Source organism: Mycoplana ramosa, from assembly GCF_041930185.1.
Classification (GTDB): Bacteria; Pseudomonadota; Alphaproteobacteria; order Rhizobiales; family Rhizobiaceae; genus Mycoplana; species Mycoplana ramosa.
Map to the genome: position 1 here is coordinate 1 of NZ_JBHEEW010000009.1, position 57,671 is coordinate 57,671.

The 57,671-nt window shown below is 62.2% G+C and carries 46 protein-coding genes (1 of these 46 running past the window's edge); 19 read left to right on the forward strand and 27 right to left on the reverse strand.

Features of this window, described 5'->3' with window-relative positions:
• Positions 1 to 78 precede the first annotated feature (78 nt).
• The 5 genes from JNC62_RS12780 to JNC62_RS12800 all read right to left on the reverse strand — a co-directional run bounded on the left by JNC62_RS12780 (position 79) and on the right by JNC62_RS12800 (position 7,200).
• Positions 79 to 465, reverse strand: coding sequence for a hypothetical protein (locus tag JNC62_RS12780; protein ID WP_374839317.1), 387 nt, complete (start codon positions 463 to 465; stop codon positions 79 to 81).
• 474 nt (positions 466 to 939) lie between these two features.
• Positions 940 to 1,302 (reverse strand): hypothetical protein, encoded by a 363-nt coding sequence (locus JNC62_RS12785; protein WP_374839319.1) that lies wholly within the window; start codon positions 1,300 to 1,302, stop codon positions 940 to 942.
• Between the two features lie 1,942 nt (positions 1,303 to 3,244).
• Entirely contained in the window at positions 3,245 to 4,345 is a 1,101-nt protein-coding gene (locus tag JNC62_RS12790) for a polyamine ABC transporter substrate-binding protein (RefSeq protein WP_374839321.1), read from the reverse strand.
• A 257-nt stretch (positions 4,346 to 4,602) separates the two neighbouring features.
• Positions 4,603 to 5,442 carry a fumarylacetoacetate hydrolase family protein gene (locus JNC62_RS12795; RefSeq protein WP_374839323.1) on the reverse strand — a complete coding sequence of 280 codons (840 nt, stop codon included), beginning with the start codon at positions 5,440 to 5,442 and terminating at the stop codon, positions 4,603 to 4,605.
• Positions 5,443 to 5,745: 303 nt separating this feature from the next.
• Positions 5,746 to 7,200 (reverse strand): efflux transporter outer membrane subunit, encoded by a 1,455-nt coding sequence (locus JNC62_RS12800; RefSeq protein WP_374839325.1) that lies wholly within the window; start codon positions 7,198 to 7,200, stop codon positions 5,746 to 5,748.
• A gap of 743 nt (positions 7,201 to 7,943) precedes the next feature.
• On the opposite strand from JNC62_RS12800, the gene JNC62_RS12805 reads away from it, so the two are divergent.
• The 3 genes from JNC62_RS12805 to JNC62_RS12815 all read left to right on the forward strand — a co-directional run bounded on the left by JNC62_RS12805 (position 7,944) and on the right by JNC62_RS12815 (position 10,817).
• Positions 7,944 to 8,162 carry a hypothetical protein gene (locus JNC62_RS12805; protein WP_374839327.1) on the forward strand — a complete coding sequence of 73 codons (219 nt, stop codon included), beginning with the start codon at positions 7,944 to 7,946 and terminating at the stop codon, positions 8,160 to 8,162.
• A 152-nt stretch (positions 8,163 to 8,314) separates the two neighbouring features.
• Entirely contained in the window at positions 8,315 to 9,157 is an 843-nt protein-coding gene (locus tag JNC62_RS12810) for an SDR family NAD(P)-dependent oxidoreductase (protein ID WP_374839587.1), read from the forward strand.
• A 103-nt stretch (positions 9,158 to 9,260) separates the two neighbouring features.
• On the forward strand, positions 9,261 to 10,817 hold the full coding sequence (locus tag JNC62_RS12815; protein WP_374839329.1) for a VOC family protein: 1,557 nt from the start codon (positions 9,261 to 9,263) through the stop codon (positions 10,815 to 10,817).
• A gap of 129 nt (positions 10,818 to 10,946) precedes the next feature.
• On the opposite strand, the gene JNC62_RS12820 is transcribed toward JNC62_RS12815, so the two are convergent.
• Positions 10,947 to 11,507 (reverse strand): NADPH-dependent FMN reductase, encoded by a 561-nt coding sequence (locus JNC62_RS12820; RefSeq protein WP_374839331.1) that lies wholly within the window; start codon positions 11,505 to 11,507, stop codon positions 10,947 to 10,949.
• Positions 11,508 to 11,650: 143 nt separating this feature from the next.
• Positions 11,651 to 12,610: a ring-cleaving dioxygenase gene (locus JNC62_RS12825; protein ID WP_374839332.1), complete on the reverse strand. Its 960-nt coding sequence runs from the start codon at positions 12,608 to 12,610 to the stop codon at positions 11,651 to 11,653.
• 289 nt (positions 12,611 to 12,899) lie between these two features.
• Between JNC62_RS12825 and JNC62_RS12830 the strand changes: the two genes are divergently transcribed.
• Positions 12,900 to 15,212, forward strand: a complete 2,313-nt coding sequence (locus JNC62_RS12830; RefSeq protein ID WP_374839334.1) for a methyl-accepting chemotaxis protein — start codon at positions 12,900 to 12,902, stop codon at positions 15,210 to 15,212.
• 331 nt (positions 15,213 to 15,543) lie between these two features.
• On the opposite strand, the gene JNC62_RS12835 is transcribed toward JNC62_RS12830, so the two are convergent.
• Entirely contained in the window at positions 15,544 to 16,371 is an 828-nt protein-coding gene (locus JNC62_RS12835) for a DeoR/GlpR family DNA-binding transcription regulator (RefSeq protein ID WP_374839336.1), read from the reverse strand.
• 207 nt (positions 16,372 to 16,578) lie between these two features.
• On the opposite strand from JNC62_RS12835, the gene JNC62_RS12840 reads away from it, so the two are divergent.
• The 5 genes from JNC62_RS12840 (at position 16,579) to JNC62_RS12860 (ending at position 25,268) form a co-directional block, all read left to right on the forward strand.
• Positions 16,579 to 17,457: a phosphotransferase gene (locus JNC62_RS12840; RefSeq protein ID WP_374839338.1), complete on the forward strand. Its 879-nt coding sequence runs from the start codon at positions 16,579 to 16,581 to the stop codon at positions 17,455 to 17,457.
• A gap of 13 nt (positions 17,458 to 17,470) precedes the next feature.
• Entirely contained in the window at positions 17,471 to 19,918 is a 2,448-nt protein-coding gene (locus tag JNC62_RS12845; protein WP_374839340.1) for a GcvT family protein, read from the forward strand.
• A 358-nt stretch (positions 19,919 to 20,276) separates the two neighbouring features.
• Positions 20,277 to 21,500, forward strand: a complete 1,224-nt coding sequence (locus JNC62_RS12850; RefSeq protein WP_374839342.1) for a polysaccharide biosynthesis/export family protein — start codon at positions 20,277 to 20,279, stop codon at positions 21,498 to 21,500.
• Between the two features lie 139 nt (positions 21,501 to 21,639).
• Complete coding sequence (locus JNC62_RS12855) at positions 21,640 to 23,664, forward strand: capsule polysaccharide biogenesis protein (protein WP_374839344.1); 2,025 nt, start codon at positions 21,640 to 21,642, stop codon at positions 23,662 to 23,664.
• Between the two features lie 428 nt (positions 23,665 to 24,092).
• Entirely contained in the window at positions 24,093 to 25,268 is a 1,176-nt protein-coding gene (locus tag JNC62_RS12860) for a capsular polysaccharide export protein, LipB/KpsS family (RefSeq protein ID WP_374839346.1), read from the forward strand.
• 53 nt (positions 25,269 to 25,321) lie between these two features.
• Here the strand turns inward: JNC62_RS12860 and JNC62_RS12865 are convergent, their stop codons facing one another.
• The 5 genes from JNC62_RS12865 to cysQ all read right to left on the reverse strand — a co-directional run bounded on the left by JNC62_RS12865 (position 25,322) and on the right by cysQ (position 30,509).
• Positions 25,322 to 26,350 (reverse strand): DUF2793 domain-containing protein, encoded by a 1,029-nt coding sequence (locus tag JNC62_RS12865; RefSeq protein ID WP_374839348.1) that lies wholly within the window; start codon positions 26,348 to 26,350, stop codon positions 25,322 to 25,324.
• Between the two features lie 288 nt (positions 26,351 to 26,638).
• The gene (locus JNC62_RS12870; protein ID WP_374839350.1) at positions 26,639 to 27,304 is read right to left on the reverse strand and encodes an ABC transporter ATP-binding protein; all 666 of its coding nucleotides are present in this window, start codon (positions 27,302 to 27,304) and stop codon (positions 26,639 to 26,641) included.
• Positions 27,301 to 28,089, reverse strand: coding sequence for an ABC transporter permease (locus JNC62_RS12875; protein WP_374839352.1), 789 nt, complete (start codon positions 28,087 to 28,089; stop codon positions 27,301 to 27,303). The genes JNC62_RS12870 and JNC62_RS12875 overlap by 4 nt, the downstream gene beginning before the upstream one ends.
• A gap of 44 nt (positions 28,090 to 28,133) precedes the next feature.
• A complete protein-coding gene (locus JNC62_RS12880) occupies positions 28,134 to 29,543 on the reverse strand; it encodes a KpsE/RkpR family capsule polysaccharide export protein (RefSeq protein ID WP_374839354.1) in 1,410 nt (469 codons plus the stop codon).
• A gap of 96 nt (positions 29,544 to 29,639) precedes the next feature.
• Positions 29,640 to 30,509, reverse strand: coding sequence for a 3'(2'),5'-bisphosphate nucleotidase CysQ (cysQ, locus tag JNC62_RS12885; RefSeq protein WP_374839588.1), 870 nt, complete (start codon positions 30,507 to 30,509; stop codon positions 29,640 to 29,642).
• Between the two features lie 447 nt (positions 30,510 to 30,956).
• On the opposite strand from cysQ, the gene JNC62_RS12890 reads away from it, so the two are divergent.
• The 8 genes from JNC62_RS12890 to JNC62_RS12925 all read left to right on the forward strand — a co-directional run bounded on the left by JNC62_RS12890 (position 30,957) and on the right by JNC62_RS12925 (position 38,662).
• Positions 30,957 to 31,859 (forward strand): branched-chain amino acid ABC transporter permease, encoded by a 903-nt coding sequence (locus tag JNC62_RS12890; RefSeq protein ID WP_374839356.1) that lies wholly within the window; start codon positions 30,957 to 30,959, stop codon positions 31,857 to 31,859.
• 5 nt (positions 31,860 to 31,864) lie between these two features.
• A complete protein-coding gene (gene livM / locus JNC62_RS12895; protein WP_374839358.1) occupies positions 31,865 to 33,256 on the forward strand; it encodes a high-affinity branched-chain amino acid ABC transporter permease LivM in 1,392 nt (463 codons plus the stop codon).
• Positions 33,256 to 34,134: an ABC transporter ATP-binding protein gene (locus tag JNC62_RS12900; RefSeq protein WP_374839360.1), complete on the forward strand. Its 879-nt coding sequence runs from the start codon at positions 33,256 to 33,258 to the stop codon at positions 34,132 to 34,134. The genes livM and JNC62_RS12900 overlap by 1 nt, the downstream gene beginning before the upstream one ends.
• Entirely contained in the window at positions 34,134 to 34,859 is a 726-nt protein-coding gene (locus JNC62_RS12905) for an ABC transporter ATP-binding protein (protein WP_374839362.1), read from the forward strand. Before JNC62_RS12900 ends, JNC62_RS12905 begins: the two co-directional genes overlap by 1 nt.
• A gap of 121 nt (positions 34,860 to 34,980) precedes the next feature.
• Positions 34,981 to 35,325, forward strand: coding sequence for a DUF6867 family protein (locus tag JNC62_RS12910; RefSeq protein ID WP_374839364.1), 345 nt, complete (start codon positions 34,981 to 34,983; stop codon positions 35,323 to 35,325).
• A gap of 116 nt (positions 35,326 to 35,441) precedes the next feature.
• Entirely contained in the window at positions 35,442 to 36,560 is a 1,119-nt protein-coding gene (locus tag JNC62_RS12915; RefSeq protein WP_374839366.1) for a branched-chain amino acid ABC transporter substrate-binding protein, read from the forward strand.
• Positions 36,561 to 36,679: 119 nt separating this feature from the next.
• A complete protein-coding gene (locus JNC62_RS12920; protein ID WP_374839368.1) occupies positions 36,680 to 37,651 on the forward strand; it encodes a 2-hydroxyacid dehydrogenase in 972 nt (323 codons plus the stop codon).
• 114 nt (positions 37,652 to 37,765) lie between these two features.
• A complete protein-coding gene (locus JNC62_RS12925; protein ID WP_374839370.1) occupies positions 37,766 to 38,662 on the forward strand; it encodes a hypothetical protein in 897 nt (298 codons plus the stop codon).
• A gap of 141 nt (positions 38,663 to 38,803) precedes the next feature.
• Here JNC62_RS12925 and JNC62_RS12930 read toward each other — a convergent pair whose 3' ends face one another.
• The 8 genes from JNC62_RS12930 to JNC62_RS12965 all read right to left on the reverse strand — a co-directional run bounded on the left by JNC62_RS12930 (position 38,804) and on the right by JNC62_RS12965 (position 48,602).
• Complete coding sequence (locus JNC62_RS12930; RefSeq protein WP_374839372.1) at positions 38,804 to 39,487, reverse strand: Crp/Fnr family transcriptional regulator; 684 nt, start codon at positions 39,485 to 39,487, stop codon at positions 38,804 to 38,806.
• Positions 39,488 to 39,701: 214 nt separating this feature from the next.
• Complete coding sequence (locus JNC62_RS12935; protein WP_374839374.1) at positions 39,702 to 43,016, reverse strand: efflux RND transporter permease subunit; 3,315 nt, start codon at positions 43,014 to 43,016, stop codon at positions 39,702 to 39,704.
• Positions 43,017 to 43,171: 155 nt separating this feature from the next.
• On the reverse strand, positions 43,172 to 44,374 hold the full coding sequence (locus JNC62_RS12940; protein WP_374839376.1) for an efflux RND transporter periplasmic adaptor subunit: 1,203 nt from the start codon (positions 44,372 to 44,374) through the stop codon (positions 43,172 to 43,174).
• 321 nt (positions 44,375 to 44,695) lie between these two features.
• Positions 44,696 to 45,688, reverse strand: a complete 993-nt coding sequence (locus JNC62_RS12945) for an ABC transporter substrate-binding protein (RefSeq protein ID WP_374839378.1) — start codon at positions 45,686 to 45,688, stop codon at positions 44,696 to 44,698.
• Between the two features lie 25 nt (positions 45,689 to 45,713).
• Complete coding sequence (locus JNC62_RS12950) at positions 45,714 to 46,583, reverse strand: ABC transporter permease (protein ID WP_374839380.1); 870 nt, start codon at positions 46,581 to 46,583, stop codon at positions 45,714 to 45,716.
• The gene (locus tag JNC62_RS12955) at positions 46,580 to 47,464 is read right to left on the reverse strand and encodes an ABC transporter permease (protein WP_374839382.1); all 885 of its coding nucleotides are present in this window, start codon (positions 47,462 to 47,464) and stop codon (positions 46,580 to 46,582) included. The genes JNC62_RS12950 and JNC62_RS12955 overlap by 4 nt, the downstream gene beginning before the upstream one ends.
• Before the next feature lie 2 nt (positions 47,465 to 47,466).
• Entirely contained in the window at positions 47,467 to 47,802 is a 336-nt protein-coding gene (locus JNC62_RS12960) for a hypothetical protein (RefSeq protein WP_374839384.1), read from the reverse strand.
• Positions 47,802 to 48,602, reverse strand: a complete 801-nt coding sequence (locus tag JNC62_RS12965; protein ID WP_374839386.1) for an ABC transporter ATP-binding protein — start codon at positions 48,600 to 48,602, stop codon at positions 47,802 to 47,804. Before JNC62_RS12965 ends, JNC62_RS12960 begins: the two co-directional genes overlap by 1 nt.
• A 123-nt stretch (positions 48,603 to 48,725) precedes the next feature.
• Here JNC62_RS12965 and JNC62_RS12970 point away from each other — a divergent pair, with 123 nt between their 5' ends.
• A complete protein-coding gene (locus tag JNC62_RS12970; protein WP_374839388.1) occupies positions 48,726 to 49,151 on the forward strand; it encodes a cupin domain-containing protein in 426 nt (141 codons plus the stop codon).
• 212 nt (positions 49,152 to 49,363) lie between these two features.
• Here the strand turns inward: JNC62_RS12970 and hydA are convergent, their stop codons facing one another.
• Together hydA and JNC62_RS12980 are read right to left on the reverse strand one after the other, a co-directional pair.
• The gene (gene hydA / locus JNC62_RS12975) at positions 49,364 to 50,818 is read right to left on the reverse strand and encodes a dihydropyrimidinase (RefSeq protein ID WP_374839390.1); all 1,455 of its coding nucleotides are present in this window, start codon (positions 50,816 to 50,818) and stop codon (positions 49,364 to 49,366) included.
• A 79-nt stretch (positions 50,819 to 50,897) separates the two neighbouring features.
• Entirely contained in the window at positions 50,898 to 52,148 is a 1,251-nt protein-coding gene (locus JNC62_RS12980) for a Zn-dependent hydrolase (protein WP_374839392.1), read from the reverse strand.
• A 279-nt stretch (positions 52,149 to 52,427) separates the two neighbouring features.
• Between JNC62_RS12980 and rutR the strand changes: the two genes are divergently transcribed.
• On the forward strand, positions 52,428 to 53,078 hold the full coding sequence (gene rutR, locus JNC62_RS12985) for an HTH-type transcriptional regulator RutR (RefSeq protein ID WP_374839394.1): 651 nt from the start codon (positions 52,428 to 52,430) through the stop codon (positions 53,076 to 53,078).
• Between the two features lie 15 nt (positions 53,079 to 53,093).
• On the opposite strand, the gene JNC62_RS12990 is transcribed toward rutR, so the two are convergent.
• The 4 genes from JNC62_RS12990 to JNC62_RS13005 all read right to left on the reverse strand — a co-directional run.
• Positions 53,094 to 54,521: a GGDEF domain-containing protein gene (locus JNC62_RS12990; protein ID WP_374839396.1), complete on the reverse strand. Its 1,428-nt coding sequence runs from the start codon at positions 54,519 to 54,521 to the stop codon at positions 53,094 to 53,096.
• A gap of 211 nt (positions 54,522 to 54,732) precedes the next feature.
• On the reverse strand, positions 54,733 to 55,668 hold the full coding sequence (locus JNC62_RS12995) for a DMT family transporter (protein WP_374839398.1): 936 nt from the start codon (positions 55,666 to 55,668) through the stop codon (positions 54,733 to 54,735).
• A gap of 366 nt (positions 55,669 to 56,034) precedes the next feature.
• Positions 56,035 to 57,348: an NAD-dependent dihydropyrimidine dehydrogenase subunit PreA gene (preA, locus tag JNC62_RS13000; RefSeq protein WP_374839400.1), complete on the reverse strand. Its 1,314-nt coding sequence runs from the start codon at positions 57,346 to 57,348 to the stop codon at positions 56,035 to 56,037.
• A gap of 14 nt (positions 57,349 to 57,362) precedes the next feature.
• Positions 57,363 to 57,671, reverse strand: partial view of an NAD(P)-dependent oxidoreductase gene (locus JNC62_RS13005; protein ID WP_374839402.1) — the 3' end only. 1,053 nt of this gene lie beyond the right edge of the window; only the last 309 of its 1,362 coding nucleotides appear in the window; its start codon lies off the right edge, out of view; its stop codon occupies positions 57,363 to 57,365.

Below are 57,671 nucleotides of genomic sequence, written 5' to 3' on the forward strand. Positions count from 1 at the left end.
ATTTCCGGGGCTTTAGCGCCAGTTCCCGCCTTATCCCAGATATTCCCGGTAATTCCGGTCCTTCGTGTCAAACAACATTCAGTTATCGCCATGACGTTGCTTGGTTCGGCTCGGGTTGCTCACCGTTCCGCCTTCGTTCTCCCAAGTTTGCAGGTCCGGTTCAGCGGATTGCCTCGGCCTCATGAGCCCGGCTCCGCCCAGGTGGCGTGGCAAGCCTTGGATGGCATATCGCGGAAGCGGTGCACCATAGGGTGCTCTGGTGGCCACGCCCTTGCCGAAGTTGCGCTCCAACTGCGCGGTAAGGGCATAGGGGGATGTTTCCCCGGCCAAAAACAGCTTCACTACGAGCAGCGCGGCCGTGTTGAACAGCGATTGATCGATCGCGAGAACATTGGCATCATAGCCCGCGTCGTCCAGCACAGACTGAATCATTTCCATGTCGGAAGGGGAGATGTCGGAAGACATGTTGTCCTCCTTTGATTTGGGGCCAGGGTAACTAGCCCTCAAACAGCAGCGCCCGTGACATTGCTACTGACAGTTGGAGGATGCGCGCTGACGCCACCGAAAGCAAGCGCGTGCAGGTTTCATTCATATACCAGGGCAGGTGGATTGCTCATCTTTGAAACAGGAGCCTGGTCACTTGCGAATTTTGTCAGACAAATATCCACGTGAATGCCAAAGCGTTACTCCTTGGCCCAGCTTTTTTGGACTGGGACTATTTCATCCGCTGCGCCTTTGATCGGAGCCGGCATTTTGATCGGAGCTCCAAGACGCAATTCACGCAGCCTTTGACTTTTCCGTTCCCTCAGGGCTCGCGCCTCTTCAGTAATCCTGGTCGGGGCGATGGTTGTCTGGTCGCGCTCCTGAGTTGGCCGCTTCGTCAGAAAATCTTGATGGTGCCTTTGTCGAGCCAGACCTCTATCCTCCTGATAGGAGACATCAGTTAATGGCTGGGCTAGGCTTCACCAATTCATCGCCGCACAATGAAGCGAGCGCGCCATTGGGCTGGTCCGTTCCCAGCGGAGTGGCCCAACCCGCTCTTTCCACGTGCGTTCGACGCCCGTAGGTCGACGACTTCTTGATGTCGGCAATAACCCGTGCCGCGGCGGGGTCGGCGTTTGAGCGTTTGATACAGTAAGGTGTCAAGGCTGCTGCTATACCGGCCTCCTCCTGCATCGCAGCGATGTTCCGTGCGGTGCCACTGGTTACCCAGCCGCCCCACGAAAACCCGAAAGCAACCATCGCAAATGCACCAAATACCGCACCACCCAGGGCGGGTTTTATCCAAGTGGGCATGTCCATGATTATATCCGATCTGAAATCGATCGAGCCCTGGCGTGCTTGCCGGCAAGAAGGAGAAGCATAACACGACTTGTAGGATGTGACGTATGAATTCGTGGCCAAAGACATCACCTTACAATAAAGGCAAAAACTTCTCTGTGGCTGCAAATCGGCATCAAAGAACTTTTATATCGAACACTGCGTAGGGGGAATTTCATCTCTTCGAGAGGCGACACCCGATTGTTATTTTTAGCGCAGATCGATTGGAATTCGGCAAAGCGAGAGGAAGACGCCTGCGGGGGGGGAAGCAACGAGCCGTCGCTCTATTCATCGCGCTGCTGGATTAAACCAGGGCAACAAAAAAGGCCGGGCGAAACCGCACCGACCTTCCTTATTGCCGCTTTTCACACCAGTGCCAGTACATCCGTGGTCAAAGGCCGAAAGCGGCCGCGGCAATCGCGAGCGACAGAAGCTTTCCAGCGCTCATCAGCGATGCCGACGGAGAAGCATATAGGCGGCCATTGTGTTCAAAACAAGTTCCGTTGAAAGCAGCCGCCCTGAGTGCGCCTCTGACCTAAACTAATCGATTGCTTACGAGCGGTATGGCGCTCATTGTAACGGCGGCAGCAGACACATCACGGGCGCTGCTGCTTGAGGGCTGGCCGCCCTGGCCCTGATCTGAAAGGAGAACGTCATGTTCTCCGGAACCTTACGGGATGTCTACCTGAATTGCATCAGTGTCGTGGCCCAGCTGCAAGACGGTGACGTCTTCAGTCAGACGGCGTTCGTCTTGTCGATGGCACTCATCGCTTGGGTCGTGCTTTTTTTCTGACCGTGCAGGGCCGGCCAACGGGGGGCGACGGCGTCACGAACTGACCTCAATTGATCACTTGCTAAACGATAATTGGGCGTTCACAGTCTGAGCTTCAGCAGCCAATTTCCAGGGCGCTGCTGCTTAAGGGAGACCACACCCTAGCCCCATGCCGAAAGGGGGACCCGATGTCCTCCAATGTCCAGCAAGTCGATTTTCGCACAAGCGACATCCCCATTCTTCGAGAAATGCTCAGGAAGGCGGACTACGTCACGGCCAAACTGAAACCTCTGACTGGCCCACTCCAGCATCCCTCGCGGTCGGTGCTTCGCCGCTTTATGGCTGGTACCATGCAGGGGGCGATCAAATGATCGGACCAGCGGATGCGTTTCCATATTCTCATCGCCGCGAGCGGGACGGTACATGGACGGTTTTCGACACTCGTTCCGGCGTCACCGCTGCTCCGGGCTTTCTGCCGGTGATAAGGCTTTCGGAGGTAGACGCCAAAGAGGTGGCCACCATCCTCAATCGGAATACCGTCGGCACCACGTCTCGTTTGCACCGGTAGACGGCCCCTCACTCTTTTGCCTCTGCTAGCCTGTCAAAGCCGCGTCAATCTGCCAGTCCCGACACTCGATGGGACTGAGCCGGCCCATCGTACAAAAGGTATGCTCTTCGCCGTGATCTTTCCGGCCCGCGCCGAGCCACGGCTAGGCGCTTTGGCCCATTCGGGTTCTCGTCGGGATTGGGGTTTGGAACCTCGTCCGGAAGGCGCGGCGGGTCTGGTTCCTTCACAGGCGGCACTGGATCAAACGGAGGTACAGGCGGGATGTCCTTGCCCGGATTGACTGGTGTGGTCATAAGGTTCGCTCCTTTTTCGGAGCCAACTCCATCCCGCCGCTGGTTGTTCCGTTCGCTCGGTTATTTCAGTGATCCATGACTGTTGGCGCGGGCAGGGCCTCACTGAGACAGCGGCAAGGACGCTCGAGCCGTCCGTCCCAGAACAGACCCAAAGCGCGCCGCGATCCAACTTCGCGCATCACGCTTCAGGTCCTTGTTGTTGCGCATGTCTTGCAACCGGTTCCCACTTTCTGGAAACATGCTGCGGGCTGCCCTGAACCCGCGAGTTGGACGCGAACCTCCGCGCCAAGGTCACTGCCCGGTGACGACCTTGGTCCAGATGCGGGTGACGACCCGCTGGGTCTTGGCGTCGTACGGACCATGGGTAAAGAGCTTCTTCATCGTGTCCTCGGACAGATAGACCGCCGGATCGTCCAGGATTTCCTTGCTGACGAACTGCTGCGAGGCCTTGTTGCCATTGGCGTAGAAGACATAGTCGGTGGCCTTGGCGATCACCTCCGGCTTCATCAGATAGTTCAGGAAGGCGTGCGCTTCTTCCACATGCGGGGCGTCGGCCGGGATCGCCATCATGTCGAACCACATCATCGTCCCGTCGGCGGGAACCGAGTAGCCGACCTCGACGCCGGCGCCGGCTTCGGAGGCGCGATCGCGTGCCTGCAGAACGTCGCCGGACCAGCCGACCGCCAGGCAGATGTCGCCGTTCGCCAGCGCGTTGATGTACTCGGAGGAATGGAACTTGCGGACATAAGGACGAACCGACTTCAGCAGTTCGCCGGCCTTTTCAAGGTCGGCCGGGTCGTGCGAGTTGGGATCGAGCTTGAGATAGTGCAGCGCCAGGGGCATCATCTCGGAGGGGGAATCGAGGAAGTAGATGCCGCAGTCCTTGAACCTGGCGGCGAGCTGCGGGTCGAAGATGGCGTCCCAGCCCGGCGCCGCGTCGGTGCCGAGGATCTCCCTGGCCTTCTTGACGTTGTAACCGATGCCGTTCGTGCCCCACATGTAGTTGATGGCATATTCATTGCCCGGATCGGCGAAGGCGACGCGCGCCGAAATCTCGTCCCACATGTTGACGAGGTTCGGTAGCTTGGACTTGTCTAGTTTCTGGAAAACGCCCGCCTGGATCTGCCGCTGCAGGAAGTCGGCGGTGGGGACGACGACATCGTAGCCGGTCCCGCCGGCAAGCAGCTTCGCTTCCGCCGATTCGTTGGAATCGAACGTGTCGTGGACGACCTTGATCCCCGTTTCCTTGGTGAAATCGGACAGGATCGTGTCGTCGATGTAGTCGGACCAGTTGTACACATGGACGACCCGCTCCTGCGCTGCAGCGGGCTGAGCGGCGATACCGATGAGCGCCGAGAGTGTGGCGACTGCCAGGAGGTTGTGTCGCTTCATGAGAATGTCTCCTTATACAATGGTTTCTCCGCTGCGCGTCGATCCTTGATCAGGCGGTACGCGTCGCGTCGGTCTGAGATAGCTTGTAGCATGTCTGGAAGCGGTTCCGTTGCTCAGGCCGGATGAAATCCGATGCGGCTGTGTGCGCCGCAGCGGCGGATAAGCCTGGAACTGAGCGGACGGCGCAAGGGTGCCGTTTCGAAAAGCCGCGTGCCTTTCCCGCGACCTCGAGAGCAAAGTGGAAGCCTGTTCGCTCTTCAGCCCTGCGCGACCACCTGCCGCTGGATGCCGAGCCCGGCAATGGACACCTCCATGCGGTCGCCGGCCTTGAGGTAGCGCGGCGGCTTCATGCCCATGCCGACGCCGGGCGGCGTCCCGGTGGTGATGACGTCGCCGGGCTCCAGGATCATGAACTGCGAAATGTAGTGCACGAGGAACGGCACCTTGTAGACCATCGTGGCGGACGAGCCGTGCTGCATCCGTTCGCCGTTGACGCTGAGCGTCATGGCGAGGTCGCCGGGGTCCACCTCGTCCGTGGTGACGAGCCAGGGGCCGATCGGGCCGAAGGTCGGGCAGCCCTTGCCTTTCATCCATTGGCCGCTGCGCTCGATCTGGTAGGCGCGCTCGGAGATGTCGTTGCAGATGCAATAGCCGGCGACATAATCGAGCGCGTCCGCCTCAGAAACATAGGATGCGCGCTCGCCGATGACGACGGCGAGTTCCGCTTCCCAGTCGGTCTTTTCCGAGCCGGGCGGAATGAGGATGGTGTCGTCCGGGCCGACGATACAGGAGGGGGCCTTGTTGAACAGCACCGGCTCGGGCGGGACGGCCAGGCCGCTCTCGGCCGCATGGTCGGCATAGTTCAGGCCGACGGCGATGAAGTTGCCGACACGGCCGACGCAGGCGCCAAGCCGCTCACCGGCCGGCGCAAGCGGAAGGCTGGCGGGATCGATCGCTTTCAGCCGCTTCAGGCTTTCGCGGCCGAGGACGTCGCCGGCGATGTCGGCGACCACGGCGGACAGATCGCGAATCTGTCCGTCGGCATCGACCAGGCCGGGCTTTTCCGCCCCCGCCTTTCCAAAGCGAACGAGTTTCATGGACCAAACCCTCCCACGGTGGCCGCCGCGACGGGCGGGCGACTGACGATTGCTGCTGCCCCACCTTCCACGAGTTCCAGGTGGTGTCAATGACGTGGGGGGCGCGGGTGCGGCGGAGGCGTTGCGTCTGCCTAGGTACAAAGCCGCCGATGCCCGAAGCCGATCATCGGCAGCACCGAGGCCGATTGCGGGAGCCCAGCCGTTGCCGGGGCTGCGATGCCCGCCCCATCTCCGCAAAAGCAATCCCCCTGAGGCCGTGGGCGCTCAGGGGGAGGAAGGCGTGTATCGGGCGTGCGCGGTCGTCTATTTCGTGGCTTCCGCCGAGGCGACGCGGGTGGGAGACGGCGTCGGCACCGGCGTTTCGATCGCGGAGCCGCCGCCGATCGCCGCATTGAGTGCGACATAGTCCGAGGCCAGCGTGCGGATTGCCGCCGCCAGCGTCAGGCGGCTGTTTGCGACGTTGCGTTCGGCATCGAGGACGTCGAGGATGGTGCTTGCGCCGCCCTTGTAGCTTTCGCGCGCAAGCGACAGAGCCTCTTCGTTCGATGCCACCAGTCTGCGCAATGCAGCCACGGTCTGGTAGTCGCGAATGAGGGCGGCCTGGGCGCTTTCCACCTCTTCCACGGCATTGAGAACCGTTTGCTTCCAGGCAAGGTACTGCTGCTTGGCTTGGGAATCGGCGATGTCGACCTGGGCCCTCAAGGCACCGCCATTGAAGATCGGCAGCACCAGCGTCGGGCCGAAGGACCAGTTGGTGAGATTGCCGGTCGTCGCGCTGATCACACGTGCGGCGCCGATCGTCCCGTCAAGGGTGAGCGTCGGGTAGAGTTGCGATTCGGCGATGCCGATCTGGGCGGTCGCAGCGGCCAGCGTCCGTTCGGCGCGGCGAATGTCGGGACGGTTGCGGATCAGATCGGCCGGGATGCCGGCCTTGGCGGCATAGCGCGGCATCGGTTGGGAGCCGCCCTTGAGCAGGTCCGGCGTGATTGTGCCGGCCGGGACGCCAAGCAGCGTGGCCATGCTGTTGGCCGCCTGGTAGAAGCCGATTTCAAGCGGCGGGATCTCGGCCAGGGTCTGGTTGACCAGGCCTTCCGCCTGCACGACGTCGAGACTCGAGGCAGCACCGGCTGCGCGGATGTCCTCCGTCAGTTTCAGCGTTTCGCGCCGCGATGCCAGGTTCAGACGGTTCAACGCCAGCGCTTCCTGGAAGAAGCGGGCGCTGATGTAGGTGGTCGTCAGGTTGGACAGGTATGCCAGCCGCGCCACGTTGACGTTGTCATAGGCGGCGTCCAGCGAGGCATTGGCCGATTCACGGGCGCGGGCGTACTGGCCGAACAGATCCAGAAGCCAGGACGCGCCGAGGCCGGCATTGAGGTTCTTCGACTGCGTGTGGCTCGACCCGGTCTGCCGCTGCAAGAGCGACCCGTCCGACCCTTCCACAGTCCCCGCTCCGTTGGCGTTGATCTGCGGCCAGGCGCCGGCGCCGGCGAGGACGACGTTTGCCTGGGCCTCGGTGATGCGCTCCAGGGCCGTGAGGACGTCAAGGTTCTCGTTCATGCCCTGCGCCACATAAGCGTTCAGGCGTTTGTCGCGGAAATCTTCCCACCAGGGATCGAGCGTCGTGTCGCCCGCGGATTTGCCAGCCGATTCGGTGAACTTTGCCGGCAGGGCGGCCCCAGGGGTCTTGTAATCCGGTCCGACGACGCATCCAGACAAAAGCAGCATCGTCAGGGGCAAAAGGGATCTTGCAATCTTCATGGTCTTCCCCGAGCCCCTGAAAGCGGCGGCTCAATTCTCTTGAGTCCAGAAAGCGGTCTGCGCATTCTTCCCTCTTATGGTTAACGCACAAACAACATCGCAAGGGCAAAGCGGACTATGCCCAGAATCATCCCGCTCACCATAGCTAGCGCAAAAACATTGCCAATCGGTTTTTGGCCACAAATCGCGCTTGAACTGCACCGATTCCGGCCGCGTGTGGCCTTTTGGTCCCGGTAGCGCGTGCCGATTACGCCTTGAGATGGAGCGGAGATTGCCGCAAATACGCCTTTTGCGCGAAATTTTCGCGGCGGCAGAAGGGCGAACGCGCCCAAAGTCGGAGCGAATGCCCATTTTTCATCATGGGCAAGCCCATTTCCTGAATATGCTGCATGTGCGAACTATTTTCTTCCTCAGGGTCGGTATTCCTGTTTGGGCGCAAAAATATCCCAAAAATCTTCCCTTCGAGTTGACAAGATGCCCGTATCGACTTATCTCATCGACCATGCGCAAGGGCCCTCGCAGAAACTCTAAAGGGCCGACCCCACAGCCATCTTGGCGTGTGGCCTAACCAAGGGAGTGTGACATGCATCACAATGCCGACATCGCCTCCGCTGGTGATGTATTCTCCTGTTGCGGAACGAAACTCGAGCTGATGCCTCCGGCATTCTGCCGAATGTAGCCTCTCCACTTCGATCAAAACGCAAGTTTGGCATTCGCTGTGCTTCCGCATGGCAGGAGTTACTATGGAAAAGCAAGTTATCGAGATTGGCGGCGAGGCCGTCGGCGTTCTTGTTCCGGACCAGGATAGGTTGAAGTTTGTTGCCGTGAAGTATCACGTCTGGGATCTGGACTCGCAGCGGTTCAATTCCGCGGACGAGGTTCGCGTGGCGATCCGCAAGCTCATGAGCGATCCAGCGGCCGCCGGACCGCGCGCGACAGTGCGCGACCTGACCGCAGCCTAGCATCGTCTTCTCTTGCGGGCGCCGGCGTGGACACTGCCGGCGCCCGCCGCTATCCATTCGGACATCGGCCGCCAGTGGCCGGGCCAGTTGCCGGGCCAGTTGCCGGGAATGAGCGGCTTGCCGCCGTCACAACGCACCGAGTGGATCCTGTCATGACACATGCCGCCTTCTCCCCATTGAACGTTGCCATCGTGACCGGAGCCGCCTCCGGGATCGGACTCGCTGCCGCGCGGCATTTCGCCGGCCTCGGCATGCGCGTCGTGCTTGCCGATATCGACGGGGATCGCCTCGACGCGGCGGCTGCCGTTGTTGCGGCCGGTGGGGCGGCAGAGGTGCTGGCTGTCGTGACCGACGTTGGTGAGCTGCACTCGGTCGAAGCGCTGCGCGACGCCGTGCTTGCTCGGTTCGGTCGTGTGCATGTTCTCATGAACAACGCGGGCATCCAGCCCGGAAGTACCATCGCGGGGCCGCGCCAGAATTGGGAAAAGGTGGTGGCGGTCAATCTCTGGGGCGTCATCAACGGCAGCCAGGTCTTTGCGCCGGGAATGGTTGCCCATGGCGAGCCGGCCCTGATCATCAACACCGGCTCGAAGCAGGGAATTACGACACCTCCTGGAGATCCGGCCTACAATGTCGCGAAGGCGGGCGTGAAGGTTTTCACCGAGGCGCTGCAGCATGACCTGCGCAATCGTGCAGGTTGCCGCGTCAGCGCGCATCTCTTCATTCCGGGCTTTGTCTTCACGCCTTTGACGGCAAAGGACAGAACGGAAAAGCCGGCCGGCGCGTGGACACCGGAACAGACGGTGGACTTCATGATGGGAAGTCTCGACCGCGGAGACTTCTATATCCTTTGTCCCGACAACGAGGTTGACCGGGCGACAGACCAAAAGCGGATCCGGTGGGCCGCCGGCGACATCATCGAAAACCGCCCACCGCTGTCGCGGTGGCATCCGGACTACGGCCAAGCCTTCAAGGCGTTCCTTGAACAGGATTGAGGCGTATTGAAAACATGCACAAACGGTAGACAATGCATTCACCGCTGGTGATCTGGCCTGCAGGCGGGGCTTCTGATTGGGTGTCGTTCAAGGGAGAGCGATCATGACCAGCGGCATCCATCACATCACGGCGATTACCCGGAAGATCCAGGCCAACGTCGACTTCTATGTCGGCATCCTCGGCCTGCGCCTCGTCAAGCGGACGGCGGGGTTCGAGGATGCCGACCAGCTTCACCTTTTCTACGGCGACGGCAACGGAGCGCCGGGTACGCTGATCACCTTTCTGGCCTGGGAGGACGGTTCGCCAGGACGCGTCGGTATCGGCCAGCCTGCGGAAATCGCCCTGTCGATCCGGCCCGAGGCGATCGGCTTCTGGCTGACACGCGCTCTGACGTTGAATATCCAGATGAGCGGTCCTACCCAGGAATTCGGCGAACCGGTGCTGCGCCTGAAGGATCCGGACGGGATCATCGTCAAGCTTGTCGGCGAGGCCGCTGTTGCGGGAACGGACCCCTGGACGGCCACAGGGATTCCCGCTGCCGATGCGATCCAGCGGATCCGCGGCGCGACGATCTTTTCCGATCAGCCGCAAGCGACGGCCGATTTTGTCGTGCGCCACTTCGGTTTCCGACTCGTGGCCGAGTCGGCGGGCATTCGCCGGCTCGCGGGCGATGCCGCCGACGTGCTCGACATCCGCGACGCCGGCGGCTTCTGGACGTCGGCGCCGGGAACGGGCACGATCGATCATGTCGCGCTGCGTGCACCCGACAGAGCGGCGGTCGAACGGGTCGCGGCTTCACTTCGCGCCGAGCAGGCGGGCGCCACGAACATGCACGACCGCACCTACTTCTATTCGCTCTATGTGCGCGAACCGGGCGGAGCGTTGTTCGAGTACGCCACCGACGAGCCGGGCATGCTTGTCGACGAGACGCCGGAAGCGTTGGGCAGCAAGCTGTTCGTGCCCGGGCATGTCCTGGCCGATCCGGACGACGTCCGGGCACGGCTGCCGCAGTTTTCCCTTCCAGGAGAAGAAAGAATGACCGAGCGCGATCTGCCTTTCATCCACCGTGTCCACCGGCCGGAGAAATCCGACGGCACGGCGCTCGTGTTGTTGCACGGCACCGGCGGCAACGAAACCAGCCTCTTGCCGTTTGGCGCGCGCGTCGCGCCGAACGCCACCTTGGTCAGCCTCAGGGGCCGAAGCATGGACGAGGGCTACCCGCGCTTCTTCCGGCGCATCACCGCCGTGACCTTCGACCAGGAGGAAATCGGGAGCGAGGCGGCTGCCCTTGCGGCCTTTATCGACGAGGCGAACGCCGCCTACGGGCTTAGCCCGGACAAGACGGTTTTCCTCGGCTATTCCAACGGGGCCAACATGCTGGGTGCGCTGATGTTTCTGCATCCGGGCATCGTCCGCAACGCGGTGCTGCTCAGGGCGATGAACGTGCTCGAAAACGTTCCCATGGCTGACCTGTCAGGCACGAACGTGCTGATGGTGACGGGCCAGTCGGACCCTTACGGTCCCTACGCGGCGGACATGGAGGCTTTCCTGGAACGCGCCGGCGCCAGCGTGGAGAACCGCACCTTGCCTGCCGGACATGACATCGGCGCAGCCGATGTGGACCTGGTCCGCCAGTTTGTGCAGCGGGTGACAGGGTAGGGGCGTCGCACCGCGCCGCCCCTCGTCTCCCCGTTTTCGGTGAAAGGGTCCTTGCCCGGCTTCGGCGGCGCGGCGTTCAATCCCCAAGCACGCGTGTTCTGACGAACTTCGCGCCAAGACCGGCCGATCTCACCCTTTTGTTTCCTGCACGAACGCAACGAAACCCTCGACAAAAGTGCGCAGGCGCTTTTGGATCGCCTCGTCCACCAGCTTCCCGTCCGGATCGAACACGGAGCCCGCCTTCGAGACCATCAGCTTGCTGCCGAACCACGGGCGCGTTCCGAGCGTGCGCATCACCGGCAGCCAGGCCTCCTGCGACAACAGCGTGCCGAAATTGCCGGGCGAGGCGCCGGTGATGGCAAACGGCTTGGCAGAAAAGACCCGGGAGATGTCGGACGCCGGCCGGGTCATCCAGTCGAGCGCGTTCTTGAATACGCCGGGGATCGAGTTGTTGTATTCGGGCGTGAACAGCATCACACCGTCGGCTGCGGCCACAAGGTCCTTGAGTATCGCTGCGGCCTCCGGCACGCCGCTGGCCGCTTCTTCGTCGCCGTCGTAGAGCGGGATGCCGCGGATCGTCCCTTCGACGATCTGGACGCCGTCCGGCGCCATGGCGATCGCCGCACGCATCAACGCCGTGTTGAATGAGGCCTTGCGCAGGCTTCCGGAAATCGCGACCAGTTTCGTCATTGTGGCACTCCTTTCATCCGTCGGCTGCGACTGCCTTGGCTGGCCGCCCGACCGGCACTTATGCCGCCATCAAATGAGAACGCCTCCGCAATAGCAATGATCCCGTTGCTTTATCCCTAGCCAGTTCGGCCGCGCCCATCGCACTATTGCAGTGCCAGTGGCTTCAGCCTGGCCTCGATCTGCTCGCGGCGCGGTTCCAGGAACGGCGGCAGCGACAGGGTTTCGCCGAGTTTCTCGAGCGGTTCGTCGACCGAAAATCCGGGGCCGTCGGTGGCAAGCTCGAACAGAACGCCGTTCGGCTCGCGGAAATAGAGCGAACGAAAATAGTAGCGCTCGACCTCACCGCTCGATGGCACACGAAAACCGCGGATCCGCTCCGTCCAGGCGTGCAGCGTCTCGAGGTCCGGGACGCGGAAGGCGACGTGGTGGACGGCGCCGGCGCCCTGATGCGCGGCCGGGAGGTCCGGCTCGACCGCGACGTGCAATTCTGCCGCCGGCCCGCCGTCGCCCATTGAAAAGACGTGGACCTCGCCGGTGCCGTCCGGTGACGGGTATTGCGAGGTCTTGGTCATGTTCATGACGTGCACGAGGATCGTCTCGGTGTTGGCGATGTCCGGCACGCTCATCGTGATCGGACCGAGGCCCTTGATCTGATGCTCGGCCGGAACCGGGCTCTTCTCCCATGGGTGCGACGGGGCCCCGCTGTCGTCGACGGTGAGGCGGAAGCGCTGGCCCTCCTGATCTTCGAAGTCGAGCGTCTGACGGCCGCCGACTGCGCGTATTTCGCCGGCTTTGACCTTCAGTTCGGCAAAGCGGTCCTTCCACCATCTCAGGGTTTCGAGGCTTCCCACGCGCAATCCGGTGCGGGAAACGCTGTGCGTGCCACGGCGCTCGCGGCCGACCGGCCAATCGAAGAACGTCAGATCAGTGCCGGGGGATGCCAATCCGTCGGCATAGAAAAGGTGGTAGGCGCTCGTGTCGTCCTGGTTGACGGTCTTCTTGACCAGCCGCAGGCCAAGCGTCCGCGTATAGAAACGCAGGTTCTCCGGGGCGTTGGCGGTAATGGCGGTCAGGTGGTGAATGCCAGTCAGTTGCATGGTCATCTAAAACTCCCTTCATCTGAGCGAAGGACTTTCCCACCGGACTATCGCGCCAACGGCCGTTCACTGGAAGGTGGCGGGTGGCGAACGGTCCGTTCTTCTTTCTTGAACGTTCGGGTCCACTCGACTTTCGTCGCATCCGGTCGTCCGCGCATTATCCATTCTTCAATAAATTGCTCATTAAGGTTGTGATGCGAAATGAATTCGCCCATCTCCGCCTCGGCATGTTCCCCCTCACCAGTGCAAGCTTCCCGCGCCGCCGCCCACGCGGCAGGGATCTGGAGTCGAATTGATGTTTCTGAAGACTGCGACTGCGCGCAACATGTTTGCCATCGTGGCAACAGGCGTCGCCACGACCGTGGCCACTGCCGGAACGCTTTTCTATCTGTCGTTCGAGGAAGTGCGCGCCCGTTCGATCGCCGAAATGACCAATGCCGCGCAGACAAGCGCTGCCAACGTCGAAACCTACTTTGCCACTGCGAAGGGGTTGAGCCAGAACTTGCGCTCATCGCTCTATGCGATGAAGGAAGCCGGCATGCCGTCGCGCGAAGGCGCGAATGCGCTCCTGCGCAAGCTGATGGTCGACAATCCCTTCGCGCTCGGTCTCAGCACCGGCTGGGAGCCCAATGCCTTTGACGGCAAGGATGCCGAATACGCCAACAAGCCCGGCCACGACGCAACGGGCCGGTACGTCCCCTACTTCCCGCGTTCGGGGGAAACGATCGTGCACGAGGCGCTGGTCGACTATGACAAGGAGGGCGCCGGCGATTACTACCAGGTCCCCAAGCGGACGGGCAAGGAACTCCTGACAGAACCCTACACCTATTCGATCAACGGCAAAGACGTGCTGATGGCGTCCTTCATGGTGCCGCTCACGCTCGACGGCAAGTTCGTCGCGGTCGCGGGGGTCGATCTGGCGCTCAATTCGCTGGCCGGCGACATGGCCAGGCTCAAGCCGCTCGGCGATGGTTTCGTGGCTCTGCTCAGCCAGAACGGCGCCATTGTCAGCCATCCGGACATGAGCCTGCTCGGCAAGACGCTGAAAGAGTCGGGTCTGGACGTTGCCGCCTGGGAAGCGTTGATGAAAAATCCCGGCCAGGCCGTCGATCTGCCGGACGGTCAGGGAGCTGACAACATGGCGGTGGCCGTGCCGGTCAATCTGCTCGAAGGCACGACCTGGTACACCGTGGTTTCCGTTCCACGGGCGACGCTCTTTGCGCATCTGACCAGTCTTGCAGTCACCTCCATCGTCATCATTTCCGTTGCTGCCGGCCTGCTGGTCGCGATTGGCTGGCTGCTCTCGGCGCGCTTTCGCAAGCGTCTGGAGAAGGTCATCAACGCGACCAGCCAAATCGCCCGCGGCGGTACCGAGATCGATCTTTCGGAATCGAGCAGCAAGGACGAAATCGGCGAGATGGCCCGTTCGCTCCAGGTGCTGCACGATGCGAGCGTCGCCAAGCTCCGGCTGGAGGCCGAGGCCGAGGAAAACCGCGCGCTGTCGGACCAGGAACGTCGTCAGCGGGCGGAAGAGGCTGCGGAGCGGGAGCGCCAGACACAGCTTGCCGTTACCGCGCTGGCGAACGGCTTGCAGAAGCTGGCTGATGGCGACATGACCCATCGCATCGATACCGCTTTCAGCGGATCGCTGGATCAGATCCGCCATGACTTCAATGCGTCGGTCGAGAAACTGCAGCAGGCGTTGCAGTCGGTCGGGGCCAATGCCCAGATGATCCATGCGGGTACGGAGGAGATCCGCACCGCATCTGACGCCCTGGCGACACGTACCGAACAGCAGGCGGCATCGGTGGAAGAAACCGCAGCCGCGCTGGAGGAAATTACGACCGCGCTGAAGGACGCGACCAGGCGCGCCGAGGATGCCGGTCAGTTGGTGGACCGCACGCGGGGCGGTGCCGAACGGTCGGGCGAGATCGTCAAGAAGGCCGTTGTTGCGATGAGCGGCATCGAGACGTCCTCGCGCGAAATCTCCAACATCATCGGCGTGATCGACGAGATCGCCTTCCAGACGAACCTTCTGGCGCTCAACGCTGGCGTCGAGGCGGCGCGTGCCGGCGATGCGGGCAAGGGCTTTGCCGTCGTCGCCCAGGAGGTGCGCGAACTGGCGCAGCGTTCCGCCAATGCAGCCAAGGAGATCAAGGCGCTCATCACCAAATCGGGCGAGCAGGTGCATACGGGCGTGACGCTCGTAAACGATACGGGCGCGGCACTGGAAGAGATCGTCGGGCAGGTGCAGGAGATCGATCAACATGTCGCTGCGATCGTGCGATCGGCACGCGAGCAGTCGACCGGGCTGAACGAGATCAGTTCTGCGGTGCACAACATCGACCAGGGCACGCAAAAGAACGCGGCCATGGTGGAGGAACAGACGGCGGCAAGTCACACGCTCGCCTCCGAGGTCTCTTCGCTCAATGCGCTTCTGTCGCAGTTCCGCCTGTCGGATGCGGCTGCGGCGCAGCAGCGTACGGCACCGGCATCCGCGACGTCTCAGCATCGTCCGGTCGTGTCCGCTGCCCGGGCGCTCGGCAATCGCGTCGCAAAGGCGTTCGGCGGGGCGGCGGTGGCAGAACAGACTTGGGAAGAATTCTAAGTCTCGCGCCGACACCGACAAAAGATGTTGCGGCCCGCTTGTGCGGGCCGTTTCAACGTCAGGACACGCCGCGCGACCTGTTCCGGATATGCGCACTTGTTGTGCTTTGCACAAAGAGGCGCGGAGCGAATTGCTCCTGAATTGGGCGCGGTTGTCCGTCGCCATCAACGCGATGCCCGATCGACGTTCGAGAATGGGCCAACTGCGTCTGGCACGGTTTCTGCATGCAAAACGATGAGGTCCAGAGGGGACCCGCCAAGAGAAGCGACCACGAAGATCGCTCCGGAAATGCCGCCGTCGAGCGTCAGGGGCCACGTCAGGCTCGAGGCCCTCACGGCGGCATTTTTGTTCTCTCTGATGCTGCTCCCTGGGCGTTTGCCAGGACGACCTTGACGTTGTTCTGGTCCAGCATGCGGCGAATGTCCGCCGGTGGTTCCGCGTCGGTCACGAGCATGTCGTAGGTCGCGGGCGGAGCGATCGTGATCGGTGCCGTCCGGCCGAACTTTTCGGCGTCGGCCACGATAATGCGGTTCTGCGCCTGGCGGGCGGCGACGCGGGAGATGTCGGCCTCCTGTATATCCTGCAGCATGAAGCCGGAGCGGGCGTTGATGGCCGTTACCGACAGGATCGCATGTTGCAGGTTGAAGCGCTCGATATAGTGCAGCGCCTCGATGCCGAATGAGCCGGCATCGTGTGTGCGAAGTTCGCCGCCGGCAAAATAGACGCGGTTGTCGTTGCGCGTGGCGAGCGTATGGGCGACCGAGAGCGAATTGGTGACGATGAACAGGTCGCGGTGTTTCTGCAGGGCGACGGCAATGAAGGCCGTCGTGGAGCCGATGTCGAGAAACAGGCTGTCGCCGTTTTTCACGATCGTGGCGACCTTCGCAGCGATCAGACGCTTCGGTTCCGGGTTGACGTTCATGCGGAAATGCAGCGGCTGCTCGCCCACGCTGTCGGTGATGTGGACGCCGCCGTGGACCTTGGTGACGAGCCCGTTTGCCTCCAGTGTGCGGACGTTGCGGCGGATCGTTTCTTCGGAGACCCGGAGCCGCTCGGCAAGGAACTGAATGCGGCTCGAGCCGCCAGCAAGCCGCAGTTCCTCCAAGATCTCTCGCTCGCGATGGTTGGAAAGGGCGGGTGAATTCGCTGGCGTGTCCATTCCGTTTCCTGTCCGCATTCGCGGTGTGATGGTCAAAGCGGCCGCGCGCAAGATATCGCGCTGGAAGGTGCCACATGATGCTACAACAAAAACCCATGGCCATGTTCGATTTTGTGGAATGAGCTTGACAGGCTTTGGCGCCTGCGGGAACGTCGTCCAAAATGAGCGTGCCACTGAGGTGCGCCAGGGGACCGGGTAGACATGGACTTGGCGGCGCTGGAGACAATCCGTTCGCTGCCCCTATGGAATGGCACGCCTGAGGTGTCCGTTCTGAAGGGGGGAATTACCAATCGAAACTATCGGGTCACCGACGGGGAGCGCAGCTATGTCGTCCGGCTGGGCGACGACATTCCAATTCACCAGATCAGCCGGCAAAATGAGGTCGCGGCAAGCAGAGCCGCCCACGCGGCCGGCATCTCTCCGGCGGTCATTCACCACCAGCCCGGTATTCTCGTGCTCGACTATGTTGGCGGCCGGACGCTGACCCCCGACGATGTTCGATCGCCGGCCTACCTGGAGCGGATCGTGCCGCTGATCCAGACCTGTCACCGGGAGACTGGGCGCCACTATCGCGGGGCCGCAACGATCTTCTGGGCGTTCCACGTCATCGAGGATTATGCCGCGACGCTCACCGACGCCGGCAGCCCGCATGTTCCTCGGCTGAACGAACTGGTTCGGAGATCAAGGGCACTGGAGGCGGCCACCGGCCCATATGACATCGTCTTCGGACACAACGATCTTCTCGCGGCCAATTTTCTGGATGACGGCAGGCGTCTCTGGCTGATCGACTGGGATTATGCCGGCTACAACACGCCGCTCTTCGATCTCGGCGGTCTGGCGTCGAACAACGAACTCAGCGAGGCGCAGGAAGTGTGGCTGTTGGAGCGCTACTTCGAGCGGCCGGTGTCTGGCGACCTCTGGCGGCGCTACCGGGCGATGAAATGTGTGGCGCTGTTGCGCGAGACCCTGTGGAGCATGGTTTCCGAAATCCATTCGGCCATCGACTTCGACTATGCCGCGTACACGGCAGAGAATATCGCCCGGTTCGAGCGGGCCTATGACCAGTTCCAGCATTCGGAAACATAACGGAGCGGCAGCGATGAAGGAGCTCCCAGCGAGCGCAAGAGCGGTCGTCATCGGCGGTGGGATCATCGGTTGCTCGACGGCCTATCATCTGGCCAAGCTCGGCTGGACCGATACGGTTCTACTGGAACGCAAGAAACTGACGTCGGGAACGACCTTCCATGCCGCCGGCCTTGTCGGACAGTTGCGCACGAGCGCCAACATCACCCAGCTCCTGGGCTATTCGGTCCAGTTGTACAAGCGGCTCGAGGCGGAAACGGGCCTGGGAACGGGCTGGAAGATGAATGGCGGGCTGCGGCTCGCCTGCAACGAGGAGCGCTGGACCGAGGTCAAGCGCCAGGCGACGACCGCACGCTCCTTCGGCCTGGAAATGGAACTGCTGACGCCAAAGGAAGCGCAGGACCTCTGGCCGCTAATGACGATCGATGACGTCGTCGGTGCGGCGTTCCTGCCGACGGACGGGCAGGCCAATCCGTCCGATATCACGCTGGCGCTGGCGCGCGGCGCAACGATGGCAGGCGCTTCGATCTTCGAAGACACCGAGGTTGGCGACATCGAGATCGACAACGGGCGCATTCGCGCAGTCGTCACGGCGCGTGGCCGGATCGAATGCGAGCGCGTCGTGGTCTGCGCCGGGCAATGGACGCGGGAATTCGCCGCCCGCTTCGGCGTCGATGTGCCCTTGGTGCCGATGGAGCACCAGTATCTCATCACCGAGCCTTTCGGCGTGCCGTCCGACTTGCCGACGCTGAGGGATCCGGACCGGCTGACCTATTACAAGGAGGAGGTCGGCGGGCTGGTGATGGGGGGCTACGAACCCAATCCTGCCCCATGGGCGGTGAACGGAATTCCCGAAGGCTTTCATTATGGTCTGCTCAATCCCGATCTGGAACGCTTCGAGCAGATCATGGAGCTTGCCCTTGGCCGGGTGCCCGCTCTCGAAACGGCAGGCGTGAAGCAGCTTCTCAACGGACCGGAGAGCTTTACGCCGGATGGCAACTTCATTCTTGGCGAAGCGCCGGGCCTGCGCAATTTCTTCATCGGCGCGGGCTTCAACGCATTCGGGATCGCCTCCGGCGGCGGTGCGGGCATGGCGCTGGCCGAATGGGTGGCCAACGGTGAACCGCCCTTCGATCTCTGGCCGGTTGATATCCGTCGCTTCGGCCGGCCGCATTTCGATGCCGACTGGATCCGGCGCCGCACCATCGAGGCGTATGGCAAGCACTACACGATGGCCTGGCCGTCGGAAGAACACGCAAGCGCGCGTCCGTTCCGAACATCGCCACTCTATGCGCGGCTGAAGGCACAAGGAGCCTGCTTTGGCGAAAAGCTTGGGTGGGAACGGCCGAACTGGTTCGCCGACCTGGCCGCGGGCGAGACGCCGCAGGACGTCTACACATACGGCCGGCCCAACTGGTTTTCCGCCGTCGCGCGCGAGCACCGGGCTGTGCGCGAGGCAGCGGCGATCTTCGACCAGACCTCCTTTGCCAAGTTCTCGCTGAAGGGCAGGGATGCCGAACGCGCCCTCTCATGGATCGCCGCCAACAATGTCGCGCGTCGACCCGGCTCCGTCATCTACACACAGATGCTCAACGACCGTGGCGGGATCGAATGCGACCTCACGGCCGCGCGTATCGCCGAAGATGAGTATTACATCGTTACCGGGACCGGCTTCGCCACCCATGATTTCGACTGGATCGCGCGGAACATTCCTGCCGGGCTCGATGCGACGTTGAAAGATGTGACGGACAAATGGTCCGTCCTGGTGCTGATGGGACCGAACTCACGCTCGATCCTGCAAAGGCTCGCCGAGGACGACGTGTCGAACAAAGGCTTTCCATTTGGCACCGTCCGGACCATCGTCGTTGCTGGCCGGACCGTTCGGGCAATGCGGATCACCTACGTCGGTGAGCTCGGGTGGGAACTGCACCTTTGCGTCGACGACGCGGCTGCCGTCTACGACGCCCTGATGGAGGCGGGCAGGGATGAGGGGCTGGCTAATGCCGGCTACCGCGCGCTGGAAACTTGCCGGCTCGAAAAGGGCTATCGCGCCTGGGGCTCGGATATCGGCCCGGATCATACGCCGGTTGAGGCGGGCCTTGCCTGGGCGGTGAAAACCGGCCAGGCGACCGACTTTCTCGGCCGGGCGGCGATCGAGCGCCAGCTTGCCGAAGGCGTGCGCAAACGACTCGTCTGTTTCGCTCCGGACGAGCCGGGCACGGTGCTGCTTGGCCGCGAGACGATCTACCGCAACAGCGATAAGGCGGGTTGGCTCACCAGCGGCGGTTTTGGCCACACGGTCGGCAGGGCGATCGGATTCGGCTATGTGCGCCACCGGGACGGCGTCGATTCCGATTATGTGCTTTCCGGCACTTACGAACTCGATGTGGCCGGCCGGCGGGTGCCGTGCACCCCGCATCTTGCACCGCTGTATGATCCGACCGGCAGCCGGGTCCGAAGTTGACGGATGGCGCAACCAGTTGGCCTGGCGTCCGAGGGTCTGATTCCGCAAAACGGGGTCGCAAACGCCGGCCAGACGCAAAACCTTCGCTGCCGGATGCGCCCTTTTTATCGCATACGAAGGGAAATTCTCGTGGAAAAGCGCCATTTTAGCGCGACGCCGCGAAATCGACTTTTCTTGACGTAACGAATGTGCAAGGGATTTGCTCCATGGTGACGGCGGAGGCCCCTTGTGGCTCGGTGTCTCGGTCGGAACGTGGTGGGACATTGACTTTTTCCATCAACACGTTTGATGGGGCGGACACTCGTCCGTTTTCGGCGCCTTGCCTCGAGGAGGTATGGCGAAAGGGAATTGCAGTGTGATGAGCAAGAATAACGGCATCGGCAACTCGAGGGCGAGGTTTGCACGGTCTTTGGCGCGCCTCGCATCGGGCGTTGCTCTGCTGGCGCTTTCCGGATGTTTGGTCCCCAGCGATGGTCCGCTGACCCGCGAAGTGCTCGACGCCGGCGCGACGGGCGGCAGTTCCTACAAGATCCCGGAAACCAAGATGATTTTCGACGTGGTCGACATCGACCAGCGCGTCGCCAACGGCGTGACCACGCTCGGAACCCCCAGCCTTGCACGGACCTTCGGCTTCGGCGGAGCCGGCGGCGTGCCGGTTATCGGTGTTGGCGACAAGCTCCAGGTGACGATCTTCGAAGCCGGCCCGGACGGGCTGTTTTCGACGACGGAAAGCAAGTCGACGACGATCCCTGTCGTGGTGCAGCCGGACGGCCGTGGCCAGATCCCGTATGTCGGCTCGGTCCGTTTCGCCGGCATGACGTTGGAGACGGCGCGGGACACGATCGTGGATGCGCTGAAGGCCAAGGCCGTCGAGCCGGATGTGCTGGTGTCGATGGCCGAAAACGAGTCGCGCAATGTCTCCGTCCAGGGCGACGTCGGCCATGCGGCGATGGTTCCGCTTGGCCTCAGCGCCGATCACTTGAGCGAGGTGCTGGCGCGCGCTGGTGGGGCAACGAAGCCGCCCTACGATACCTATGTAACGCTCAAGCGCGGTGGGCGCACGGGCACGGTGCTCTTGCAGACGATTGTCGACAACCCCAAGGAAGACATTATCGTAAAGCCTGCCGACCAGGTTTATGTAACGTATGATCCGCAGACGTTTTCGGTTCTCGGCCAGACGGAAAAGAAGGGCAAGATACCCTTTGGTGCAGCCAGCCTGAGCCTGATCGAGGCGGCCGCGCTTGCCGGTGGCGGCAACCTCGCGACGGCGGACCCCAAGGGCTACTTCATTTTCCGATACGAAAACGAGAGCGTCTATCGCCACGTCGTCGGCGACGACCGCTTCCGCGATCTGCTGGCCAAGGGCATGACTTCGGACGGCCAAGGGCGTTATCCGATCATCTACCGGCTGGATCTGGCGCAGACGCAGAGCTATATCGTCGCCCAGTCGTTCCCGGTCCGCAACCGTGACGTCATCTACCTCTCGCGGCATCCGGCAACGGATTTCAGCCGGTTCGTCGGTATGGTCACGGGCACGCTCGCACCGGTCAGCACCGCTTCCCGGACCGTTCAGACTTTCTGATCTGAGCGAGGGCGCTATAATCGGAGCTGTCGCTCGCCGGGAGGGGCTCTGCCAGCGCCTCTCGTGGGCGAAGACGCGGTGCTGGAAAACTCAACGGTTGTTCTGGCAGACTTGCCAGCCGAAGATGGGGTAGTGCATCGTGAGCGACGGGAAACGCAAAACCTATGCGGTCACGTCCCTCGGCTTGTGGCGAATCCGCGCCGATATTTCACGGCTGCTCGATGCCGAAATCGTACCTTGGCCGCTGTCCACACGCGTCGACGCCTTCGTCGGTTGGGGCTGGAGGCCATCGGGTCGGCGGGCGAGCGCGCTTTCGGCCCGAACCGGCAAACCTGCAATCATATTCGAGGACGGTTTCATCAAGGGCTTCGCGCCGCGTGCACGCGAGCCGGCGCACGCTTTCGTCATCGATGACGAAGGCATTTATTTCGATGCCACCGGACCGAGCCGGTTGCAAACCCTGCTCGAAAACCCGGTGACCGACGGCAAAGGCCTGGAGCGCGCGCGCAACCTCATCGCGACAATACGCCAGGCCAGGCTGTCAAAGTATAACAACGGCGCGATCGTTGGCCTGCGAGACACGGGGATTCCGCGAGGGCGTCCCTATGTGCTGCTCGTGGACCAGGTCGCAGGCGATGCGTCGATTGCCGGCGCGCTGGCCGACGATCGCACCACTTTCACCGCGATGTTGCAGCACGCGGCCGACCACCACCCCGGCAAGACCTTCGTGTTGCGTACACATCCGGCGGCAGGCGAACGGAGCCTGCTTCGGCAGGCCGCTAACCGCCTCGGGATCGATATCGTCGTGCCCCCCGCGATGAACCCATGGCCGCTTCTGGAGGACGCGGACACCGTCTATACCGTGTCGAGCCAGCTTGGTTTCGAAGCGCTGATGGCGGGCAAGGAGGTTCACTGCTTTGGCGTCACCTTCTATTCCGGCCGGGGTGTCACCGTCGACCATGCCGAGGCGCCGACAACCCGTTCCTCGGCGAGCCTCGAGCAGATATTCGATGCGGCCTACATCCGGTACTCCCGCTTTCTCGATCTCCACGACCGCAACGAGTGCGACATCGAGCGTGCCGTCGAGCAGGCGATAGCAGTTCGCGACCAGCGGCACAGGTTGGCGAAGAAAGTCATTACGGCGGACATGTCGCCATGGAAGCGCAAGGCGATGACACCTTTCCTGACGGGGATGCGTGGACCACCGCTGCACGCCCGTGATGTGGAGCGGGCTGTACGTCGGGCTTCTGAAATCGACGGCGTGGTTGCAGTCTGGGGATCGGACAGGCCGCTGCCCTCAGGCGTGGAGGCCCTCCGTATCGAGGACGGTTTCATTCGCTCGAAAGGGCTCGGCGCCGCGCTTGTCATGCCGTCTTCCGTCGCGATTGACGGAGACACCATCTATTACGACGCTCGCATGCCGAGCGGCCTGGAAAAAATTATCGCGGAAGCTGAATTCGGCGGCGCGCTGTTGCAGCGCGCCGAAGCGCTGCGGCAGGTTCTGATCGAACGCGGTATTTCGAAGTACAACCTCGGAACCACCGTCACGCTGCCGGACATTGCTGATGAGCGGTTGAAAATCCTGGTGCCGGGGCAAGTGGAGAATGATGCATCGATCCGCTTTGGCTCGCCCGAGGTCAGGTCGAATGCGGCCCTGGTGGCGGCGGTGCGGCACCTCTACCCCGAGGCGTACATTGTTTACAAAGAGCATCCGGACGTGGTGTCGGGAATGCGCGCCGGCGGGATCGTTCCCGACGCGGCCGACCAGATCGTGCGCGATGGCGACATCATGCAGTGGGTTGGCTGGTGCGACAGGGTCGAGACGATGACCTCGCTTGCCGGGTTCGAGGCGCTCTTGCGCGGAAAGAAAGTCGGTGTACACGGCATACCGTTCTACGCAGGCTGGGGACTGACGGACGATCGCTGCCCGATTGTGCGCCGCAGGCGACGGATCGATCTGCCGATGCTGGTCGCCGCAACACTGATCCTTTACCCGCTCTACATTCACCCCTTGAGCGGAATGCCGTGCCGTCCGGAAGATCTGGTCCGGCAGATCGCCGATGGGCACGACGCTCCCCGCTCGGTTGGCGATCGTCTCGCTTTGCATTTCGCGCGTGCGGTAAACCGGATTGCCGTTGCAATGCGCAATCGCCTGCCCGGTTGAGCGGGCTTGGCATGATGCTGCTGGGACCCTGCTTCAGCCGGATTGCTGGAACATCGCAAGGTTGGAAAATGACGTCGGGTAAGATTAATTGAATGAAATCCTGTTGATGCGCCTTGTTTTTTATGCAACACAGAGCAGCCCGAGCGCACCCCTAGAAAAGCTGGAACGTTATGTCGAGTAAAAGCGATTCTACGAATCGGCCGAGTAATGGCGATGTGCGCGAGGATGGGCTTGCTGGGCGCAGGGCGGCGGCGCCGCTCATCCACCTTAATCTCCGCCGTCGGTCGTCAAGCCCGTTTCCCGCAAAGAGTGTCCCGCGTGTCCTGCTTTTGCAGGGCCCGGTCGGGCCATTCTTTCGCAAGGCGCAAAGCCTGCTGAACGATAGCGGCTTTGACGCCTGGCGTGTCTGCTTCCATATTGGCGACAGGTTGTTTGCGCTACGGGAGAAGACACTCAATTTCTCCGGAACGGCCGACGCCTGGCGCGTCTGGCTCTCCGAAATGATCAGCGCCCATGGCTTCGACTTTGTCGTTCTGTTCGGTTGCGAGCGAGAAATCCACCGGATCGCGATCGCCTGTTGCGAAAAGCTCGGCGTTCCGGTGATCTGTCTTGAAGAAGGATATCTGCGCCCGGGCAACGTCACGATTGAATTCGGCGGCAACAACTGGTGTTCGCCGATTGCGGGGAAGTTGCCGCCTCCGGAGTATACATCGTCGGATCGTCCGAAAGGCGTTTCCTATCCCTCTTCGTTTGGCGCCATGGCGTCCTATGCATTCCTCTATTTCTCGCTCCGGAACCTCTTTTCAAGCGCCACCGAGCGCAAGCTTTTCCACAAGCGGAAACGCATGCTCGTCTCTGAGGCCTTCTATTGGATCAAGAACTACTACCGGAAATTCCGCAATCTCAATGCAAACTATCGCTGTGTCGAGAAACTTCTGGAGCACTTCGACCGCAAATATTACCTCGTTCCGCTCCAGGTTCACGACGATAGCCAGTTGGGGCGTGCCGCCGGCAGCTGGAACAGCCAGAAACTGATCCTGAAGTCGATCGTTTCGTTTGCGCGCAACGCGCCGGCAACCCATCAGTTGGTCTTCAAGATCCACCCGCTGGAGCGCGGGCACAGCAGGGATCGGCAGTTCATCGAACAGGTCAGTCTCCTCAACGACGTGGCCGACAGGGTCCACATCATCGACGGCGGCTCGCTTGGACTGTTGACGCGCCATGCGGCGGGCATGATCACGATCAACAGCACCTCCGGCTTCTTCGCCCTGCTGCACGGAATCCCGCTGGCCATCATGGGGCAGGCGATCTACCGGCATCCGGACCTCGCCTTCTGCGTCAACAGGGGGATCGACCTCGACGGGTTCTGGACATGGAACAAGGTGGCGCCAGCGGAGGTGCGAAGCCGCTACCTGTCGTGGGTGCACGAGCAATCGTTGCGGCCCGGTGATTTCTATGCCTATGACGGGATGGAAATCGCGATTGGCGCACTGAGGGACAAACTTGCAGACGCTGCCCGCCGCAGATCTGAACACAGCGCTTCCGGTGCGCAGGTGCTGAGCGGAAACTTCCGCGACACCATTCCGGCCGTCGCCCACGGCTGAGGCCCGACCGACTGCGTCCATAGCGGTCGATTACCCCTTACAACCGTTGTGCTTCAGGTCAGTGCAACGATGAACAACTCCGTCTTGTTGAGATCGAAGTCCAGGCCTGCACTTGCCTGCTGCTTGAGTGCAACCCACTCGTTTTTGGCGATTGGAGCGATGCCGGTGAAGCAGACCTTTCGCCCAACGGGGCCACCGGAGTGGGGGAGGGTATTAAAGATACTTCTCGTGTCATTGACCACGATTTCAACCTGCGCCGTGGAGGTCGAAGCAGGGACAATAGAGAGGCTGAAGAGATAGTAGGCAGTGACCGGCGCGACCAGGTGATTGCCGAAACCGGATGGCACAGCGTCGCCGAGTCGAAAGCCCCCGCTCGCATAAGCGGTGGCGGTGAAGCCAATGAGGCTTCCCAGCGCGGGGGTCTGGACGCCGCCGGCCAGCCAAGCCCGAGCTGCGGGCCGGCAGGGGGTAGCGACATGCCCGGTGGCGTCGATGCTAAGAGCGGTTTGCCAATTTCCCTCTGTGTCCGCCACCTTGATGGCAAAATCATTGTTGCCGGCGAGTCCCAACTCGGCATATCCCGTCCAGTTCGACTGAAATACCAGACTGGCCGTATCCGACGGACTTGCCTTGTTGATCTTCAGACGGTGGTCGGATGCGTTGTGCGAAAAAAGGCTAGCATCCGCGGCAACAGACAGCCGGTTGGTATCGTCGGGAGTGGCGTTGACGCCCAGCGACGGCAGTTGCGCAAATCTCTGCCAGCGGTTCCCGTCATGCACATGCAAACGTTGCTCTGCGGTGCACCAAGCGATCCATCCCTCCTTGGGTTGGACGAAGTGCCAGCCGCCGTCACGCCATTGCGCGACCGCACCGGCCGCCGTATTCCAGGCGCCGGTCGGTGATGCATCGACCCCGAAGCATGCCCCTTCCGAAGGAGATGCCGGAGGCGTGTCTCCAATGCTCACCAGCACAAGCTGGACCATCGTGTCCAGTGCATCAAGGGCCTCGTTGTGCGGAACATGTTTCTGCGCTTGGGAGGGCAAGATATAAGGAAGGCCGAGGCGGGTCGTATGCTCTTGCATGATCATCTCCTGAACAATTGCCACCGCAGCAGCGGTACGTGGCGTTCAGAATAGATCCGGCCGGGAATGCGGGGAAAAATCCACCATCAGAGAGTGATGATGAAGGGCGAGCACGCCTCGTCAATTGCAGTGCCGCCCCGCTTGTCGCAGGTCCACAGGACAGTTGGTAAGAGGCTGATTTGTATCAAAAAAGGCCGGAGACCGAGCCATCGCCTCTGACGTGAGGTTCTGCGCATCGGCGGTTCCCCTGTGCGCGTTCAACGGCGAAGAAATATCCCCGCTTGACGGTTATTTTCCGCTCGCAAGAGTAGCCTCGTGAACGTCTATCGCCTCTTCGATGTCGTCGTAGAAGGTTATGTTGCCGTCCTTCATGACCCCGCCCACGTGGCAGAAGGCACGCAACAGTGCGGAGGAGTGGGAGACGAGAAGCAGGGTAGCGTTTTCGCGGCGCTCGTCGAAGACGCGCTTGCTCTTCTTCTTGAAGTTCGTGTCGCCAACGGCGATGACTTCATCGATGAGATAGTACTCGAAATCGATCGCCATGCAGATTCCAAAGGTGAGACGGGCCCGCATGCCGGCGGAATAGGTTCTTACCGGCATGTCGAGATAGGCGCCGAGCTCAGAGAAGTCCTTGACGAACTCCAGAACCTCGTTGCGATCCTTTCCATAGATGTCGGCGATGAAGCGGGTGTTCTGGGCGCCTGTCAGCCGGCCGTGAACGCCGCCCTTGAAACCCAGCGGCCAGGAAATCTTGCCTTCGCGATAGATGCGGCCTGAGGTTGGGGTGTCGATGCCGGAAATGAGGTTCATCAGCGTCGACTTGCCGGCACCGTTGCGTCCGAGGATGCCGATGTTCAAGCCCGGTCGAAATGCCGCCGAAAAATTCTCGAGAATCACCTTCCGGCCGCCGCGCGGGCTCTTGAAGATCTTGCTAACGTTGTCGAAAACTATCATTCGTTTTCTAGCAGTTTGTTCCGGTACATCCGTTCCAGCGCCAGGCCGACGACCAGCAATACCGCTGCCACCGACAACAGATAAGTTCTATCCAGAACGCTGTTGTAGTCGAGATAGGTTGCCGACCGGAACCATTCGACACAGTGCAGGAAAGGGTTCCAGGAGATGATTGCCAGTACCGATGGCGGCAGGGTTGCTGGTACGAAAACGACGCCCGACGCCAACATCAGAGGCATGTTGGTATAGCTGAGCGTCTTGTCCCAGATGGGCACGAGAGTCCCGATGACGGCGTTGAACACCGCAAATGAGAATGCAAAAAAGGCGATCGCCAGGATGGCCGCACCGAATTCGAGCGGATAGACGATGATCTTGCGATCAAGACCCACATACATGAAGAAGATGAAAAGCGCGCAGACAATCGTCCAGATGATCACTTCAAGGATGAAGGCCGCGACAATCGTGTCAAGCGGCTTGACCAGCGGATAGCTCAACATGGTTTGGTTATGCGACAATCCGTTCGCGGCTTTTCGCGCGATCAGGTTTGTCATGCGGAACCCGATGACGCCGGTCAGAAAGAACAGCATGGCGCTGTCGCCGAACGGCAAGGCCGCCCGGACGAAGCCGTGCATCGAAAGGAACAAGCCGACATAGATCGCCGGTTCCGCGAGGGTCCACAGATAGCCGATGCGGCTCTCCCCGAACCGCGTCACGCTGCTGCGGATCACGAGGGCCGCCAAGACACGCCCGTTTTCCTTCAGGGCGTAGCCAAAGCTCTTGTCGGTCAAGTACATATGCTGACCCTATGTGCGAATGGCGCAGCCGGTGCAGATCAAATCGCGTGATCCTTGATCGACTTGTAGGCAAAGAAACCAATCAGCCAGATCGCGAAAAACAGCATGAAGCCAAGCATCGTGTTCAGCACGCGCTGCGGATACATCGCGATTTCCGGCAGACGCGGCGTCACATAGGTTGCGAAGAAGCGTTCCTGCTTCTGTGCCTCCACGAGGGCGGCTTCAAGCCCTGCCAACGAGGTGGAATAAGCCTTCACGGCAAACTCCTGCTCGATCGTCAGTTTGGAGAACTTGTCGATGACATCGCTGATCGTGCCGGACGCGGTATCGGGGTTGCGCCCGGTCTTCTTCGTGGTGCCGGCTCCGACACGTGCCTTTTGTTCCGCCAGCTGTGCTTCCAGAGCAACGATCTGCCGCTCAAGGACCTTGGCCGAGGGCGCATCCCTGCTGACGGTGTTCAGCAAGGCTTTGTAACGGGTGCGGACCGATGCGAGCTGCTCCTCGATCGAGCCGATGATCGAAGATTCCATCGTAGCTAGCGCAGCCGGATCGATCGCCTGCTCGGTCTGCCGCAATTGCGACATCTGCTCGCGAACGCTCGCAAGGCGGTTTTCCGTACGCTGGACCTGCTTGTTGACCACATCGATGTACTGGTTGCGCGACTCTTCGGAGAGCCGATTCACCAGGTTCTCCGCAACGAGCAGGATGCCGTCCGTAATCTTCTTCGCATCTTCGGCGGTAAATGCGTAGACCTGCAGGGTGACGTTGCCGGTCGTCGAGTTGAAGCTGACGTTCACCATGTCCTGCCAATAACTGACAAACTCATCCAGCGGCTCCGCCCCCGCGATTTTATAGACAAAATCGATGCCATCGCGCGCATAAAGCTGGCGAACGTCCAGCCCAAGTTGATCGATCATGTCCTGTAGGACTTGCTTGGAGTGGATGTAGTCGGCCACGATATAGGAGTCGCCGGCCTGTGCGGATGTGCCCATCAACGTGCTCAGCCCGAGCGCGCCGAGCGAACTCTCGCTCGATCCACGCACTGCGAACTGCGATTCGACTTCATACTGCGGACTGGCGATGAACGCGAAATAAAGTCCGGTCAGGATTGTCGGAACGACAACGGCAAGGACGAAAGAGATAGCGGTCCAGTTGACCTTGCTCTTCTTCTTCATCGAAGAGAGGTTCGGCATCTCGAAGATCGACTTCGCCGAAAATTTCTTGTCCGCCCTGGCTGTCGCAGGCGGCAGTTCGTCGCCTTCGTCGAACTCGTCACGCTTCACTTTCGCGCCGGCAAATGCGGACGCTTCACGGATCAGACGCTGCTTCTGTCGTTCGGCACGGTGCATGATGCGGGCCTTCGCCATGTCCAGAAGATTGCTGGCTGGTGGCACAGCGCGCGTCTCTGCGTCCAGCTCCGGTGCTGCGGGCGGCGATTCATTCTTCACGTTGATACTCTCGCTGCTGTCAGCAATTACTTGTTAACTACCTGATCGCTTGGCAGTTTATGCGAACTGCTGATGCGTTACAAGGTCGCCCCAGTCTCATCTTTGGCGCGTCATTCCGGTCATATTATGACAGGTTGCGATGGCTTCGACCGTGTCCGTTTGTTCTCCGCCGCCGTCGCATGCCCAGCCGATGAATGCGGGGTTGGCAAAGGCGGCATCTGACGGCTGATTCGCCTTTCCGTAAACAAAAGGCGATCCGTCCGGCTGGGATAGTCGTCCTCCCGCTGCGCGCAGAACTGCGTCTCCGGCGGCCGTGTCCCACTCCATCGTCCGACCGAAGCGAGGATAGACGTCGGCCAGCCCCTCTGCGAGCAGGCAGAACTTCAGCGAAGAGCCAATGGAGCGGCGGTCGGTGACGCCACGTTCTTCGAGAAATGCCTCGGTTTTCGGATCGCCATGGGAGCGGCTGACCACGGCAGTCAGCTGTGCGCCCCGGGGCCGACAGGAAATCGTTTGCCGCCTCAAGATTGAGAAGTTAGGGCCGATCTCAAGCTTTTCCGCATGGTTTGCCGAACCGGAGTATGCGACCCCTAGCGCTGGTGCATAGACGACACCGGCGATGGGTATGCCGTCTTCAATCAGCGCGATGTTGACGGTGAACTCGTCGCGACGATCGATGAACTCCCGCGTGCCGTCGAGCGGATCGACGAGAAAAAAACGACCGGCGCCGATGTTCGGCACGCGGCCGGCGGCAACCGCCTCCTCGGCCACGACAGGGATGTCCGGGTAGGCGGCGGCAAGGTGCGACAGGATGATCGCCTCGGCGCGCTCGTCCGCCTCGGTCACGGGCGACTGATCGTCCTTGAAGGAAACCGTTGGCCCTGCGTGATAAACCTCAAGAATCGCCTTTCCCGCATCGAGTGCGGCAGCTTCAAGGCCATCGATCAGTCTGGCGGACAATGTCATGATTACCCATGTCGTTGGTTGGGGTAGATCCTTCAACCCGATCCGCTCCAGCTATGCAAGTCTTTTTGAATTGACGTCTGCGGCTGCGGAAGACAACGCGGTCGGCGCTCACAAGCGCAGTTCAGGGCTGTGGCAAGTTGTGCCGGCGCCGCCGCGACTGATGGAGCTTGCGCCAGGCGGGCCAGCGTGCGGTCCCCGGTTGACCGGTCGCATACCGTGGATTCCACGGTGTTCCATGGTCGTGGCCGTCGTGCTGTGCCGAATTTTCGGCTTACGGCCGGCTCAATCGTCAAATCCACCAAAAAAGCGAAGAAGTTCGAGGTTGTGCCATTTTAGGCTTCCCTTTTGATCGGAAAACAGTATGGATTCATGGCTATCCATGAGCCTGCCCAATGGGCTCACATAACAAGAGATGCGACCGTCAGGATCGCATCCAGGGGATCGAAAATGGAATATTTTGTGCAGCAGCTCATCAACGGGCTGACTCTGGGTTCTATCTATGGGTTGATAGCCATCGGCTACACCATGGTTTACGGCATCATCGGCATGATCAACTTCGCCCATGGCGATATCTTCATGCTGGGCGGGTTCGCTGCCCTGATCATCTTTCTCGTGCTCACCAGCATCTTTGTCGGTTTGCCGATCGTCATTCTTCTGCTGGTGATGATGGCGGCAGCGATGCTGACGGCCTCGTTGTGGAACTGGACCATTGAAAAGATGGCCTACCGGCCGCTTCGTGGCTCGTTCCGTCTCGCTCCGCTGATCACTGCCATCGGCATGTCGATCACGCTGTCGAACTTCATCCAGGTCACCCAAGGGCCGCGCAACAAGCCGATCCCGCCGCTGGTTTCGTCGGTTTACAACGTCTTCGGCATCTCGATTTCGCTGAAGCAGATCCTTATCATGATCCTGACGGTGAGCCTGCTGGCGATATTCTGGTATATTGTCAACAAGACAGCTCTCGGCCGCGCACAACGTGCCACCGAGCAGGACCGCAAGATGGCGGCCCTTCTCGGTATCGATGTCGACCGCACGATCTCCATCACCTTCGTCATGGGGGCTGCCCTCGCGGCGGTCGCAGGTACGATGTATCTGATGTATTATGGCGTGATCGTCTTCACCGACGGGTTCGTGCCGGGCGTCAAGGCGTTCACCGCGGCGGTTTTGGGCGGAATCGGCTCGCTGCCCGGCGCGGTGATCGGCGGGCTGCTGATCGGCCTGATCGAGTCGCTCTGGTCGGCCTATTTCACGATCGACTACAAGGATGTAGCGACGTTCTCGATCCTTGCCATCGTCCTGATCTTCAAGCCGTCCGGCATTCTCGGACGACCGGAAGTCGAGAAGGTATAATTTCCATGGCTACCATTTCCCACTCCAAAGAGAGCGCCGGCGGGAACCTGACGGCGCAGGCTCTGCGCGAGGGCTTTTATGCCGGTCTGATCGCTCTCGGCCTCTTCGTCCTGTTCGTCGGCCTGCAGACAACCCAGAACATCCGCAACGAGCTTGTTCTGAACCAGCGCTGGGGCTTGCTTGCGATTTTCGTCGCGGTCGCCGCGGTTGGCCGGTTCCTGGGGGTTGCCTACGTGCAGCCTTGGGTTGCTGCGCGCAAATCCGCCAAGGCTGCCGTTGTCGGGAAAGAGGTCCCCGAAGGCTTCCTGGCGCGCCACTTCAGCAAGATTGCCATTCTCGCGCTCATCCTGATGCCGCCTGTTGCCGTTTCGCTGCTAGGCGTGCAGGGTTCGCTGAAATGGGTCGACAACTTCGGCATCCAGATCCTCATCTACGTGATGCTGGCCTGGGGGCTGAACATCGTGGTTGGCCTCGCGGGCCTGCTGGATCTTGGCTACGTCGCCTTTTATGCCGTCGGTGCCTATTCCTACGCGCTGCTGGCGCAGCATTTCGGCTTCTCGTTCTGGATCCTGCTCCCGCTCGCCGGCATCCTCGCCGCCTGCTGGGGCGTAATTCTGGGCTTCCCGGTTCTGCGGCTCCGGGGTGACTACCTGGCCATCGTGACGCTCGCCTTCGGTGAGATCATTCGTCTGGTCCTTATCAATTGGACGGAGGTCACCAAGGGGACGTTCGGCATCTCGGGCATTCCCAAGGCGTCGATTTTCGGTATCTGGTCCTTCGACGTGAGCGCGGCCAACAACTTCGCCAAGGCCTTCGGCCTGCCGATGTCATCGGCCTACTACAAGATCTTCCTGTTCTACGTGATCCTGGCGCTGGCACTGCTGACCGCTTTCGTCACCATCCGCCTGCGCCGCATGCCGATCGGCCGTGCGTGGGAGGCTCTGCGCGAGGATGAGATTGCCTGCCGCTCGCTCGGCATCAACACCGTCACGACCAAGCTCACCGCCTTTGCGACGGGGGCGATGTTCGGCGGATTCGCCGGCTCCTTCTTTGCGGTGCGTCAGGGCTTCGTCTCGCCGGAGTCCTTCGTCTTCCTCGAATCGGCGATCATTCTTGCCATCGTCGTTCTCGGTGGCATGGGGTCGCTCATCGGCATCGCGGTCGCGGCCACCGTCATGGTCGGCGGCACAGAGTTGCTGCGCGAAATGACCTTCCTGAAATCGATCTTCGGTCCGGATTTCACCCCCGAACTCTATCGCATGCTGATCTTCGGCCTCGCCATGGTCGTGGTCATGGTCTGGAAACCCCGTGGCTTCGTCGGCAGTCGCGAACCGACCGCCTTCCTGCACGAGCGCAAGGCGGTGTCCGGCAGCTTTACCAAGGAAGGGCACGGCTGATGGCCCTCGAGACGAACGCAATGAACAACGATCCAATTCTCAAAGTCGAGCATCTGTCGATGCGCTTCGGCGGCCTGATGGCGATCAACGATCTGTCCTTCGAGGCGCGGCGCGGCGAGATCACGGCGCTCATCGGTCCCAACGGGGCCGGCAAGACAACCGTCTTCAACTGCATCACCGGCTTCTACAAGCCGACGATGGGCATGATCACGATGACACAGAAGTCGGGCAAGCGGTTCCTCCTGGAGCGGATGCCGGATTTCGAGATCACGCGCGATGCCAAGGTTGCCCGCACGTTCCAGAACATCCGCATGTTCTCCGGCCTCACGGTCCTGGAGAACCTGTTGGTCGCACAGCACAACATGCTGATGCGGGCGTCCGGCTACACCGTTCTCGGCCTGCTGGGGTTCAGCGGTTACAGGCGGGCCAAGGAACAGTCGATCGAGGTCGCCAAGCACTGGCTTGAGAAGGCCCATTTGCTCGACCGCGCCGACGACCCGGCCGGGGATCTGCCCTATGGCGCCCAGCGCCGTCTCGAGATTGCTCGTGCCATGTGCACGGGACCGGAGTTCCTCTGCCTCGATGAGCCGGCTGCGGGTCTCAACCCGCGCGAGTCGCTGGCCTTGAATGAACTGCTGCGGTCGATCCGCCATGATACCGGCACCTCGATCCTGCTGATCGAGCACGATATGTCGGTCGTGATGGAAATCTCCGACCATGTGATTGTCCTGGAATACGGCCAGAAGATTTCCGACGGGACGCCCGACGAGGTGAAGAATGATCCGAGGGTCATCGCGGCATATCTGGGCGTCGAGGACGAAGAGGTCGAAGAGGTGATCGAAGAGATCGAAGAAATCGAGCAGGGGGGACTGCAATAATGAGCGATACCCTCCTCAAGGTTCAGGGCGTCGAAACCTATTACGGCAACATCCGGGCGCTCGCCGGGGTCGACGTCGAGGTCAAGCGCGGCGAGATCGTCAGCCTGATCGGCGCAAACGGCGCAGGCAAGTCGACCCTGATGATGACCATTTGTGGCAGTCCGCAGGCGCGCACCGGCACCGTCACCTTCGACGGTCAGGACATCACCAGGCTGCCGACGCACGAGATCGCGCGCATGCGCATCGCCCAGTCGCCCGAAGGCCGGCGGATTTTTCCGCGCATGACCGTCTATGAAAATCTCCAGATGGGTGCTAGCCTCGACAATCTGAAGTTTTTCAAAGAGGACGTGGAGAAGATCTATGCCCTGTTCCCGCGCCTGAAGGAGCGCCAGGCCCAGCGTGGCGGCACGTTGTCGGGCGGTGAACAACAGATGCTGTCCATCGGCCGCGCGCTGATGGCGCGCCCCAAACTGCTTCTTCTCGACGAGCCCTCGCTTGGCCTCGCGCCACTGATCGTCAAGCAGATCTTCGACGCCATCAAGGTGCTCAACAAGGAGCAGGGCTTGACCGTGTTCCTGGTCGAGCAGAACGCCTTTGCCGCCCTAAAACTGTCGAACCGTGGTTATGTCATGGTCAATGGACGGGTGACGATGAGCGGATCGGGCAAGGAACTGCTGGCAAATCCGGAGGTCCGTGCCGCCTATCTCGAAGGTGGAAGGCATTGAGGATGAGCAAGCGCGTGTGCCCGGATCCGGCGGATCCGGACGTACATGCGCCAATTCAAGGCGTTGCAGCCGCCCTTGCGCATCAGAAGTGACGCGCGGCGTTGCAAGAGGAGTATGTGACATGCAGGGAATTCTCTACGAAGAGCCGTCGTTCATGCAGTTTCTCTTCGTCACCGTGATCATGGGCGGCTGGACGGCCTGGCGGACAGGAAAGAGCGTAGCGGAAAACTGGCACAACTACGGTACGCTGGTTTTCTACGTGCTCCTGCTCGGTATAGCGATCCGCTTCATCCACCACGCGTTGTTCGAAGGTAGCATGCTGACTTTTCAGTACTATTTCGTGGACACAGCCGTTCTTTTGTTGTTTGCTACGGCCGGATATCGCTACTACCGCACGAAGCAGATGGTCAATATCTACTACTGGCTCTACGAAAAGGCCTCGCCCTTCTCGTGGCGCGCAAAATAAGAGGGAACCCCACGCGCGGCGTGTAGGCGCCGGACGTGGAATAAAGACGCCGGCGCAATGATGGCGGGTATTGCGAACGGTCAACAATATGCCTGCCTAAACTTGGGAGTAACAAGATGAAGAAGTCTCTTTTGTCGGCTGTTGCTTTGGCAGCAATGGTCGCTTTCAGCGGCAATGCCTGGGCCGACATCCTGATCGGCGTCGGCGGTCCGTTGACCGGCCCGAACGCTGCGTTCGGTGCACAGCTTCAGAAGGGTGCCGAGCAGGCTGCTGCCGACCTCAATGCGGCCGGCGGCATCAACGGCGAGCAAATCAAGATTGTCCTCGGCGACGACGTTTCCGACCCGAAGCAGGGCGTATCGGTCGCCAACAAGTTCGTCGCTGACGGCGTCAAGTTCGTCGTTGGTCACTTCAACTCGGGCGTTTCGATCCCGGCTTCGGAAATCTACGCTGAGAACGGCATCCTGCAGATTTCGCCGGCGTCCACCAACCCGACCTACACCGAGCGCGGCCTGTGGAACACGTTCCGTACGTGCGGCCGTGACGACCAGCAGGGTGCGGTGGCGGGCGCATTCGTCGCTGCCAACTTCAAGGATGCCAAGGTTGCCGTTCTGCACGACAAGACGCCGTATGGCCAGGGTCTTGCCGACGAAACCAAGAAGGCGATGAACGAAGCTGGCGTAACCGAAGCGGTCTACGAAGGCGTCAATGTCGGCGACAAGGACTTTTCGGCTCTCATCGCCAAGATGAAGGAAGCCGGTGTGTCGGTGGTCTACTGGGGCGGCCTGCACACCGAGTTCGGCCTCATCGAGCGCCAGTCCGCCGACCAGGGCCTGAAGGCCCAGTTCATCTCGGGCGACGGTATCGTCTCGAACGAACTGGCGTCCATCGCCGGCGACGCCGTCAATGGCACGCTCATGACCTTCGCGCCCGATCCGCGCAAGAACCCGGCTGCAAAGGAAATCGTCGAGAAGTTCCGCGCGTCCGGTTTCGAGCCGGAGGCTTACACGCTCTACGCCTATGCTGCCGTTCAGGTCATCGCTGAAGGCGCCAAGGCTGCCGGCGGCACCGACGCGCAGGCCGTTGCCGAAGCCATCAAGTCCAAGGGGCCGTTCAAGACCGCCATTGGCGAGCTTGGCTTCGACGAGAAGGGCGACATCACCCGCCCGGACTACGTCCTTTACACCTGGAAGAAGGGTGAGGACGGCAAGTACAACTATTTCCAGAACGAATAGTCGTTTTGGCGGCACGGGCGGCGTGAAAGACCGCCCGGACCGGACTGAATTCCGGGCCCGGCGCTTGCGTCCGGGCTCTTTTCATGTCTGCTGGGGCGACAGGGAAAGCAGAGGACGGCATGAGCAAGGCACGCATACTGGTGACGCGGCGATGGCCTGAGGAGGTCGAAGCGGTTCTCGCCGAACGCTTCGAGGCGACCTTCAATCGCGATGATCGGCCGATGGACCAGTCCGCCCTTGCGGCGGCGCTGGCGCGATACGACGCCGTGCTGCCGACCGTTTCCGATCGTCTGCCGGCCGCCGTCTTCGAGCGACCGAAACTGACCGCAAAGATCATCGGCAACTATGGCGTCGGCTACAATCATATCGATGTGGCAGCCGCCTCCCGAACCGGCATCGTCGTTACCAACACGCCGGGGGTCCTGACCGATTGCACGGCGGATCTCGCCATGACGCTGTTGCTTGCCGTTGCCCGTCGTGCCGGCGAGGGCGAGCGCCAGGTGCGGGCCGGGGCGTGGAGCGGATGGTGTCCGACGCATATGATTGGCACGAAGGTCACGGGCAAAACGCTTGGCATCATCGGCTTCGGCCGGATCGGCAAGGCCATGGCCAAGCGCTGTCATTTCGGCTTCGACATGGATGTCGTCTTCTACAATCGCTCTCGAGTTGAGCCGGCGGAGGCGATGCGGTACGGCGCACGTCAGCTCGACAGCATCGAGGAGGTGCTGGCGGCAGCAGACTTCGTTTCGCTGCATTGCCCAGGCGGCGGGGCAAACAGCAATCTGATCGATGCGGCGAGGCTTTCGGCGATGAAACCGTCCGCCTTCCTGATCAACACGGCGCGCGGCGATGTGGTGGACCAACCGGGGCTGATTGCAGCGCTTTCCAATGGACACATTGCGGGGGCGGGTCTCGACGTCTACGCTGCGGAGCCCCAGGTGCCCGACGCGCTGCGCGCCATGGAGAATGTCGTGCTGCTGCCGCATCTCGGCAGTGCAACGGCCGAAACGCGTCGCGCTATGGGGATGAAGGTGGTGGAGAATGTCACTGCCTTCTTCGATGGGCGGGAGCCGCCGGACCGGGTTGCCTGATGCAGCCGTCCCGGCGCCATTGTGCTCCAAGGCGTCTGGTCGTTGATTGCTTGAACGCGCGTCCGACGTTGATAAGGGCGCGCGCTGTCTTGCCTGTCAGGGTGGTGGTCCATCTTGGGACGAGCGCACGGGTTTTGTCGCTTTTTAGCGTTCGTATTAGCCGAATATGAAATTCACCCAGTTATGTTCACCGGCGAAATTGCGGAGAATGTAATGTTTCTGGACGTTTGGCGACAGACAGCGCTGGGAGGGGACCGCTTCACTCTTGTGAGGGCTGGCCTAGCGACGCTCGTGGCCTACGGGTTGCTGGGGGCGGCCGTGCTCGCAACAGCGATCCACCTGATCTTGAGCGCGCTCCATGTGCCGTTCCATCTGCTGCCGCTGGCCGAGCCGAGCCTCGTTTCCCAAGGGCCGGCTCCGTCGATGTTGATGGCCACCAGCGTCGCCGCGTTGGTCGCGACGCTCTTCGGCCTCGGCGTCAGCAGTCTCTATCGCATGCGTGTCGCGCTTGATCAGGGTCCGCTCAGTTCCGGTGCCGATATGGTGAAGCCCGACGCTTTGGTCGAAGCGATTTCCGGGTCGGAAGCTTATCGGTTCATGGTGCTCTTTCAGGTGAAGCATTTTGCGTTCATCGCCAGCCGATATGGCGACAATGCCGCGAATGGCGCGACACGACGGGTTATGGAAGATCTGTCTCGCACCTTTTGCGCTCCGCACGCGATCAGGCGACGCGCCGGCGGCGAATTCCTCGTGATGGCAACATCCCAGCGCCATGACGACTGTATCCTGCTTGTGGAGGAGGTCCGCCGTTCTGTCGCGGCACGAACGATCGCTACGGCAGGAAAGGAACTGGCCGTTGCGCTATCGGCGACCGTCGCGGAGATTGTGCCGAACATGCCGGCTTCCCTGGCGCTGGAGGCCGCGCGGCGGGCGGCGGACCATGGCAGGGATACGGCCTGCGAACATACGGTCCTTGCCTTCGAGGGACATGCGAAGGTGTGGAACTGCTGAAATCTGCTGGGCGTGTATCGCTGGTGCTGGCCGTCTGTTGGTCGGACCGGGACCGTTTGAAGAAGAGTGGTCCCACGAACCGCACCTTTCGGGTACGCCAGTCTTCGCCCTGGCGAAACCTATCCCGAATGTTGCCGATCGTCAGACCGACTGCAGCGCTTCGGGATCGTTGACCTGCACCAACCGGCCGCGCACGCTGACGCCATACCGCTTCAGATGCGAGAACGCACGCGACAACGCTTCCGGTGCAAGCCCCAGCTTCCCGGCCAACAGGTTCTTCTGATAGGGAAGGCGGAAGCTGACATTGCGCGAGCCCTGCGGACATTGCTTCTTGAGATAGTGCGCCACCCTCTGCGGGGCGGTGTGGAGACGGTCATCGGCAAGGGTAGAAAGGCTTCCGGCGAACTGGCCGGACAGTCCCGCAGCCAGCGCGAGTGCAAGATCCGGTTTTCGGGCGGCGAGTTCCCGGACCCGCTGCAGGCTGAACTGGACGATCTTGACGCTGTCGGTCGCCTGGGCGCTGGCACAATAGGCGTGGCCATGCAAACAGGCGCTCGCGCCAATCAGGTCGCCGGGTTCATGGACCAGAAGATCCACTTCACGGCCCAACGGGGAAAGGTGGAAGCTGCGGACGTAGCCGCTCAGCACGCAATAGAGCGTGTCGGCAAGGTCCCCTTCGCGAAACAGTACCTGTCGCGGTCCGATCGTTCGTACAGTGGCAATTTCGAGCATGGCCGACAATGTATCCAGTTCGAGCCTGGACAACAGCGGCAGCCCCATCAGTGTTTCGCGCTCCCAGGCGCTCGGCCTCATTATCCTGTTCATCGCCTTCACACCGCCTCTTCCCCAAATTATTCGACGGGAGGGGTTGTGTTTGAACAACACGACCCATCTCTCGATGTAGGAGAGATGGTAATGCGCGTTTTCCGGGCCTTCGTTGATTTCGGTCAAATAATCACGAGGTTCTAATAAAGCCGGAGGACGAGGAAAAGCCGGGTGAACTTGCCACCCGGATCTCTAACCTCAGGTTTCGATGGCCTCACTCTGCCGCGAGCGGCGAACGGTGCACGACGCTGAGCGGCTTTTTGCCGGATGCGCGCTCCTTCTCCAGCGCTGCCACCCGATCCTCCAGGGCGTCGACCGTCCTTGCTGCTTCGTTCGCCGTTCGCGTCAGCGCTTCGTTGTCGAGGGGCAGGGTCTCCTCGTCCTTCGAGCCGACGAGGCGGCCGAAAAGCCTTGCCAGAAGCCGCGAGAGGTCATCCATGATCAGGAAAAAGGACGGCACGACCACCAGCGAGAGAACGGTGGAGACGATGATGCCGCCGATCACCGCAATCGCCATGGGGGCGCGGAAGGTGCCGCCTTCGCCGACGCCGAGTGCCGACGGCAGCATGCCGGCCGACATCGCGATCGAGGTCATGATGATTGGCCGGGCACGCTTGCGTCCCGCCTCGACCATGGCCTCCAGACGGTCCATGCCGCGATGCATCATCTCGATCGCGAAATCGACCAGCAGGATGGCGTTCTTCGTCACGATGCCCATCAGCATCAGGATGCCGATGAGAACGGGCATGGAAAGGGAGTTCTGCGTCAGGATCAGGCCCGCAGCCACGCCGCCGATTGCCAGCGGCAGCGAGAACAGGATTGTGAAAGGCTGGATGACGTCCTTGAACAGCAGGATCAGCACCATCAACACCAGCAGAAGGCCAAGCAGCATGGCGTTGCCGAAGCTCTGGACCATTTCGGCCTGGATTTCGGCGTCGCCGCTTTCCTGGAAGCGCACGGTTTCAGGCATGTTGATGCTGTTGGCGATCTCCCTGAAACGGGCGGTCGCCGTATCCAGTGCCACACCCGGCTTCAGATCGGAGCCGATAGAGACGACCCGGCTGCGGTCGAAGCGCTTGATCGAACTGGGGCCTTCCGAGTAGTCGATGTCGGCCACCGACGACAACGGCACGACCTGCCCGCTTGCCGTCTTGATCTTCAGGTTGCGGATTGCGCCGAGATTGCCGCGGAATTCGCGGTCAACCTGCACCCGGATGGGGATAAGACGCCCATCGAGCGACATCTTGCTCAGCTGTGAATCGATGTCGCCGATCGTGGCGACGCGGATCACTTCGGCGATCTGTGCGGTGGTGATGCCGAGGCGGGCCATCCTGTCGTCGTGCGGCCGGACCTGTAGTTCGGGCCGGGGCAGCGAGCCTTCGGAGCTCACGTTCGACAGCAGCGGGTCGGCCCGCAGCTTCGCCTCGAGCATGGCGACCACCTTGTTCAGATCCGCTTCGTTGTTGGAGAGCAGGTTGAACGTCAGGTCACGCTCGGCGCGGTCGTTGAGCTTGATGATGCGGATATCGGGGATGTCGCGGACCGCCGCGAAGATGTCCTTCTCGACGTCCCATTGTGGCTTGATACGGCCGGCCGGGGGCAGCTTCGGGAGGTGCTGGCCGATCAGCGGTAGGCGGCCGAGGACGTCGTTGACGATCTTGTTGACGAGCGAATGATCGCGCTTCTCCAGCATGACCGTCACCGACGCGCGGCGCAGCTCAAGATCGCCCTTCGGCGAGGAACCGCCCAACACGAAGATATCGCTCACGCCGTCGATGGCCTTCACCCGCTCGACGATTTCCGACGTTGCGCGGTCTGTGTCCTCCAGCATGGCATCGGGAGGGAGTTCGACCGACATGACGACGCGCGAGGCATCCTCCGGCGGCATGAAGCTGCCGGGGACGGTGAAGAGCAGCATCACCGAGCCGACAAGGAAAGCGATGGCTCCAACAAGCGTGGCGTAACGGCCATACCAGTGCCTGGTCGTCACCGTCACGAGCCAGGTGTAGCCGCGCATAAAGGTGCTGTCCTTCTCCTCGCCGTGGCCGTCGGCGTCGCTGGAGCGCATCAGGTAGGCCGCCATCACGGGCGTGATCAGGCGGGCCACCATCAGGGAGAAGAACACGGCGACGGCAACCGTGAGGCCGAATTGGATGAAGTACTGTCCCGGGATCCCCGGCATGAAGGACACCGGGACGAACACCGCGATGATCGTGAACGTGGTGGCGATCACCGCAAGGCCGATTTCGTCGGCGGCTTCGATCGCGGCGCGGTAGGGCGTCTTGCCCATCTTGATGTGGCGGGCGATGTTTTCGATCTCGACGATCGCGTCGTCGACCAGGATGCCGGTCGCGAGCGTCATGGCGAGGAAGCTGACGAGGTTGAGCGAAAAGCCCAGAAGCTCCATCACGTAGAAGGTCGGTATCGCCGAGAGCGGCAGCGCGACGGCCGAGATCAACGTCGCGCGCCAGTTGCGCAGGAAGAGCAGCACGACGATGACCGCCAGGATCGCGCCTTCCATCAGCGTGTGGATCGCCGCTTCGTAGTTGCCGTAGGTGAAGTAGACGGCATCGTCGATAAGGCTGATGGCAACGTCGGGGTTCTTCTCGCGCACCTTGACAAGGGCCTTGTCGACGGATTCGGCAACCGTCACCTCGCTGGCGCCCTTCGATCGGAAGACGGCGAACGTTACGACCGGGGTGCCGTTGAAGCGGGAAAAGGAACGGGGCTCCTCGTAGGTGTCGGTGATCCGGCCAAGCTCGGACAGGCGGACGAAGCGCCCATTCGGGAGCGCGATCATCGTGGCTCCCAGCTTTTCGACCGAGCGGGCGTCGCCGAGGACACGGATGGCCTGCTCGGCGCCGGCGATCTGGCCGCGGCCAGAACCGACATCCGCGTTCATGCTGCGCAGTTGCCGGTTCACATCGGCGGCGGAAATGCCGAAGGACTCCAGCTTGTCGGAGTTCAGGTCGACCAGCACCTCCCGATCGGCGCCGCCGAAGCGGTCAATCTTGCCGACACCCGGCTGCCCCTGCAAGGCGCGCTTGATGGTGTCGTCGACGAACCAGGACAGTTCCTCGAGGGTCATGTTGGGCGAGGAGACTGCAAACGTCTGGATCGCCTGGCCTTCGACGTCGATCTTGGTCACCACCGGCTCGTCAACCGATGCCGGAAGGTCGTTGCGCACGCGGTCGATCGCATCCTTGACGTCCTGCAGCGCCTGGTTTGTCGGCACCTCGATCTTGAACAGAACGGATGTCACCGAGCTGCCGTCGGTGACCGTCGAGAGGATGTCGTCGACGCCGGAGATGCCGGCCACCGCGTCCTCGATCTCTTTGGTCACCTGGAGTTCGAGTTCGGCAGGTGCTGCACCGCTCTGGGTCACCGTGATCGCTATGACCGGAACGTCAATGTTGGGAAAGCGGGTGATCGGCAGCGAATAGAAGGATTGCAGCCCGACGACGATCAGCAGGAAAAAGGCAAGCAACGGCGCGATCGGATTGCGAATGGACCAAGCAGAAAAGTTCATGTTGCAGATGTCCTATCCCAGAGATCGCCCGCACTGGTTTCGATTGTGTGCTCGTCTAAAGCGCGCCGGTCTTGAGTTTCGCTTCCCGCGCCTTGGGTTTTCGGTTTCTTGCATGTCCGAGCCCCGAAAGCGTCGCCACCTTCGGGGCGGATGCCTCAGTTCGCAGCCACCGGTGCGACGGCCTTCACCGGCCTCACCCTGTCGCCGTCGCGGACATACGCGCCAGCCTTGGCAACGACTTCGTCGCCGACGGCAAGGCCGCTCGCGATTTCGATCACCTGGCCGTCCTGGATGCCGGTTTCCACCTTCACCAGTTTGACGATACCGTTTTCAACCTTACGCGCAACGGTGCCGTCGCGCGAGGTGGTTACCGCGGAAAGCGGGAGAACGACTCCCTTCTTCTCCTGCGTGATGATCTCGGCGCTGGCAAACATGCCGACACGCGCCTTTTCCGGTTCGTCCAGCTTGATGTAAACGCGGCCGAGGCGGGTGTCGTTGCTCAGCGTCGGCTCGACCAGGCGAATGTGCCCGGTGAGCTTTGCCGCGCCGCCGGCCAGCGTCACGGTTGCCGGCTGGCCCACGGCCAGCTTGAGGATCGACGCCTCGGATACGTCCGCCTTCAACTCGATTTCGCCGTCACGAATGATCGAGAACAACGGCTGGCTGGCACCGATCGCGATTGCGCCGATCTTGGCACTTCGCGCGGAGACCACGCCCGATACAGGTGCCTTGACGGCGGTGCGGGCGAGTTTCAGGTCGATGTCGGCGAGCTGAGCGTCCATGACCCTGATTTCTGCCTTCGAAACGGAAATGGCCTGCTCGGCCGAGGTCACACGCGAAACGGCGGCTTTGGCAGCGGCGGTCGCCTGGTCGAAAGTCGCCTGGGAAGTTGCGCCTGACTTGACCAGTTTGTCCGCGCGCTCGCGCGCCTTGTCGGCTTCCTCGGCGTTCGCCTTCGCTTCGATCAGTTGCGCTTCGATCTGCGCCAGAGAGGCTTCGGCCTTTGCGCGCATTGCCACCAACTGGCTCTTCGTCAAAACCAGCGCATCATCGTTCAGGGTCGCGAGCGTGTCACCTTCCTTCACCCGGTCGGCGACCTCGGCGCCAAGGGAGCGGATGGAGAGACCGTCAACCAGCGGCGACACATAGACTTCCTCGACGGGCTGCATCGTGCCGGTGGCGATTACCCGATCGACGATGATGCGTTCTTCCGCAGCGGTGACAACAATTGCCGGCAAGTTTTCGACCTGCTCTGCGGGTTGGCCGGGAGCGACGTCGGCCGCGCGGAGACCTGACGCGCCGACGACGGTCGACACGGCGGCGGAAAGGCAGAGAATGTACTTTAGTCCACGCGCCATGGGCCGACCTTCTCGATGCAAGCTAATTCGCAACTCGCGCCGGGGTTTCTTGGTATGAACGAGCGCGCATTCTCCCAGATTGGCCCGACGCTGCGTTCAGTCATCGCACGTCCAGCGGCCTGCGTGGCCGGGTTCCAAGCTGCGCGGTCTATGTAATGAGATGGTCTCCGCCTTGCAAGGCGCCATACAGCATGGTGCCTCCATATTCTCCATCGAGCGTTGTCGCCGTGCAACAGATGGAGGGTGCCGGCATGGGGCACCGGCTGACGAGGCAGGCGCGCGAAATTGACGCCGCGCGCCTGCGTTGCTGTCTGGTCAGGGCTACTTCAGCGCTTCGTCGCTGATCTCGTGCGTCCAGGCACCTTCCGGCTCCTTGGAGATGACCGGATCCGAGCCGCCCGCCAGCAGCGAAGCGACGGTGCGCTTGTAGTCGGCCTCGTCGAGCGCGCCGTTCGAGCCGGCGGTGAGCTTGGCGACCTCGCCCATCATGCGCTTCTGATGGGTCTCGGTCTGGGCGCCGGTGGCATCGTTCTCAAGCACGATCTCGGCGGCGTCATCCGGGTTTTCCTCGGCCCACTTCCAGCCCTTCATCGAGGCGCGGACGAACTTGACCATCTTCTCCTTGAAAGCCGGATCCTTCAGCTTGTCGTCCAGCACGTAGAGGCCGTCTTCCAGCGTCGCGACGCCCTGATCCTCATACTTGAAGGTGACGAGGTCCTCCGGCTTGATGCCGGCGTCGATCACCTGCCAGTACTCGTTATAGGTCATGGTGGAGATGCAGGCGGCCTGCTTCTGGATCAGCGGATCGACGTTGAAGCCCTGCTTGAGGACGGTGACGCCCTCCGGCCCGCCATCGGTCGGGATCTTCAGCTGGCTCATCCACGACAGGAACGGATATTCGTTGCCGAAGAACCAGACGCCGAGTGTCTTGCCCTTGAAGTCCTCCGGCCCCTTGACGCCGGATTCCTTCAGGCAGGTCAGCATCATGCCGGACTTCTTGAACGGCTGGGCGATGTTGACGAGGGGGACGCCCTTTTCGCGGGTGGCAAGGGCAGAAGGCATCCAGTCGACGATGACGTCGGCGCCACCGCCGGCGATCACCTGCGCGGGGGCGATGTCGGGACCACCCGGCTTGATCTCGACGTCAAGGCCTTCCTCCTCGTAGAAGCCCTTGTCCTTTGCCACGTAGTAGCCGGCGAATTGCGCCTGGGTAACCCATTTCAGTTGCAAGGTGACCTTGTCGGCAGCCTCGGCCTGGAAGGCAGCCAGCGAGAAGGCACTTGCCATCAGCAGCGATGCAATCGTTTTTTTCATAGCGGTTCCCTCATTATTTTCATTATTACGCCTGCCCACCGCGGACAGACGGATGCCAGAAGGTGACAGCGCGCTCGACGAGCGCCACCGCCCCGTAGAAGAGCGAGCCTGCGAGCGCGGCGACCGCGATCTCGGCCCAGACCATGTCGACATTCATGCGGCCCACTTCCGTGGAAATCCGGAAACCCATGCCGACAATGGGCGTTCCGAAAAACTCGGCGACGATGGCGCCGATCAGCGCCAGGGTGGAGTTGATCTTGAGGGCATTGAAGATGAAAGGCCAGGCGGCGGGAAGCCGCAACTTGACCAGGGTCTGCCACCAGCTTGCCGCATATGTGCGCATCAGGTCGCGCTCCATGTGGCTGGCCGCGGCAAGGCCGGCGACGGTGTTCACCAGCATCGGGAAGAAGGTCATGATGACGACGACGGCGACCTTCGACTGCCAGTCGAAGCCGAACCACATGACCATGATCGGGGCGACGCCGATCACCGGCAGCGCGGAAACGAAATTGCCGAGCGGCAGCAGGCCCTTCTGCAGGAAGGGCGAGCGGTCGATCAGGATCGCGACAAGGAAGCCGAGGCCGCAGCCCAGCGCATAGCCGGTGATGACGGACTTCAGGAAGGTCTGCCGGAAGTCCGCCCAGAGGGTGGGGAGCGAGTTGATCAGCCGGGACCAGATCGCGCTCGGTGCCGGCAGCAGCACCGATGGGATCCCAAAACCCCGCACGATGCCCTCCCACAGCACCAGAATGGCGATGCCGAAAAGGAGGGGAACGGCCAGACGCGCCGCCCGCTGCGTGGCATGGTCCTGGAACTGCTGGCGCACCAGCCATTCGTTGAAGGCCCAGGCGGCGAGCCAGAAGGCGACGGCGGAGAGGAGCGGGGCGTAGTTCATGCACGAGCTCCCATGCGTCTGAGAACGGCCGAATGGGCAATGCCGACGATGATGACGAGGAGGGCGGCAACGGCCGCCGCCATGAACAGCGCCGCCCAGATCTGCACCGTCTGCCCGTAGTAGGAGCCGGCGAGCAGGCGGGCACCGAGACCGGCGACGGCGCCGGTCGGCAGTTCGCCGACGATCGCACCGACCAGCGAGATTGCCACCGCCACTTTCAGCGAGGTGAAGAGGTAGGGCATCGAGGCGGGCCAGCGCAGCTTCCAGAACGTCTGCGAGGGCGAAGCGTTATAGGTGTGCATCAGGTCCAGCTGGATCTGCTCGGGGCTGCGCAGGCCCTTCACCATGCCGACGACGACCGGGAAAAAGCTGAGATAGGTCGAGATCAGCGCCTTCGGCAGCAGGCCGGAGAGGCCGACCGCGTTGAGCACGACGATGATCATCGGCGCGATGGCAAGAATCGGGATGGTCTGGCTGGCAATGACCCAGGGCATCAGCGAGCGGTCCATCGCCCGGTTGTGGACGATGCCGATCGCCAGCAGGATGCCGAGCACCGTGCCCATGGCGAAGCCCAGCAGCGTCGCCGACAGCGTCACCCAGGCGTGGTAGACGAGGCTGCGCTTGGAGGTGATCGGCTTGTCGACCGTGGTGTCCCAAAGCTCGGCTATGACCTGATGCGGCGCCGGCAGCACGGGACGCTCCTGTGCCATCGTCTTCGGCAACAGTTCGGAAAACGTGATCGTCGTGCCGTTGCGCGCGGCCGTATCGCGCTCGAACGGCGCGTTGAGGTAGGCGGCGGCGACGTACCAGAGCGCGATGATTGCGACGACAACGGTGCCGATGGGGATGAGGCGATCCTTGAGAAAGCTTTGCTGTTCCATCGTCAGCTCCGTTGCGCCGCAGGCATCAGCATCAGCCCCATCGCGAGCACGCCGAGTCCTACGCCGGCCAGTTGGGTGTTGCTCAGCCGTTCGCCGAAGACGACGAAGGCGATGACGTTGATCAGCAGCAACTGCGCGATGGCCGACGCCGAGATCGCCAGCCCCAGCCCGCCCTCACGCATCAGCCGCACCATCATCAGGTTGCCGACGCAATAGAGAAACAGCGAGAAGACGAGCATCAGGACATTGCTGTTCGACACGTAGGCGCGCGACGCGGTGGCGGCCGAAAGAAACACCGCCATCGAGCCGGCCAGCCAGAGGAGGAATTGCGGGTTCATTACCGGTGATCCTCATAGCTGTGCCCCGCGCGCAAACCTTCGCGGACGCGATGGGCGATCGCCAGGAATTCCGGCGTCTCGCGGATGTCGAGCGGGCGCTCCTTCGGCAGCGTCGACTCGATGACGTCGGTGACACGGCCGGGGCGGGGGCTCATCACCACGATCCGGGTGGAGAGATAGACGGCCTCCGGAATCGAGTGGGTGACGAAGCAGATGGTCTTGTTTGTGCGTTCCCAAAGCTTCAGCAGCGCCTCGTTGAGGTGGTCGCGGACGATTTCGTCGAGCGCGCCGAACGGCTCGTCCATCAGGAGCAGATCGGCGTCGAAGGCGAGCGCGCGGGCGATCGAGGCGCGCTGTTGCATGCCACCGGAGAGCTGCCAGGGGTATTTGCGGCCGAAGCCGGCAAGGTTGACGAGATCGAGCGTGCGGTCGATCCGTTCCTTCCGTTCGGCCGCCGAATAGCCCATGATCTCCAGCGGCAGGGCGATGTTCTTTTCGATCGTGCGCCAGGGATAGAGCGCGGCCGCCTGGAAGACGTAGCCATAGGCACGCTTGTGGCGCGCTTCTTCCGCCGTCATGCCGTTGACGGTGATCGTGCCCGCTGTCGGCTTTTCCAGGTCGGCGATGACGCGCAGGAACGTGGTCTTGCCGCAGCCGGAGGGGCCGATGAAGGAGACGAAGTCGCCCTTCTCGACCGTGAGGTTCACGTCTGAAAGCGCATTCACCGGGCCGTCGGCGGTCTCAAAGGTCAGGCCGAGATTCGTTGCGCAGACGACGGAGGATGCGGATGCCTTGTTCATTCCTGTGCCCTCGGTGGCGCTGGCGGAACCAGACTGCATGCCTGTCGGGCGCATTGCAATCGGCATTGTCTTCATGGCTAGATCGGACACGGGACTTCACACTCGATTGTTGGAGGAAGGGCGATGGATAGACGTGAAAAGGCGACCTGCCGCGTCATTCGTCCTGGCGGCGCCTATGACGGCAAGCAGGGTCTTTCGTATTTCGAGGGGATCGCGCGCGAGACGGTCGGCTCGACCGGCATCTGCATGCACCTGCTGACGATCCCGCCGGGTGCGCGCGCGAGGGCGCACCTGCATGAAAGCCACGAGACGGCGATCTACGTGCTCTCCGGCGAGGCGCACACCTGGTATGGCGAGCGGCTGGAAGAGCACGTCGTCGTCAGGGCCGGCGAGATGTTCTACATCCCCGCTGGCGTGCCGCACCTGCCGGCGAACCTCTCCGACGTGCCGTGCTCGGCGGTCATCGCCCGGACCGATCCGCACGAGCAGGAGAGCGTCGTGCTCTTGCCGGAGCTGGACGGGCTGGTGACGGGCAAAACGGAATCCTGACGTGCCCTCCCTGCCTTCAGGCTGTCGCACAGACGGCATGCGAGGAGGGCAGCGACATCGTCCGGCGAGAATTCCCCCTCTGCCCTGCCGGGCATCTCCCCCACAAGGGGGGAGAAGACTCGGGGCGGCGCCGTGGCGTGGCCCCTCCCCCTTGTGGGGAGGGGTTGGGGAGGGGAATTGCCCGGCGATGAAGGCAGGCCGCATAAATCGCATCACACCCCGCTTGCCGGAATGCCGCTGCGCTGCACCTTGCGGGGGGCCGTCACTTCCTTCCAGGTCGACAGGGCTGTCGAGACGGCGGGGAAGGGATCGCGGCGGACGAACTCGCCGTGGCCTTCCTGCGTCTTGACCGTCGCCTCCTCGATGGCGACGACCCCGCGGGTCAGCGTGTAGCGCGGCAGGCCCGTCACCTCCTTGCCTTCGAAGACGTTGTAGTCGATCGCCGACTGCTGGCTCTTGGCGGAGATCGTCTTCGACCGCTTCGGATCCCAGACGACGATGTCAGCATCGGCACCGACGAGGATGGCGCCCTTCTTGGGGTAGATATTGAGGATCTTGGCGATGTTGGTCGAGGTCACCGCGACGAACTCGTTCATGGTGATCCGGCCGGTGTTGACGCCGTGGGTCCACAGCATCGGCATCCGGTCCTCGAGCCCGCCAGTTCCGTTCGGAATCTTGGTGAAATCGCCGACGCCGAAGCGCTTCTGTTCGGTGGTAAAGGCGCAGTGGTCGGTGGCCACCACCTGCAGCGAACCAGAGGCAAGCCCGGCCCAGAGCGAATCCTGATGCTGCTTGTTGCGGAAGGGGGGCGACATGACGCGGCGGGCGGCATGGTCCCAGTCCTTGTTGAAGTATTCGCTCTCGTCGAGGGTCAGGTGCTGGATGAGCGGCTCGCCGTAGACGCGCATGCCCTTCTGGCGGGCACGCCGGATCGCCTCGTGCGCCTGCTCGCAGGAGGTATGGACGATATAGACCGGACAGCCGGCCATGTCGGCGATCATGATGGCGCGGTTGGTGGCCTCGCCTTCGACCTCGGCGGGGCGAGAATAGGCGTGCGCCTCAGGGCCGTTGTTGCCGGCGGCCAGGAGCTTAGCCTGCATCTGCGCCACCACGTCTCCATTCTCGGCATGGACGAGCGGCAGGGCGCCGAGTGCGGCGCAACGCTGGAAGGAGGAGAACATCTCGTCGTCGTCCACCATCAGCGCGCCTTTGTACGCCATGAAGTGCTTGAAGGTGTTGATGCCCCTGTCCCTGACGACGGTCTCCATCTCGTTGAAGACCTGCTCGCTCCACCATGTGATCGCCATGTGGAAGGAATAGTCGCAGTTCGCCCGCGTCGACTTGTTGTCCCACATCTGAAGCGCTTCCAGCATGGACTGGCCGGGCGAGGGGAGCGCGAAATCGACGACCATCGTCGTGCCGCCGGCGAGCGCCGCGCGCGTGCCGCTCTCAAAGTCGTCGGAGGAGTAGGTGCCCATGAAGGGCATTTCCAGGTGGGTGTGCGGGTCGATCCCGCCCGGCATGATATAACAGCCGGAAGCGTCCAGCACCTCGTCGCCGGAAAGATTCGGGCCGATTGCGACGATCCTGCCGCCCTCGATCTTGACGTCTGCCTTGTAGGTCAGGTCGGCGGTAACGACGGTGCCGCCCTTGATGACTGTGCTCATTATCTCTACCCTCGCAATTGTGTATTGACGGCAAGATGCCACGACGAAAAAGGGCGGCGCTTTCGCACCGCCCGTTGTTTCACTCCACGATCCCCGCCGTTTCGATCACCGCGTGGAACAGCACGTCGGCACCGGCACTGGCCCATTCCCGGGAAATATCCTCCGCCTCGTTGTGGGACAGGCCGCCGACGCATGGGCACATGATCATCGTCGAGGGCGCGACCTTGGCCGCCCAGCAAGCATCGTGGCCGGCGCCTGAGATGATGTTCATGTGGCTGTAGCCGAGGTCTTCGGCCGCCTTGCGCACCGTGGAAACGAGCGTCGGGTCGAACGTGACGGGGTCGAAATGGCCGACCGCTTCGACGGAACAGCCCACGCCCAGCGCCTCGCAGATCTTTGCCGCTTCCGCTTCGATCGTCGCGCGCATGCCGTCGAGCTTCGCCTGGTCCGGCGAGCGGATGTCGACGGTGAAGACGACCTTGCCGGGAAGCACGTTTCGGGAGTTGGGGGAGAAAAAGACCTGGCCGACGCCGCCGACACAGCCCGGCTGGTTCTTCATCGCCACGGCCTGCACCATCTCGATGATGCGCGACATGGCAAGCCCGGCATTGACGCGCATGTTCATCGGCGTCGAGCCGGTGTGCGCCTCGCGGCCGGTCAGCGTGAACTCGAGCCACCACAGGCCCTGGCAGTGGGTGACGACGCCGATCTGCTTGTTCTCCGCTTCGAGGATCGGCCCTTGCTCGATGTGATACTCGAAATAGGCGTGCATCTTGCGCGCGCCGACCTCCTCGGCGCCGACCCAGCCGATGCGCTTGAGTTCGTCGCCGAAGGTCTTGCCATCCGGATCCTTGCGGGAATAGGCGTAGTCTAGGTCCAGCGCTCCGGCGAAAACACCCGACGCGAGCAGGGCGGGCGCAAAGCGCGCGCCTTCCTCGTTGGTCCAGTTGGTGACGACGACCGGATGCTTCGTCTTGATGCCGAGGTCGTTCATCGAGCGGATGACCTCAAGGCCGGACAGCACGCCGAGCACGCCGTCAAATTTGCCGCCGGTCGGCTGGGTGTCGAGGTGCGAGCCGATGTAAACGGGCAGTGCGTCCGGATCGGTGCCGGGGCGGGTGGCGAACATCGTGCCCATCTTGTCGACGGCCATGCTCATGCCGGCGGCTTCGCACCAGCGCTGGAAAAGCCTGCGCCCCTCGGCATCCGCGTCGGTCAGGGTCTGGCGGTTGTTGCCGCCGGCAACGCCGGGACCGATCTTCGCCATTTCCATGAGACTATCCCACAGGCGGTCGGCATTGACGCGCATGTTCTCGCCGGGTGCGGCCATGTCACTAGCTCCCAATATTTGACGCGAACTTCTTGCGAAGGCCGCCTATGTGTTCCCGCCGGACAATGGGGCGCGATTTGTTTTTGTGCGCCTCCGAACAGCCGTTGCGTTTGAAGCGCAACTCGCCGATAATTTGACCGGTTGGTAAACATTACAGCTTCCATTGCGGCACTCAAGTCGAAAAAATGAAAAGCCGCGGGCTTGGCCCAGAAAAATGGCGTGGGCTAAACTGGTGATTTTGACTGCACTTTTCTGTTCGGGCAAAAGCTGAGAGGCAAGATGGTTCTACCGAGAGCGGCGAAGACACAGCGGCGCACGCGAATTCAGGAGGAAAAGGAAGAGCGAATCCTGGAGGCCGCGCTGGAAGTGTTCTCGCTGCATGGCTATCGGGGTGCCACGGTCGATCAGATCGCCGAGGTTGCCGGCATGTCGAAGCCGAACCTGCTCTATTATTTCCGCACCAAGGAGGCGATGCACCGCGCGCTGATTACGCGCGTGCTGGACACCTGGCTGGACCCCCTTCGCGAGTTTGACGCAGCGGGGAACCCGGTCGCGGAAATCCGCAGCTACATCCGCCGCAAGCTTGAGATGGCGCGGGATTTTCCGCGCGAAAGCCGGCTCTTCGCCAACGAGGTCCTGCAGGGCGCGCCCAACATCGAGGACGAGTTGAAAGGACCGCTCAAGGCGCTCGTGGACGAGAAGGCGGCTGTGATCCTGGCCTGGGCCAAGGCAGGCAAGATCGCGAAATGCGATCCCTATCACCTGATCTTTTCGATCTGGTCGACGACCCAGCACTATGCCGACTTCGATGTGCAGGTGCGCGCGGTGTTGGGGCAGGACCAGGCGGATGATGGTCGCTTCGAGGATGCCGCGCGCTTTCTCGAGCAGCTCTTCATCGGCGGCTTGCAGGTGCGGGATCAGGCTTCCTGAGCCCCCGGGACCGCTTCAGCCATGGAATACGGCGATCCGGTTGCGGCCCTCGGCTTTTGCCCGATAAAGCGCCGCGTCGGCCCGCGCCAGCATCGCATCCAGGGAGGGCTTGTCTGTGCCGGGGTGGAAGGCCAGGCCGCCGCTGACGGTAATCGGGATGTGGGTGCCGTTGCCGACATCGACCAGCCGCTCTTCGACCGTCCGGCGAATGTTCTCAGCGATCGCGACGGCCTCTTCGCGCGTTGTACGCGGGAGGAAAACGGCAAACTCTTCGCCGCCCAGCCGGCCAAACAGGTCGTCCTTGCGAATCGCTTCGGCAACCGCACCGGCGAAGGCGACGAGCGCCGCGTCGCCGCCAGCATGGCCGTGGCGATCGTTCACTGACTTGAACCGATCCACGTCGAGCATCAGGATCGCGGCGATGCCTGGTCCGACGGCATCCGCTTCCAGCAGGCGTTCGCTTCGCTCGATAAAGGTGCTGCGGGCGAGGGCGCGTGTCAGGGCGTCATGGTCGACCGAGTCCTGCAGGCGCTTGAGGAGTTCGTTGCGCGTGGTGGTGACGCTGGCCACGGTGAGCGGTGCAAGTGCGATCAGCGCAAGCGCCAGGCGAATCGACTTGCCCCATGTGAGCAGGTCGATGCTTGCGGGCAGCGTGGCGAAAGAGCCGGTGACGATCACCATTCCCCACATGCTGAAGACGAGCGTCAGCACGGCGGTTGTGAAAAGCGAATAGCTCACCGCACACCACAGCAGCGCCGGAACCGGAAAGGCAAACGAGCCGGGCCCGTCCATCAGATTGCCGAGCAGGATCGAGACGGCAAGGGCTGCGACCGGCATCGCATCGCGCGTCCCTTCGGTTGTGACGAAGATTCGCCGGGGCCACGAGATCTCGCGCAGCCGCGGCGCGGTCAGGATCACCGGCAGAATGACGATAGCGTTGGCGAGTTCTGTGCCGAACCAGTACTCCAGCCCGGCCGAAAATCCCCTATTGAACAAGACGCTCGCCGCGCCGGCACCGGCGAAAGCGCCCGCGGCCGCGGCGCAGCAGCAGACGGCGAAGAGGAGCATGATCGATTGCGGCCAGCGCAGTTGGTGATCCAAGGGAAGGCGCCGGAAGAGCAGATAGCCGACGGCGGCTTCGATCAAATTTGCACCGGTCATCCACAAGGTCGGGCCGAGTGATCCGCCGGTCACCAGATCGGCCGCGACGTAGCCGGCGAAGGCGCCGGCCCAGCCCGGAAAAGCGGCCAGGCGCGGGCTGCGGATCATGATGCCGAGCAAGACGGCGTTGGCGGGCCAGAACGCTGCGAGAAAGCCGACGGGCCGGGTCAGGATGCCGAACAGCGCTGCGCAAAAGATGACGCCGGCAACGAGCAACGCATCGTACGCGACGTGGGTCCAGTTCGCCGGCAGGCCTGGTACGGACCGGCTGTCATCAGTCATGTGGTGCCCCCAACTTCGTCCCGCCGCGCTAGACTAAAGCTCGTCACGATCCTTCGGATTCGCTTCCCGGGCCTTAAGTCCTTGTCGAAAAAACTGCTGCACACTTTTGCGCGACATGCTCTAGGCCGCGAAAACCCCTTTGACACCAGGGCTATGAACTTTTTCTGAATGACGGTTGGGTGCGACGTTCCTTCGCAGCCAGTGCGTGTCGTCAGTCCGGCAAACGCGCCATGGCCACCAGTCCGCAGGCGGTGACGAGGGCGCCGGCGAATACGGCCGCATGTGGCCAGCCGTGACCGAGAAGACCTTCGAGGACAATGATGAAGCTGGGCGTCAGGTAGCCGTATCCCAGCACCTTCGGTGCGGGCAGCCGCATGGAGGCGTATTGGAGGAGGAGGAACGTCACCGCCGTCGTCATGACGGCGAGATAGGCAATGGCGCCATAGACTACCGGAGGCAGCGTCGCGAAATTGGTTGCCGCAAGCTCCCGCGCGCCAAAGGGCAGCAGGCACAAGGCAGAAGCGACCGTGACCCAGAAGCCGAAGGCGAAAGGGTTCTCACCCCGGCCGTACTTGCGCAGCAGCGGCACATAGGCCGCGTGCGCGGCGACGCCGGTGAAGAAGATGATCTCGCCACGACCAACGTCGAAAGACAGGATCGCCTCGAGATCGCCGCGGAAGATGACCCAGACCGCGCCAATGGCGGCGATCACCAGGGCGGCCAGCACGCCGGGACCGGTCCGTTGGCCGAGGAAGAGCAGCGCGAACCCCGCGCTCAGCAGCGGCATCAGCGTGAAGACCGCACCGGTCGGCACCGGATCTGTGAACTCCAATGCGGTGAACATCATCAGCATGTAGAAGGCGATCAGTCCTCCCAGGACCAGGAACCGCCAAGATGCCCTGGGAAACGCGAACGGTGCACGAAAGATACCGAAGGCGAGAACGGCCATCACCAAAACGGTCAGGAGATAGCGCCAGAGCGTCAGCGGCGCGGCATCCAAGTGCTGCGCCGCCAGTCCGCCGAAAGAAAAGGAACCGGCGATAAGCATGGAAAAGAGCAGCATGGCAAGGTGGCCCAGGAACCGTTCGCGGCGCGGGACCTGCGGGGGCGAAGCGGCTTGTCGAGCGGGATGCGTCGTCTGATCCAAGAACTTGCTTTCGGTTGTGCGAACCGTGTCGGCTTAGCATGGGTGACACCTACAGTCAGGAGTTTTCCGAGGGTCGGACGGCGAATTCGCCAGGGCCTCGAGGAAGCCCACAGAACCCTCCCGGCGTTCCTGGTGCGTGGTGCGGTCGTGACGGCGCGTCGTCATGGGCCCTTCTTCCATTGGATGGCGGGGAGGGTGGCCTCGTCGGGTGCCGAAATCCGGCTGGCGGTCTGAAATGTCGCTGAAATGCTGCCCGCCGCACCGTGTTGGACGGGAAGCTTTTGGCATGGGATGCGAACGTTGGGAAGGTACCGGCGTCCTTGACCCCACTGAGAGCGGGGCCAAGGACATGAGCCGGGGAGGAGCTTATTCCGCGGCCTGGCGGGCCATCGGATTGTTCGGGTGGGTCGTCCAGTTGGCATAGTTCGGATCGACCGGCTTGCCGGTGCGCTGGTCCAGCACGCCGGCTGCCAGCGGCACCATGGTGATGCAGTTTTCGACCGGGCAGACGTTGACGCAGAGATTGCAGCCGACGCATTCGTCCTCCATCACCTCGAAGTGACGAACGCCGTCGACCATGGAGGTGATCGCCTGGTGCGAGGTGTCCTCGCAGGCGATGTGGCAGCGGCCGCACTTGATGCAGGCGTCCTGGTCGATATGCGCCTTGGCAACGTAGTTGAGGTTCAGGTACTGCCAATCGGAAACGTTGGGCACGGCGCGACCGGTGATGTCGTCCAGCGTCTTGTGACCCTTGGAATCCATCCAGTCAGAGAGGCCGGTGATCATCTCCTCGACGATCTTGAAGCCATAGGTCATGGCCGCCGTGCAGACCTGCACGTTGCCGGCGCCGAGCGCCAGAAACTCGGCCGCATCGCGCCAGGTCGTCACCCCGCCAATGCCAGAGATCGGCAGGCCGTAGGTTTCCGGATCGCGGGCGATCTCTGCCACCATGTTCAGCGCGATCGGCTTGACCGCCGGGCCGCAGTAGCCGCCGTGGCTGCCCTTCCCGTCGATCGACGGCTCGGGCGAGAAGGTGTCGAGATTGACCGAGGTGATCGAGTTGATCGTGTTGATCAGCGACACGGCATCGGTGCCGCCGGCCTTGGCGGCGCGGGCGGGCTTGCGGATGTCGGTGATGTTCGGCGTCAGCTTGGTGATCACCGGCATGCGGGTGTACTGCTTGCACCAGCGCACCACCATCTCGATGTATTCCGGCACCTGGCCGACCGCCGATCCCATGCCGCGCTCAGACATGCCGTGCGGACAGCCGAAGTTGAGCTCGATGCCGTCGGCGCCGGTTTCTTCGACGAGCGGCAGGATCGCCTTCCATGCGTCCTCCTGGCAGGGCACCATGATCGAAGCAATCAGCGCCCGGTCCGGCCAGTTCATCTTCACCTGCTTCATCTCCTGCAGGTTGACCTGCAGCGGGCGGTCGGTGATGAGTTCGATGTTGTTGAGGCCGAGCAGGCGGCGGTCGGCGCCCCAGATCGCACCGTAGCGCGGGCCGTTGACGTTGACGACCGGCGGCCCTTCCTCGCCGAGCGTCTTCCAGACCACGCCACCCCAGCCCGCCTTGAAGGCGCGCTCGACGTTGTAGGCCTTGTCGGTTGGCGGGGCGGAAGCCAGCCAGAAGGGGTTCGGGGATTTGACGCCGACGAAGTTGTTGCGGAGATCAGCCATGTCTCATTCTCCCTTCAGGCGACGGCAACGGAGGGACGTGTGCCAGCGGCAAGCGTCCGGTGGATCGAATCGGCCGCATCGCGCCCTTGCGCGACCGAGGTGACGGTCAGGTCCTCGTCGGCCTTGACGCAGTCGCCGCCGGCCCAGACGCGGGCCACGGAGGTGCGGCCTTCCGCATCGACGGCAATGCGCCCGCTTTCAAGCTGCAGGTTGCTGACACCGATCGGGTCGAACGTCTGGCCGATCGCCTTGAAGATCTGGTCGGCGGCCAGGATGCCGGTCTCGCCGGTGCCGACGAGCCTGCCGTCCCGCATCTCGGTGTA

Coding starts and splice junctions, on each gene's coding strand:
- JNC62_RS12900 (WP_374839360.1), top strand. CDS start 33,256: ATGGCCCTCGAGACGAACGCAATGAACAACGATCCAATTCTCAAAGTC.
- JNC62_RS12780 (WP_374839317.1), bottom strand. CDS start 465: ATGTCTTCCGACATCTCCCCTTCCGACATGGAAATGATTCAGTCTGTG.
- JNC62_RS12785 (WP_374839319.1), bottom strand. CDS start 1,302: ATGGACATGCCCACTTGGATAAAACCCGCCCTGGGTGGTGCGGTATTT.
- JNC62_RS12935 (WP_374839374.1), bottom strand. CDS start 43,016: ATGAACTTTTCTGCTTGGTCCATTCGCAATCCGATCGCGCCGTTGCTT.
- JNC62_RS12790 (WP_374839321.1), bottom strand. CDS start 4,345: ATGAAGCGACACAACCTCCTGGCAGTCGCCACACTCTCGGCGCTCATC.
- JNC62_RS12850 (WP_374839342.1), top strand. CDS start 20,277: ATGAGCAAGAATAACGGCATCGGCAACTCGAGGGCGAGGTTTGCACGG.
- JNC62_RS12815 (WP_374839329.1), top strand. CDS start 9,261: ATGACCAGCGGCATCCATCACATCACGGCGATTACCCGGAAGATCCAG.
- JNC62_RS12955 (WP_374839382.1), bottom strand. CDS start 47,464: ATGGAACAGCAAAGCTTTCTCAAGGATCGCCTCATCCCCATCGGCACC.
- JNC62_RS12825 (WP_374839332.1), bottom strand. CDS start 12,610: ATGACCATGCAACTGACTGGCATTCACCACCTGACCGCCATTACCGCC.
- JNC62_RS12945 (WP_374839378.1), bottom strand. CDS start 45,688: ATGAAAAAAACGATTGCATCGCTGCTGATGGCAAGTGCCTTCTCGCTG.
- rutR (WP_374839394.1), top strand. CDS start 52,428: ATGGTTCTACCGAGAGCGGCGAAGACACAGCGGCGCACGCGAATTCAG.
- JNC62_RS12805 (WP_374839327.1), top strand. CDS start 7,944: ATGGAAAAGCAAGTTATCGAGATTGGCGGCGAGGCCGTCGGCGTTCTT.
- JNC62_RS12820 (WP_374839331.1), bottom strand. CDS start 11,507: ATGACGAAACTGGTCGCGATTTCCGGAAGCCTGCGCAAGGCCTCATTC.
- JNC62_RS12980 (WP_374839392.1), bottom strand. CDS start 52,148: ATGGCCGCACCCGGCGAGAACATGCGCGTCAATGCCGACCGCCTGTGG.
- JNC62_RS12950 (WP_374839380.1), bottom strand. CDS start 46,583: ATGAACTACGCCCCGCTCCTCTCCGCCGTCGCCTTCTGGCTCGCCGCC.
- JNC62_RS12940 (WP_374839376.1), bottom strand. CDS start 44,374: ATGGCGCGTGGACTAAAGTACATTCTCTGCCTTTCCGCCGCCGTGTCG.
- livM (WP_374839358.1), top strand. CDS start 31,865: ATGGCTACCATTTCCCACTCCAAAGAGAGCGCCGGCGGGAACCTGACG.
- JNC62_RS12830 (WP_374839334.1), top strand. CDS start 12,900: ATGTTTCTGAAGACTGCGACTGCGCGCAACATGTTTGCCATCGTGGCA.
- JNC62_RS12800 (WP_374839325.1), bottom strand. CDS start 7,200: ATGAAGATTGCAAGATCCCTTTTGCCCCTGACGATGCTGCTTTTGTCT.
- JNC62_RS12930 (WP_374839372.1), bottom strand. CDS start 39,487: ATGAACAGGATAATGAGGCCGAGCGCCTGGGAGCGCGAAACACTGATG.
- cysQ (WP_374839588.1), bottom strand. CDS start 30,509: ATGACATTGTCCGCCAGACTGATCGATGGCCTTGAAGCTGCCGCACTC.
- JNC62_RS12990 (WP_374839396.1), bottom strand. CDS start 54,521: ATGACTGATGACAGCCGGTCCGTACCAGGCCTGCCGGCGAACTGGACC.
- JNC62_RS12910 (WP_374839364.1), top strand. CDS start 34,981: ATGCAGGGAATTCTCTACGAAGAGCCGTCGTTCATGCAGTTTCTCTTC.
- JNC62_RS12905 (WP_374839362.1), top strand. CDS start 34,134: ATGAGCGATACCCTCCTCAAGGTTCAGGGCGTCGAAACCTATTACGGC.
- preA (WP_374839400.1), bottom strand. CDS start 57,348: ATGGCTGATCTCCGCAACAACTTCGTCGGCGTCAAATCCCCGAACCCC.
- JNC62_RS12835 (WP_374839336.1), bottom strand. CDS start 16,371: ATGGACACGCCAGCGAATTCACCCGCCCTTTCCAACCATCGCGAGCGA.
- hydA (WP_374839390.1), bottom strand. CDS start 50,818: ATGAGCACAGTCATCAAGGGCGGCACCGTCGTTACCGCCGACCTGACC.
- JNC62_RS12920 (WP_374839368.1), top strand. CDS start 36,680: ATGAGCAAGGCACGCATACTGGTGACGCGGCGATGGCCTGAGGAGGTC.
- JNC62_RS12870 (WP_374839350.1), bottom strand. CDS start 27,304: ATGATAGTTTTCGACAACGTTAGCAAGATCTTCAAGAGCCCGCGCGGC.
- JNC62_RS12965 (WP_374839386.1), bottom strand. CDS start 48,602: ATGAACAAGGCATCCGCATCCTCCGTCGTCTGCGCAACGAATCTCGGC.
- JNC62_RS12795 (WP_374839323.1), bottom strand. CDS start 5,442: ATGAAACTCGTTCGCTTTGGAAAGGCGGGGGCGGAAAAGCCCGGCCTG.
- JNC62_RS12915 (WP_374839366.1), top strand. CDS start 35,442: ATGAAGAAGTCTCTTTTGTCGGCTGTTGCTTTGGCAGCAATGGTCGCT.
- JNC62_RS12960 (WP_374839384.1), bottom strand. CDS start 47,802: ATGAACCCGCAATTCCTCCTCTGGCTGGCCGGCTCGATGGCGGTGTTT.
- JNC62_RS12810 (WP_374839587.1), top strand. CDS start 8,315: ATGACACATGCCGCCTTCTCCCCATTGAACGTTGCCATCGTGACCGGA.
- JNC62_RS12890 (WP_374839356.1), top strand. CDS start 30,957: ATGGAATATTTTGTGCAGCAGCTCATCAACGGGCTGACTCTGGGTTCT.
- JNC62_RS12845 (WP_374839340.1), top strand. CDS start 17,471: ATGAAGGAGCTCCCAGCGAGCGCAAGAGCGGTCGTCATCGGCGGTGGG.
- JNC62_RS12865 (WP_374839348.1), bottom strand. CDS start 26,350: ATGCAAGAGCATACGACCCGCCTCGGCCTTCCTTATATCTTGCCCTCC.
- JNC62_RS12970 (WP_374839388.1), top strand. CDS start 48,726: ATGGATAGACGTGAAAAGGCGACCTGCCGCGTCATTCGTCCTGGCGGC.